58 protein-coding genes (2 of these 58 only partly in view) are annotated in these 55,366 nt (G+C 57.0%); 29 read left to right on the top strand and 29 right to left on the bottom strand.

The annotated features are described in order from the left end of the window. The 9 genes from VXJ35_RS02355 to VXJ35_RS02395 all read right to left on the bottom strand — a co-directional run. On the bottom strand, nucleotides 1–614 hold the 5' portion of the coding sequence (locus VXJ35_RS02355; protein WP_064020337.1) for an ABC transporter permease. It extends 151 nt beyond the left edge of the window; 614 of the gene's 765 nt are visible here — the first part of the coding sequence; it begins with the start codon at nucleotides 612–614; its stop codon lies beyond the left edge, outside the window. Further along, nucleotides 614–1,576: an ABC transporter substrate-binding protein gene (locus VXJ35_RS02360; RefSeq protein ID WP_064020338.1), complete on the bottom strand. Its 963-nt coding sequence runs from the start codon at nucleotides 1,574–1,576 to the stop codon at nucleotides 614–616. The genes VXJ35_RS02355 and VXJ35_RS02360 overlap by 1 nt, the downstream gene beginning before the upstream one ends. Nucleotides 1,577–1,669: 93 nt before the next feature. After that, nucleotides 1,670–4,945, bottom strand: a complete 3,276-nt coding sequence (locus VXJ35_RS02365; RefSeq protein ID WP_064020339.1) for an EAL domain-containing protein — start codon at nucleotides 4,943–4,945, stop codon at nucleotides 1,670–1,672. Nucleotides 4,946–4,995: 50 nt separating this feature from the next. Further along, nucleotides 4,996–5,466, bottom strand: coding sequence for a pyridoxamine 5'-phosphate oxidase family protein (locus VXJ35_RS02370; RefSeq protein WP_064020340.1), 471 nt, complete (start codon nucleotides 5,464–5,466; stop codon nucleotides 4,996–4,998). Nucleotides 5,467–5,470: 4 nt separating this feature from the next. Continuing rightward, nucleotides 5,471–6,040 carry a DNA-3-methyladenine glycosylase I gene (locus VXJ35_RS02375; protein WP_064020341.1) on the bottom strand — a complete coding sequence of 190 codons (570 nt, stop codon included), beginning with the start codon at nucleotides 6,038–6,040 and terminating at the stop codon, nucleotides 5,471–5,473. After that, nucleotides 6,040–6,399, bottom strand: coding sequence for a YajD family HNH nuclease (locus tag VXJ35_RS02380; RefSeq protein ID WP_064020342.1), 360 nt, complete (start codon nucleotides 6,397–6,399; stop codon nucleotides 6,040–6,042). Before VXJ35_RS02380 ends, VXJ35_RS02375 begins: the two co-directional genes overlap by 1 nt. A gap of 15 nt (nucleotides 6,400–6,414) precedes the next feature. Continuing rightward, complete coding sequence (moaA, locus tag VXJ35_RS02385; protein WP_064020343.1) at nucleotides 6,415–7,419, bottom strand: GTP 3',8-cyclase MoaA; 1,005 nt, start codon at nucleotides 7,417–7,419, stop codon at nucleotides 6,415–6,417. Nucleotides 7,420–7,528: 109 nt separating this feature from the next. Next, nucleotides 7,529–7,972 (bottom strand): low molecular weight phosphatase family protein, encoded by a 444-nt coding sequence (locus VXJ35_RS02390; protein ID WP_064020344.1) that lies wholly within the window; start codon nucleotides 7,970–7,972, stop codon nucleotides 7,529–7,531. An 88-nt stretch (nucleotides 7,973–8,060) separates the two neighbouring features. Next, a complete protein-coding gene (locus VXJ35_RS02395; RefSeq protein ID WP_064020345.1) occupies nucleotides 8,061–9,047 on the bottom strand; it encodes a hydrolase in 987 nt (328 codons plus the stop codon). Nucleotides 9,048–9,299: 252 nt separating this feature from the next. On the opposite strand from VXJ35_RS02395, the gene VXJ35_RS02400 reads away from it, so the two are divergent. Further along, a complete protein-coding gene (locus VXJ35_RS02400; protein ID WP_231914833.1) occupies nucleotides 9,300–10,265 on the top strand; it encodes a lytic transglycosylase domain-containing protein in 966 nt (321 codons plus the stop codon). Between the two features lie 110 nt (nucleotides 10,266–10,375). Here VXJ35_RS02400 and VXJ35_RS02405 read toward each other — a convergent pair whose 3' ends face one another. Beyond that, nucleotides 10,376–11,464 (bottom strand): phosphatidylinositol-specific phospholipase C, encoded by a 1,089-nt coding sequence (locus tag VXJ35_RS02405; RefSeq protein ID WP_082880771.1) that lies wholly within the window; start codon nucleotides 11,462–11,464, stop codon nucleotides 10,376–10,378. A gap of 322 nt (nucleotides 11,465–11,786) precedes the next feature. On the opposite strand from VXJ35_RS02405, the gene hemF reads away from it, so the two are divergent. From hemF to VXJ35_RS02420, 3 genes are all read left to right on the top strand, one after another. Beyond that, complete coding sequence (gene hemF, locus VXJ35_RS02410) at nucleotides 11,787–12,704, top strand: oxygen-dependent coproporphyrinogen oxidase (RefSeq protein WP_064020347.1); 918 nt, start codon at nucleotides 11,787–11,789, stop codon at nucleotides 12,702–12,704. 209 nt (nucleotides 12,705–12,913) lie between these two features. After that, entirely contained in the window at nucleotides 12,914–13,354 is a 441-nt protein-coding gene (locus tag VXJ35_RS02415; RefSeq protein ID WP_310752155.1) for a copper resistance protein NlpE, read from the top strand. 159 nt (nucleotides 13,355–13,513) lie between these two features. Continuing rightward, entirely contained in the window at nucleotides 13,514–15,526 is a 2,013-nt protein-coding gene (locus VXJ35_RS02420) for an autotransporter domain-containing protein (RefSeq protein ID WP_064020349.1), read from the top strand. 32 nt (nucleotides 15,527–15,558) lie between these two features. Here the strand turns inward: VXJ35_RS02420 and VXJ35_RS02425 are convergent, their stop codons facing one another. The 4 genes from VXJ35_RS02425 to VXJ35_RS02440 all read right to left on the bottom strand — a co-directional run bounded on the left by VXJ35_RS02425 (nucleotide 15,559) and on the right by VXJ35_RS02440 (nucleotide 18,877). Next, nucleotides 15,559–16,065 carry a YchJ family protein gene (locus tag VXJ35_RS02425; protein WP_231914834.1) on the bottom strand — a complete coding sequence of 169 codons (507 nt, stop codon included), beginning with the start codon at nucleotides 16,063–16,065 and terminating at the stop codon, nucleotides 15,559–15,561. Further along, complete coding sequence (gene rlmN / locus VXJ35_RS02430; RefSeq protein WP_064020350.1) at nucleotides 16,062–17,105, bottom strand: 23S rRNA (adenine(2503)-C(2))-methyltransferase RlmN; 1,044 nt, start codon at nucleotides 17,103–17,105, stop codon at nucleotides 16,062–16,064. Before rlmN ends, VXJ35_RS02425 begins: the two co-directional genes overlap by 4 nt. A gap of 78 nt (nucleotides 17,106–17,183) precedes the next feature. Beyond that, the gene (locus VXJ35_RS02435; protein ID WP_064020351.1) at nucleotides 17,184–17,540 is read right to left on the bottom strand and encodes a hypothetical protein; all 357 of its coding nucleotides are present in this window, start codon (nucleotides 17,538–17,540) and stop codon (nucleotides 17,184–17,186) included. A 155-nt stretch (nucleotides 17,541–17,695) separates the two neighbouring features. Beyond that, nucleotides 17,696–18,877 carry a GlxA family transcriptional regulator gene (locus VXJ35_RS02440; RefSeq protein WP_082880772.1) on the bottom strand — a complete coding sequence of 394 codons (1,182 nt, stop codon included), beginning with the start codon at nucleotides 18,875–18,877 and terminating at the stop codon, nucleotides 17,696–17,698. On the opposite strand from VXJ35_RS02440, the gene VXJ35_RS02445 reads away from it, so the two are divergent. The 3 genes from VXJ35_RS02445 to VXJ35_RS02455 are packed head-to-tail and all read left to right on the top strand — an operon-like array spanning nucleotide 18,876 to nucleotide 20,742. Next, nucleotides 18,876–19,673: a sterol desaturase family protein gene (locus VXJ35_RS02445; protein WP_064020352.1), complete on the top strand. Its 798-nt coding sequence runs from the start codon at nucleotides 18,876–18,878 to the stop codon at nucleotides 19,671–19,673. The two genes, VXJ35_RS02440 and VXJ35_RS02445, sit on opposite strands and share 2 nt — an antisense overlap. Further along, entirely contained in the window at nucleotides 19,670–19,993 is a 324-nt protein-coding gene (locus VXJ35_RS02450) for a hypothetical protein (protein ID WP_064020353.1), read from the top strand. The genes VXJ35_RS02445 and VXJ35_RS02450 overlap by 4 nt, the downstream gene beginning before the upstream one ends. Before the next feature lie 20 nt (nucleotides 19,994–20,013). Next, on the top strand, nucleotides 20,014–20,742 hold the full coding sequence (locus VXJ35_RS02455) for a bifunctional 2-polyprenyl-6-hydroxyphenol methylase/3-demethylubiquinol 3-O-methyltransferase UbiG (protein ID WP_064020354.1): 729 nt from the start codon (nucleotides 20,014–20,016) through the stop codon (nucleotides 20,740–20,742). A 199-nt stretch (nucleotides 20,743–20,941) separates the two neighbouring features. On the opposite strand, the gene VXJ35_RS02460 is transcribed toward VXJ35_RS02455, so the two are convergent. Both VXJ35_RS02460 and VXJ35_RS02465 read right to left on the bottom strand, forming a co-directional pair. Then, nucleotides 20,942–21,199, bottom strand: coding sequence for a hypothetical protein (locus tag VXJ35_RS02460; protein ID WP_064020355.1), 258 nt, complete (start codon nucleotides 21,197–21,199; stop codon nucleotides 20,942–20,944). 534 nt (nucleotides 21,200–21,733) lie between these two features. Then, nucleotides 21,734–22,006 carry a hypothetical protein gene (locus VXJ35_RS02465; RefSeq protein WP_157198045.1) on the bottom strand — a complete coding sequence of 91 codons (273 nt, stop codon included), beginning with the start codon at nucleotides 22,004–22,006 and terminating at the stop codon, nucleotides 21,734–21,736. A gap of 302 nt (nucleotides 22,007–22,308) precedes the next feature. On the opposite strand from VXJ35_RS02465, the gene hemC reads away from it, so the two are divergent. The 4 genes from hemC to VXJ35_RS02485 are packed head-to-tail and all read left to right on the top strand — an operon-like array spanning nucleotide 22,309 to nucleotide 26,402. Beyond that, a complete protein-coding gene (gene hemC / locus VXJ35_RS02470; RefSeq protein WP_064020357.1) occupies nucleotides 22,309–23,235 on the top strand; it encodes a hydroxymethylbilane synthase in 927 nt (308 codons plus the stop codon). 29 nt (nucleotides 23,236–23,264) lie between these two features. Beyond that, the gene (locus VXJ35_RS02475) at nucleotides 23,265–24,014 is read left to right on the top strand and encodes a uroporphyrinogen-III synthase (RefSeq protein ID WP_231914835.1); all 750 of its coding nucleotides are present in this window, start codon (nucleotides 23,265–23,267) and stop codon (nucleotides 24,012–24,014) included. After that, complete coding sequence (locus VXJ35_RS02480) at nucleotides 23,998–25,155, top strand: uroporphyrinogen-III C-methyltransferase (protein ID WP_064020358.1); 1,158 nt, start codon at nucleotides 23,998–24,000, stop codon at nucleotides 25,153–25,155. The genes VXJ35_RS02475 and VXJ35_RS02480 overlap by 17 nt, the downstream gene beginning before the upstream one ends. Before the next feature lie 14 nt (nucleotides 25,156–25,169). After that, nucleotides 25,170–26,402 (top strand): heme biosynthesis HemY N-terminal domain-containing protein, encoded by a 1,233-nt coding sequence (locus VXJ35_RS02485; protein WP_064020359.1) that lies wholly within the window; start codon nucleotides 25,170–25,172, stop codon nucleotides 26,400–26,402. Nucleotides 26,403–26,439: 37 nt separating this feature from the next. Here the strand turns inward: VXJ35_RS02485 and VXJ35_RS02490 are convergent, their stop codons facing one another. From VXJ35_RS02490 to hemB, 11 genes are all read right to left on the bottom strand, one after another. Next, on the bottom strand, nucleotides 26,440–27,447 hold the full coding sequence (locus VXJ35_RS02490) for a GGDEF domain-containing protein (protein ID WP_064020360.1): 1,008 nt from the start codon (nucleotides 27,445–27,447) through the stop codon (nucleotides 26,440–26,442). A 161-nt stretch (nucleotides 27,448–27,608) separates the two neighbouring features. Then, the gene (locus tag VXJ35_RS02495; protein ID WP_064020361.1) at nucleotides 27,609–28,745 is read right to left on the bottom strand and encodes a PP2C family protein-serine/threonine phosphatase; all 1,137 of its coding nucleotides are present in this window, start codon (nucleotides 28,743–28,745) and stop codon (nucleotides 27,609–27,611) included. 39 nt (nucleotides 28,746–28,784) lie between these two features. Further along, complete coding sequence (gene ubiD, locus VXJ35_RS02500; protein ID WP_064020362.1) at nucleotides 28,785–30,248, bottom strand: 4-hydroxy-3-polyprenylbenzoate decarboxylase; 1,464 nt, start codon at nucleotides 30,246–30,248, stop codon at nucleotides 28,785–28,787. 84 nt (nucleotides 30,249–30,332) lie between these two features. After that, nucleotides 30,333–30,818, bottom strand: a complete 486-nt coding sequence (locus tag VXJ35_RS02505) for a sterol desaturase family protein (protein ID WP_064020363.1) — start codon at nucleotides 30,816–30,818, stop codon at nucleotides 30,333–30,335. A gap of 13 nt (nucleotides 30,819–30,831) precedes the next feature. Beyond that, a complete protein-coding gene (locus VXJ35_RS02510; protein ID WP_064020364.1) occupies nucleotides 30,832–31,119 on the bottom strand; it encodes a hypothetical protein in 288 nt (95 codons plus the stop codon). 62 nt (nucleotides 31,120–31,181) lie between these two features. Beyond that, on the bottom strand, nucleotides 31,182–33,221 hold the full coding sequence (prlC, locus tag VXJ35_RS02515) for an oligopeptidase A (RefSeq protein ID WP_064020365.1): 2,040 nt from the start codon (nucleotides 33,219–33,221) through the stop codon (nucleotides 31,182–31,184). A gap of 35 nt (nucleotides 33,222–33,256) precedes the next feature. Beyond that, the gene (locus VXJ35_RS02520; RefSeq protein WP_064020366.1) at nucleotides 33,257–34,600 is read right to left on the bottom strand and encodes an HDOD domain-containing protein; all 1,344 of its coding nucleotides are present in this window, start codon (nucleotides 34,598–34,600) and stop codon (nucleotides 33,257–33,259) included. 1 nt (nucleotide 34,601) lies between these two features. After that, nucleotides 34,602–35,891: an HDOD domain-containing protein gene (locus VXJ35_RS02525; RefSeq protein WP_064020367.1), complete on the bottom strand. Its 1,290-nt coding sequence runs from the start codon at nucleotides 35,889–35,891 to the stop codon at nucleotides 34,602–34,604. Nucleotides 35,892–35,895: 4 nt separating this feature from the next. After that, entirely contained in the window at nucleotides 35,896–37,176 is a 1,281-nt protein-coding gene (locus VXJ35_RS02530) for an HDOD domain-containing protein (protein WP_064020368.1), read from the bottom strand. A gap of 65 nt (nucleotides 37,177–37,241) precedes the next feature. Next, complete coding sequence (gene aroE, locus VXJ35_RS02535; RefSeq protein ID WP_064020369.1) at nucleotides 37,242–38,135, bottom strand: shikimate dehydrogenase; 894 nt, start codon at nucleotides 38,133–38,135, stop codon at nucleotides 37,242–37,244. 8 nt (nucleotides 38,136–38,143) lie between these two features. Then, nucleotides 38,144–39,160, bottom strand: a complete 1,017-nt coding sequence (gene hemB, locus VXJ35_RS02540; RefSeq protein ID WP_197496065.1) for a porphobilinogen synthase — start codon at nucleotides 39,158–39,160, stop codon at nucleotides 38,144–38,146. Nucleotides 39,161–39,366: 206 nt separating this feature from the next. Between hemB and VXJ35_RS02545 the strand changes: the two genes are divergently transcribed. From VXJ35_RS02545 to VXJ35_RS02560, 4 genes are all read left to right on the top strand, one after another. Next, nucleotides 39,367–39,945: a phospholipid-binding protein MlaC gene (locus VXJ35_RS02545; protein ID WP_231879342.1), complete on the top strand. Its 579-nt coding sequence runs from the start codon at nucleotides 39,367–39,369 to the stop codon at nucleotides 39,943–39,945. A gap of 61 nt (nucleotides 39,946–40,006) precedes the next feature. Beyond that, on the top strand, nucleotides 40,007–40,738 hold the full coding sequence (cmoA, locus tag VXJ35_RS02550; RefSeq protein WP_064020370.1) for a carboxy-S-adenosyl-L-methionine synthase CmoA: 732 nt from the start codon (nucleotides 40,007–40,009) through the stop codon (nucleotides 40,736–40,738). Next, nucleotides 40,732–41,700 carry a tRNA 5-methoxyuridine(34)/uridine 5-oxyacetic acid(34) synthase CmoB gene (gene cmoB / locus VXJ35_RS02555; protein WP_064020371.1) on the top strand — a complete coding sequence of 323 codons (969 nt, stop codon included), beginning with the start codon at nucleotides 40,732–40,734 and terminating at the stop codon, nucleotides 41,698–41,700. The genes cmoA and cmoB overlap by 7 nt, the downstream gene beginning before the upstream one ends. 125 nt (nucleotides 41,701–41,825) lie before the next feature. Beyond that, nucleotides 41,826–42,137: a helix-hairpin-helix domain-containing protein gene (locus VXJ35_RS02560; protein ID WP_054763080.1), complete on the top strand. Its 312-nt coding sequence runs from the start codon at nucleotides 41,826–41,828 to the stop codon at nucleotides 42,135–42,137. 100 nt (nucleotides 42,138–42,237) lie between these two features. On the opposite strand, the gene VXJ35_RS02565 is transcribed toward VXJ35_RS02560, so the two are convergent. Together VXJ35_RS02565 and thpR are read right to left on the bottom strand one after the other, a co-directional pair. Continuing rightward, nucleotides 42,238–42,585, bottom strand: coding sequence for a phenylpyruvate tautomerase MIF-related protein (locus tag VXJ35_RS02565; RefSeq protein WP_064020372.1), 348 nt, complete (start codon nucleotides 42,583–42,585; stop codon nucleotides 42,238–42,240). A 20-nt stretch (nucleotides 42,586–42,605) separates the two neighbouring features. Further along, nucleotides 42,606–43,118 (bottom strand): RNA 2',3'-cyclic phosphodiesterase, encoded by a 513-nt coding sequence (thpR, locus tag VXJ35_RS02570; protein WP_064020373.1) that lies wholly within the window; start codon nucleotides 43,116–43,118, stop codon nucleotides 42,606–42,608. 342 nt (nucleotides 43,119–43,460) lie between these two features. Here thpR and hxlA point away from each other — a divergent pair, with 342 nt between their 5' ends. The 14 genes from hxlA to flhB all read left to right on the top strand — a co-directional run. Further along, on the top strand, nucleotides 43,461–44,108 hold the full coding sequence (gene hxlA, locus VXJ35_RS02575) for a 3-hexulose-6-phosphate synthase (RefSeq protein WP_064020374.1): 648 nt from the start codon (nucleotides 43,461–43,463) through the stop codon (nucleotides 44,106–44,108). Between the two features lie 3 nt (nucleotides 44,109–44,111). Next, nucleotides 44,112–44,645 carry a 6-phospho-3-hexuloisomerase gene (gene hxlB / locus VXJ35_RS02580; protein ID WP_054763862.1) on the top strand — a complete coding sequence of 178 codons (534 nt, stop codon included), beginning with the start codon at nucleotides 44,112–44,114 and terminating at the stop codon, nucleotides 44,643–44,645. A 198-nt stretch (nucleotides 44,646–44,843) separates the two neighbouring features. Further along, nucleotides 44,844–46,853 (top strand): transketolase, encoded by a 2,010-nt coding sequence (gene tkt, locus VXJ35_RS02585; RefSeq protein WP_064020375.1) that lies wholly within the window; start codon nucleotides 44,844–44,846, stop codon nucleotides 46,851–46,853. Nucleotides 46,854–46,943: 90 nt separating this feature from the next. After that, nucleotides 46,944–47,648 (top strand): LPXTG cell wall anchor domain-containing protein, encoded by a 705-nt coding sequence (locus VXJ35_RS02590; protein ID WP_231914901.1) that lies wholly within the window; start codon nucleotides 46,944–46,946, stop codon nucleotides 47,646–47,648. 252 nt (nucleotides 47,649–47,900) lie between these two features. Further along, nucleotides 47,901–48,890, top strand: a complete 990-nt coding sequence (locus tag VXJ35_RS02595; protein WP_054760171.1) for a transaldolase — start codon at nucleotides 47,901–47,903, stop codon at nucleotides 48,888–48,890. A gap of 103 nt (nucleotides 48,891–48,993) precedes the next feature. Continuing rightward, complete coding sequence (gene fbaA, locus VXJ35_RS02600; protein WP_064020376.1) at nucleotides 48,994–50,070, top strand: class II fructose-bisphosphate aldolase; 1,077 nt, start codon at nucleotides 48,994–48,996, stop codon at nucleotides 50,068–50,070. 287 nt (nucleotides 50,071–50,357) lie between these two features. After that, nucleotides 50,358–50,897: a flagellar basal body-associated FliL family protein gene (locus VXJ35_RS02605; protein WP_064020377.1), complete on the top strand. Its 540-nt coding sequence runs from the start codon at nucleotides 50,358–50,360 to the stop codon at nucleotides 50,895–50,897. Then, on the top strand, nucleotides 50,898–51,881 hold the full coding sequence (gene fliM / locus VXJ35_RS02610; protein ID WP_064020378.1) for a flagellar motor switch protein FliM: 984 nt from the start codon (nucleotides 50,898–50,900) through the stop codon (nucleotides 51,879–51,881). Between the two features lie 19 nt (nucleotides 51,882–51,900). Then, entirely contained in the window at nucleotides 51,901–52,347 is a 447-nt protein-coding gene (gene fliN / locus VXJ35_RS02615) for a flagellar motor switch protein FliN (protein WP_064020379.1), read from the top strand. Nucleotides 52,348–52,382: 35 nt separating this feature from the next. After that, the gene (fliO, locus tag VXJ35_RS02620; protein ID WP_064020380.1) at nucleotides 52,383–52,796 is read left to right on the top strand and encodes a flagellar biosynthetic protein FliO; all 414 of its coding nucleotides are present in this window, start codon (nucleotides 52,383–52,385) and stop codon (nucleotides 52,794–52,796) included. Next, nucleotides 52,783–53,538: a flagellar type III secretion system pore protein FliP gene (gene fliP / locus VXJ35_RS02625; protein WP_231879411.1), complete on the top strand. Its 756-nt coding sequence runs from the start codon at nucleotides 52,783–52,785 to the stop codon at nucleotides 53,536–53,538. Before fliO ends, fliP begins: the two co-directional genes overlap by 14 nt. Before the next feature lie 8 nt (nucleotides 53,539–53,546). Then, nucleotides 53,547–53,816 (top strand): flagellar biosynthesis protein FliQ, encoded by a 270-nt coding sequence (gene fliQ / locus VXJ35_RS02630; RefSeq protein ID WP_054760161.1) that lies wholly within the window; start codon nucleotides 53,547–53,549, stop codon nucleotides 53,814–53,816. Then, nucleotides 53,813–54,589 carry a flagellar biosynthetic protein FliR gene (gene fliR / locus VXJ35_RS02635; RefSeq protein WP_064020382.1) on the top strand — a complete coding sequence of 259 codons (777 nt, stop codon included), beginning with the start codon at nucleotides 53,813–53,815 and terminating at the stop codon, nucleotides 54,587–54,589. The genes fliQ and fliR overlap by 4 nt, the downstream gene beginning before the upstream one ends. Next, nucleotides 54,590–55,366, top strand: partial view of a flagellar biosynthesis protein FlhB gene (gene flhB / locus VXJ35_RS02640; protein WP_064020383.1) — the 5' portion only. Its footprint extends 351 nt past the window's final position; 777 of the gene's 1,128 nt are visible here — the first part of the coding sequence; it begins with the start codon at nucleotides 54,590–54,592; the stop codon falls past the right edge of the window.

Raw genomic sequence — 55,366 nt, forward strand, 5'->3', positions numbered from 1 at the left:
TCGCTGCGGCCCAGCAATTCCACCAGCAGAATGATCTTCCAGATCAGGGCCAAGCCGGAACGGGTGGCCGCCATCACAAACGGATGCAGTTGCGGCCAGATCACGTGTACCAGGGTTTTGCGGCGGCTGAAGCGGTAGCTTTGTGCCATTTCCAGCAAATCCTGGTCCAGCGCCCGGGCGCCCTCGCGGATCGTGACGATCACGTTCGGCAGCTTGTTAACCACGACGGCCAGAATCGCCGCCGATTCTTGCAAACCGAACCAGATGTAACACAGGATGACGGTGACTAGGGCCGGGATGTTCAGAAAAATCACCAGCCAATTGTCGAAGAACGCGTCCATGGCTTTGTTTTTGCCCAACATCAGTCCGATTGCGCAGCCGAGCAGCATCGCAATCGAAAAACTGACGGCCAGCCGAAACAAGGTGGCGCCCAGGTGGTGCGGTAATTCGCCGGAAGCGGTTGCCTGCCAAAACACGCCGGCCACCCTTGCCGGCAGCGGCAGGCTGGGATCGTCGAGCAGCATCGCCGCCGCTTGCCAAATACCGAGCAACAGTAACAGCGATAACAGCGTAACCGCACCGCTACGCTGCCGGGTATGACCGGACCACCTCATCAATCGGCGGACCAGAACGTGCCTGGCTGGATGTGGCCGGCAGCGCCGGTCAATTTGCTATCGATCTGGTGCAACATCAGGTAGATTTTTTCGGCCGCGGCTTGTTGGGCCGGCGTCCATTGCTCGATGCGGCCCTTGCAATAACCGGCGCGGAGTTTTTCCTGCTCGGCCGGGCTGCCGGCTTCGGTCAGCGGCAGTATTTTCGCCCATTCGGCATCGTTGCTGCATAAGCTGTCGCGAGCTTGCCGGCTTAATTCGAAGAATTGCTTTAGTGCGGCTTTATGTTGTTCGGCCCACTCCTGTTTGAACACGTAGCCGATACTGGGCACGGTTTCGGCTATGCCCAACTGGCGGACCATGTCCTCGCCGCTGAGCAAGGTCCGGTAACCCTGGGCTTCCAGGCGGGCGGCGAATTGCCAGTAGGTCAATAACGCATCCACCCGCTGCCCCAGCAATTGCTGGCTTAACAACGGCGGGGCGCCGTAGACTTTTTCGACGCCGGCATTCAGGTCCAATTGCTGCTGCCGGCCCAAGGCTTGCAGCAACAGCCAGTTTTTATCCAGCTCGCCGCCGGCAATGCCCAGTTTTTTGCCTTTCAGATCGGCCAGCGTTTTGATCGGGCTGGCGTTTGCGACCAGCAGCGCGCCGGAGGTGTCGGAAAACGGGTAAAAACTCAACTTGGCGCCTTCGCCGCGCATGCTCGAGGTCCAGATCCAGTCGGAGACGATCAGGTCGACCGCGCCGGCTTGCAGCGCGACTTTGCCGGCTTGCTGGTTGGCGAGGGCGACGTTTTCGATCGCAAAATCCGCCCGCTCCAACAAGCCCTGGTTGCGCATCGCCGCCAATTCCCAGTTCAGCGTGCCGGAGGCCATCGCGCCGATTCTGATCGCGGTTTTCTCGGCGGTTTCGCCGGTGGCGGCGAATAAAGCCGCCGCAGTCAACAGGCAGATTTTCAAGTTCATGTTTTGTCCCTGGCAGAATGGTCGAGCGCGCGATTTTAACGCAGCCGCGGCGATTGCAAGAAGGTTTCTCGGCACCGATTCGAAACTAACAGGTTAACTGTGGAATTGGGCGGCCGGAACCGGGCGGCCGATGTGGTAACCCTGGTAGGACAGGCAGCCTTTTTCCCGCAAGAACAGCACTTGCTCCGCGGTTTCCACGCCTTCGGCAATCACGTGCAGGCGCAGGCTTTTCGCCATATTGATGATGGTCTCGACGATGACGGCGTCGTTTTGGTCTTCCGGCAGGTCTTTGACGAAGCTCTGGTCGATTTTGAGCTGGCTGATCGGCAGCGTTTTCAGATAAGACAGCGACGAATAGCCGATGCCGAAATCGTCGATCGAGGTTTTGACGCCCAAGGTTTGCAAATCGCGCATCTTCCTGACGGTATCCTCGATGTTGCTGATCACCGACCCTTCGGTCAATTCGATCACCAGCCGGTCGGCGGACAGGCCGGCATCGGCCAGAATCCGCTCGATTTGTTGGACAAAGTCCGGCTGGCGGAATTGGCGGGAACTGACGTTGACGGCGACGTGGCCGATGGCCCGGTTTTCCCGGTCCCAGACGCCGATCTGGCGGCAGGTTTCGCGGATCACCCATTCGCCGAGCGGCAAAATCAAGCGGGTATCTTCGGCAACCGGGATGAATTCGGCCGGGGAAATCATGCCGCGCTGCGGATGCTGCCAGCGAATCAGGGTCTCGGCGCTGACCACGCGGCCGCTGTCGTCGACCTGGGGCTGGTAATGCAATACGAATTGGGATTGTTTCAAGGCCTCGCGAATTTCCTTTTCCAGCGTCAGCCGGCGGTCGGCGGTTTCCTGCATCGACGGCCGGTAAAAACTGATGCCGTTGCGGCCGCTTTCCTTGGCCCGGTACATTGCCGTGTCGGCTTGCTGGATCACCGCTTCCGGCTGCTCGGCCGCTTCCGGAAACAGCGTGACGCCGATGCTGGTGGAAAAATGGTGTTCGCTGCCCTGCACGTTGAAGGGTTGGTTAATGGTGTGCAGAATCTTCTCGGCCAGCATCACGGCGTGGTGGGTGGCTTGGGCCAGTTCGCTGTAGCGTCCCGGTACCATGACGATAAACTCGTCGCCGCCCAGGCGGCAGGCCGTGTCTTCTTCGCGGATGATCGCGCGCAGCCGCTGCGCGACCTGAGTCAACAGCTCGTCGCCGACCTGGTGGCCGCGGGAATCGTTCAGCGTCTTGAAATGGTCCAGATCCAGAAAAAACAGCGCGCCGTAACAATGTTGGCGCTTGGCGGCGGCGATTTCCTGTTTCAAGCGGTCCAGCAGCAGACGCCGGTTCGGCAAGCCGGTCAGCGGATCGTAGAATGCCAGCTCGTGGATTTCGCGTTCCGCCGCTTTCTGTTCGCTGATGTCGGAAAAGATGGCGACGTAATTCAATTGCTTGCCGCTTTCGTCGCGGACGCCGGTCACGGTCAACCACTCCGGGAACACGTCGCCGTTTTTCCGCCGGTTCCATATCTCGCCGCGCCACTGGTTATCGCGCAACAAGGCGCGGAACAGGCCATGCAACAGGCCCGGTGCCTGGCGGATTTTGGACAACAGATCGGACCGGCGGCCGATGACTTCGTCGGCGCTATAACCGGTAATGCGGCTGAAGGCGTCGTTAACTCTGAGCACCACGCCCTTGGCGTCGGTGACCATGATTGCCTCGTGCGACTGAAACGTGGCGGCGGCGATGCGCAATTCGTTTTCCTGTTGCTTGCGGCGCTCGATCTCGCTGTTCAGGGCTTGGTTGCTGCGCAGCAGGTCGCGGGTTTTCAAAGCCACCAAATCTTCGATGCGGGCGGTGCGGCCGGTCATCAGCATCAGGCCGAAACTGGTCAGGCCGCACAACAGAAAACTGCCGGACAGAAGCCACCACACCGTCCAGGAATGCTGTTCGGCGTAAAACGCCGGCGACGGCCGGTAGTGAATGCTCCAGACGCGGTCCGCTATTTTCAAATCCAATTGCTGGTGCAATTTTGGAAATTGCATGGCGGACGGCGCATTCGGCGCCGCTGCGCCGAATAGCTGCCGTTCCCCGTCGTAAATGCCGAGCGACAAGCGGTTGGATTCGAGGCGGGACATGATTTCCGCCACTTCGCTGCTCAGCCGGAACACATTGGCGACCAGGCCCTGCAAATGCTGTTCGCGTTGTTGCACCGTGTTGAGCGGCTTACCTTTGGCATAGATCGGCGAAAACACGGCAAAGCCGAATTGGCCGTCGGCAAAAGCCAGGCCGCCGGTGGCGCTGGTTTTGCCGGAAGCGACGGCAGTGTTTATCGCGTTGCGCAATTCGGGCCGGCTCAGCGCATCCAGGCCCAGGTTTTGCTCGTTGCCGAACCAGTAAGCCACCGGCAGATAAAACTCGCGCTCGGTTGCCGCTTTATCGGCCCCCTGCGAATCGCGTTCGACGATGCGGATTTGCTCGCGGTTCTCGAATGCGCTGCGTTGCGCCTGCTCGACTTTGGGCAGCCATTCCAACACTTCCAGTTCCGGGTGCTGGCTGAAGATGGTGTGGGCGAACAGGCGGAATTCGTTGCGGTCGACGCTATCGGAACTGTCGAATAAGGCTTTTAGCAACTGGTTGTTCAGTACGTCACTATCGAAATGTTGCTGAATGCTCTGGTGCAGTAAACCGGTCTGGCTTTCGAACAGTTCGCGAATGCGGCGGTCTTCCAGATTGCTGCTGTAGACCACGGCGACGACCACCAGTACCAGGGTTGCCGCCAGCGGATAGACCACGAATTGTTGGCGTTGGCGCCATATGTGGCGCGGGGCGGCGATGAAGGCCAGCCAGATCGGGGCGAAGATCACCGCACCGATCGAATCGCCGACCCACCAGGTGCTCCAGTTCAGGCCGAATTCGCTTAATTCGATGCAACCCAGCAAGTAAAGCAGGCCGGAACCCAGCGTCGGCGCCAGCAGGCAACTGGCGATGGCCAACACGAAGAAGTGGACGATGTGGCGGTCTTCCAGCAAAGGATTGTGCGGGCCGATCCAGCGGTTGATCATAAATGCGCCGAGCCAGGCTTGTCCGCAGGCGGCGATGCCGGCCGCAGTCCCCATCCAATAGCCCAACGTTGGGGATTGGCCGCCGCCGAGCCCGGAAAATGCGTAAATTTGCGCCGCAATCGCGCCGACAGCCAGGCCGGGCAACACGTTCCGGCCCGAATGCAGCATGCCGGCCAGGGCGATGCCGGCCGGCGGCCAGATGGCGCTGGCCTGGCTGGGCGGCATGGTCAGCATGTGGCCCAGAAATCCGCCGATAAAATACGCCAGTGCGAAAAAACTATTGCTGAGTAGCGGATTGAGAAAAGCTGGCATGGCGCTTAAGCGGGTTCCTAGTTCAGTCGTGCGTGCTGGTCCGGATAAGTTTAGTCCGACGGGGCCGGTTCGTTTGGATTAGCGGCAAAAGTATAGGCTTTGCCGAAGCCGGCCACATAGTGGTAGCGAATTGGCGTCAAGGCTAGCAGGCGGAAATCCGGCAAGGTGCGCAGTAGGCCGACAACATTGCCGAAACGGGCCTCTAGGCTATCGAGTAATTCGACGTAATGCGGATGGTCCGGTTCTAGTTCGGCGACCGTGCAGCTTACGCTGGCTCGGGGACGGGCAAACGGGTTGCCGCTTGCCTCGCCCAAAAACAGTAGCGAGCCCTGGCGGCGGCACAATAGGTTCCCGGTGTGTTTGGCCAGGCCGCTGACGTAAACGTAAAAAATACCGCCATGCTGTAACACCGGCGCGTAACTGGCTTCGGCATCGCCGTCGGCCGCGCAACTGGCGATAGCCGCGCCGTCGCTGGCCCCGATCAGGCGCAGGCAGTCGGCTTCCGGAGCGGCGGCCTGCATCGCTTTACGGCCGGGCCAATTCCGCGTGGCGGAAGCAATCGACGGTATGGTCGTTGACCATGCCCACCGCCTGCATGTAGGCGTAGCAGATGGTGCGGCCGACGAATTTGAAGCCGCGTTTTTGCAAATCTTTGCTCATGCGTTCGGATTCCGCCGAGTAGGCCGGTAGCTCGGCATGGCTTTGCCAGCGGTTTTGGATGGTGCGGCCGCCGACGAAGCTCCAAATGTAACTGTCGAAGCTGCCGAATTGCTGTTGTACCGCCAGAAATGCTTGGGCATTGGCGACGGCGGACTGGATTTTCAAGCGGTTTCTGACGATGCCGGGGTTATCCAGCAATTGTTCGAGTTTGGCGGCATCGTATTCGGCGACGATCTCGGGCACGAAATCGTCGAAGGCGGCGCGGTATGCCGGGCGCTTGTTCAGAATCGTGCGCCAACTCAACCCGGCCTGGGCGCCTTCCAGCACTAAAAACTCGAACAGGCGGCGGTCGTCGTGGAGCGGCTCGCCCCATTCGTTGTCGTGGTAGTGTTCTTCGTTGGCGCTGGCCAAAGCCCAGACGCATTTGGCCGCCATCAGTCTTTATTCATCATTTTTTTCAGATCAGCGAACGGATTGAACGTAGCCGTCGGCGATTTGCCGTCCGCGCTGCTTTTGCCGCCGTAGCGCACCTGTTCTTCGTAGCGCTGGTGTTCGTTGTCGTGGCAGTACAGGCACAGCAGTTCCCAATTGCTGCCGTCGGGCGGGTTGTGGTCGTGGTCGTGGTTGATATGGTGTACCGTCAGTTCCCGCAGATTCTTATGGTCGAACTCCCTGGCACAGCGTCCGCAGATCCACGGATATAACTTCAAGGCCTGCTCCCGGTAGCCTTTTTCCCGCTCTTCTTTGTAGCGCCGGGCTTCGGCAACGATATGGTAGGCTTTGTTATCCGACATGGTGTCCTCCGTTTCTCAACCGCCGGTCGCGTTCATGTGCCGCAAAATCACCGGTTGTTCGTGAATGTTGAATTCGTGCTTCTCGGGTTTGATTTGCATCGCCGCGACGATGGTTTGTTTCAGCGCCGCGATGTCGCCCGGCTGCTCTCTGACCACCCGTTTCAGATCGACCGAGTGCTCGTTGCCCAGGCATAGCAGCAAGCGGCCTTCGGCGGTCAGCCTGACCCGGTTGCAGTTGCCGCAGAAATTGGCGCTGTGCGGCGAGATAAAACCGACCCGGCTGGCGCTGCCCTCCACCCGGTAATAGGCCGACGGGCCGCCGGTAGTGTCGGCCACGGCTTGTAAGTTAAAGCGGCTGCTCAAGTCGCGGCGGATGGCGTCGCTGGGGTAGTAGCTTTCGCCGCGATGGTGGCGGTCGACTTGGCCCAACGGCATTTCTTCGATGAAGCTGATGTCCAGCGAATTATCCAGAGCGAACTGCACCAGATCGGCCACTTCGTGGTGGTTGCGGTTTTTCATAACCACCGCGTTCAATTTGATGCGCTCGAAACCGGCGGCGCGGGCGGCGGCGATACCGTCCAGCACCCGTTGCAGATTGCCGGTGCGGGTCAGCTCGCGGAATTTATCCGGGTCTAAAGTATCCAGGCTGATGTTCAGGCGTTTGACGCCGGCGGCGCGCAAATCGGCGGCCATTTCGGCCAAGCGCGAGCCGTTGCTGGTCAGTACCAGTTCGTTCAGCCCCGGCATGCTGCCGATGTCGCGTAACAGGTCCACTACGCCTTTGCGCACCAACGGTTCGCCGCCGGTGACCCGAATCTTTTTCACGCCCAGTTCGACGAAGGCCCGGCAAATGGTGCGGATTTCCTCCAGGCTGAGTATTTGGCTGCGCGGCAGGAATTCCATGTCTTCGGCCATGCAGTAGACGCAACGGAAATCGCAGCGGTCGGTGATCGAGACCCGCAGATAATTGACCACTCGTCCGAAGCGGTCTACCAGAAGCAACGGTTTATTCGGCGCCATTACGGAAACATCAAAACGGAAAGGAACAAATATTACCACGCTGCCGCCTTTTGCAAGAACGGCTTGGTTTCAGATCGGCCGCCGCCGCAGGAGTTCCGCAGCGGGGCAATTACCGGCCGCCGCCGGCCAAACGTTCCAGCAATGCCAATACCGCAGTTTCGATTTGCGGCAGGGCGTGGTCCGGATGGGTGTCGCCTATGTCGTCGACCTGCCAGTACTCGACACGTTCGGCCCAGTCCGGAAATTTTTGCTGCAACATCGGTTGGTGCTCGCTGCGTTTCAAGGCCACGATCAAGCGGGCGCGCTGCAAATCCGGTTCCGTCACCGATATCGGCGGCCGCACCGGTTCGGGCGGAATCCGGCGCAAAGCCAAGCCGCGCAAGGTGTGCGGCGAGATCGGCCCGGCATCGCGTTCCAGCAATTCGATTGCCAATCCACGCGAGTCGGCGCGCCAAGGCAAGCGGTAGGCCGGCGCGTGGTGGTTGAACAGGTACTCGGCGAAACGGCTGCGGTAGTAATTGCCGGTACACAGAAACAATACTTGGTTATGCATGCGGAGGTCTGCCCACGCCGATCGGCGCGCCGTTGACAAGTTGGCCGGCATTAGACAACGCCGCCGGGCCGTTTTCAAGTCTGCCCCGTCAGGCCGGCAGTTGCGCCTGTAAAAATTCGCCGATCCGCGCTTCCAACCAGTAAGCCGGCCGGCCCCCGCTGGCGCCGACAAAGCCGACGTGGCCGCCGCCGTTGCTGATTTCCAAATGCACCGCAGCGGACAACTCCGCCGCGGCCGGCAGCACGCGTTCGGTCATGAACGGATCGTCCTTGGCTTGCAGCAACAAGGTCGGCACCCGGATGTGTTGTAAAAACTGGCGCGAGCTGCTGCGCCGGTAATAGTCGGCGGCATCGGCGAAACCGTGCAGCCGCGCGACTACGCGACCGTCGTATTGCCAGAACGAGCGAATCGGCCGCAGATCGCCGAGTTGGCGGATCAGTTCGGCCTGGTCGTCGCGGCCGATGGCCGACAGATGGCGTTGCTTGAGTTGCATGTACTGCTTCAATTCCCGCAACAGGTAATCGCGGTAGATTCTGGAGAAGCCCCGGTCCAGTTTGTCGGCGCATTCGCTCAAGACCAGCGGCACCGACACCGCGGCGGCGGCGAACAAATCGGCATCGGCACCTTGCTCGCCCAGCCACTTCAATAACACATTGCCGCCCAGCGAAAAGCCGATCGCGGCCAACGGCCGCTGCGGAAAACGCCGACGCAGCTCCCGCTGCAAAAAGCCGATGTCTTCGGTTTCGCCGGAGTGGTAACAGCGGGCCAAGCGGTTCATTTCGCCGCTGCAACCGCGAAAATTCAAGGCCACGCTGGCAAAGCCTTGGCTTGGCAAGCTGCGTTGCAGACCGGCGATATAACCCGAGCGGCTGCTGCCGGCCAGGCCGTGCAACAAAATCACCAGCGGCTTGGTTGCGTCTTCGCACCAGTCGATATCCAGAAAATCGCCGTCCGGCGTTGCCAGCCGTTCCCGGCGAATGGCGGCCGGTGGCGCGGTCCGCCGCAATAAGGCCGGGTAAATGGTTTGCAGATGGGGGCCGTTCAGCCACCAGGCCGGGCGGAAAGCGTTGTGCATGGTAGGCGCCTGCTTTATAGTTGATCGGAGAGCGAAAGCTGCCCGGAGAATATACCGCCGCTGGCGGCAAATACCAGCCTGCGCCTTGGCGGCAGCTAACATCGCGCCCTTTATTCCCTTCTTCACATTCCCGATGGTTCGATGTCCCGGCCCGTACCGATAAAAAAAGCCCCGCCAAAGCCGCGGTCGCCGTCGCGCCCGGCGCAAGGCGGGCGCGGCAAACCGGCTCGCAAAGCCAGGCGCAAACCTCCGTTGCAACCGGCATGGAACGGTTGGTTGCTGACTGTGGAAATTGCGGCGTTGGCCGTTTCCGCCGTGTTGGCGACGATGTTTCTGTTGGGTTATTCGGCCAACTGGCTGTCCGGCTCGGGATTTTTCACCAATCTGTTGCCGTTCGCCGGCGGCGTCGTGCTGTTGGTGCTGGCTGCGGCGCTGTTGTTGATCGTTTGGTGGCAGGCCCGGCGCTGGCTCGCCTTTCATCTGCGTTATTTGCCGGCCGCCGTGGCCGCGACGCTGGCGCTGGGGTGCGCCTGGTTTGTGGCGCACGACGGTTACACGCCGGTGTTCACCCATTTCCGCACGCTGGTCGGTGGCAAGCAAGAGGCCGAGCGGGTGACGCTGGCGCATCAGGTTTACGCCGCCTATCGCCGGCACGATAACGGCGGCCTGCAAAAAATGCTGGCGCGGGCCCAGCCGTTCGATCCGGCGATCAACGAAGCGGCTAGGGCGTTCGAGGTCGATGCCGATTTGCTGCACGGTATTGCCGCGACCGAATCGTCGTTCATGCCGCGCGACAGCCGCGACGGCGGCAAGGGCTTGTTTCAGATTACCGCGGTGCCCAAATCCATCACCCGCGAAGCCGCCCGCGAACTCGGCGTAGCCGAACCGTTGCCGGCCGACGCCCGCCATAACGCTTATCTGGCCGCGGCGACGTTCAAACACTACTTAAAGGAAATGAACGGCGATCTGTTTTTGGGCTTGTTGGCTTACAACATCGGTCCGCGCAACGGCGGCTTACGCTTCATCATGCAGCAATACGGCGCCAGCGATTTCGCGACGATGCAACCTTATCTGCAAACGCTGCCGCGCGATTACCCGATTCGGGTGTTGTCTTATGCCTTGGCGTTCAAATTGTGGCGGCACGACGGTAAGTTACTGGCTTACGAGGAAGGCGATAACGCCGTGCATATTCAACAGGTGGGGATTCCGGGGCTTTGAGCGGTGGGTATGCGGGCGGGAGTTTTGGACCAATGTCGTCATACCGGCAATCCCTGCCGGTATGACGGCTTCACTTAACGGCATTCGGTTTTTGCAGATGCCTGGTCGGTTTACTTGTTCATTGCAATCACGTTGTTGATCAAACTGATGCCGGGAAAGTCGGCCATGATGATGCCCACCCGTTTGCTCAGGCGGATGTTCAGATTCAAGGTTTGGTACATCCGGTTCAAAGTGGCGTAATTCGTTTTCAAATCGGCGATGAATTTACTGCTCAGTTGGTTGGTACCGAGGAAAGCGATCGAGCACAGGCTGCCCAGGCAACTGACGCGTGGGAAATCCGGATAGGTATTCGGGCTGGTCAGCGTGGTCAGCCCGGTCATCAATTGCGGCGCGCCGGTTTCGTGCGAACTATGGCCGCTGGCGACGAAATAGGGGAAGGCGCCGGTCGCACCGCTCAGGTAATTCAGATAGATTTTATTGCTGTCGCCGGTCGATGCCGACATGATTTGGCTTTTGACCTGCTGCCATTTGCCGTACAAATCCCAGTTGGTTTTCAGTTCGTAGTTGTCCTGTACCGTGCCCTGGTTCTCCAACGACGAATAGGAGATGCCTTGCAACACGCCGGCAAAGTTTTGCAGCATCACCACCTTGCCGCGAACGGCGCCCAGCGTCGGATTGCTGCTGCCGTTCGGTACCCAGAACAGGCCGGGATATTTACTGGCGATGGCATTAAAGGTCTCGGCAAAACTGCGGGTGTTGTTTTTGCCGGTGTTTTCCTCCTTAACCCGCATCACCACGGTTTCGCCGGGATTGGCGGCCAGAAACGCGTCGACGGTATCCAGCACGTCACTGAAGCTGGCATTCTGCAACACGACGCCGTGCGCGATCTGGAAGTTGTTGGCGATATGCCAGCACCGGATGTCCAGCACCCGGATTCCGGCGTTCAATTGGGTTTCCAGATCCATAGATTGGGTTTGCGGAATGTCGCCGCCGTACAAGGCCATCGAATCGTGAGTGCCGGGCAACGACAATTGGCTCAGCGGCAGCGTATCCGGCAGCGCGGTCAGCCATTTGGGGTTGACGGCGCCGTTGTAACTGTCGTGCGAATAAGCGGCGTGGTCGATAGCGGTGGCGGCGCCGGCGTCGAACGCGATCGCGGCGGCGAAGGTGCATGCGGTCAGAATGGATTTGATGTTCATAGCGGTTTCCTGTTTGGCGGATGTTTATTGAGTCAATGCCGATTGCTTCGGTCGCTAACTAAATGGCAAGCCCCGTGCCGGACCCGTCGCGTTTTTTTATGTGTTTGACCGATAAGAGTTTTTGTGGCGTTTGCTGTGCGCCGGGCGTCTTGTTGTGGCCGTGTTGGATACGATATTTCGTAAGCGACACTTTATGCCGTAACCCCGCGATGTGCGTCGGTCGGGGGAAAGCCGGCCGCAGCGAAGGTGGTTTATCCGCTTCCGCTGCGCCGAATTTGTGTTAATTTTGCCGCCTCGTTTGGTTAACACAGGAGCCTGCCGCATGAGCCAAGACCCCGAAATCGCTGCGGTGAAGCAGTATTTACTGGATTTACAAGACCGGATTTGCGCTGCGCTGGCCGCGGAAGAACCGGCAGCGCGTTTCGCCGAAGACGCTTGGCAGCGCGAGGAGGGCGGCGGCGGCCGCAGCCGGGTGTTGGCCAACGGCGAGGTATTCGAGCAGGGCGGCGTCAATTTCTCGCACGTATTCGGCGCCAGTCTGCCGCCGTCGGCAACGGCGAAGCGGCCGGAACTGGCTAACCGCCAATTCGAAGCGATGGGCGTATCGCTGGTGATCCATCCGCGCAATCCTTATGTGCCGACTTCCCATGCCAACGTCCGCTTCTTCATTGCCAAAAAAGACGGCGAGCCTTCGATCTGGTGGTTCGGCGGCGGCTTCGATTTGACGCCGTTTTACCCGTTTCGCGAGGATGCCGAACATTGGCACAGCACCGCCCGCGCCGCCTGCCAGCCGTTCGGCGCAGAGGTTTACCCCAAGTACAAAAAATGGTGCGACGAGTATTTCTTCTTGAAGCACCGTAACGAAACCCGCGGCGTCGGCGGTCTGTTCTTCGACGATTTGAACGAACCCGATTTCGATCAGGCCTTCGCCTTCATGCAAAGCGTCGGCGATCATTACATCCCGGCCTATTTGCCTATCGTGCAAAAACGGCGGAATACGCCGTACGGCGAGCGGGAACGCGATTTTCAGTTGTATCGGCGCGGCCGCTACGTCGAATTCAATCTGGTTTACGACCGCGGTACCTTATTCGGTTTGCAAACCGGCGGCCGCACCGAATCGATCTTGATGTCGCTGCCGCCGCTGGCGCGCTGGCAATATAATTGGCAGCCCGAAGCGGGCAGCCCGGAAGCCGAGTTATACGAAAAGTATTTAAAACCGCAGAATTGGTTGGGAAATTAACGCCGCAGCGGCCGATCAGCGTTAAATTGATCTCGGCCGATAAACTGGTATTCTTCGTGGCGGCAATGTTTCGAATTCGTCTCTAATAACGCTTGAAAACGGAAAAATCTGGTATGCAAACATTAACTAAAACAATAACAAAAACTGCGGCGATGATTGTTTTCGGCGCATTACTGCCGCTTGGCCACGCTGCCTGGGCGGAGTCGGACATGAAATTGCAGGAAAAAGCGCTGAAGGCGCGGGAAATGCAGAACATGGACCACTCCAAACACGCCGAAATGGAGGAAGCCAATCAGACCGGCGGCTTCCGCGGCGTGTTTTACGGCTATCTGCCTTGCGAGCAGGAGGGTTGCGACGGTTTCAAGATGACCTTGTCGTTGAAGCAAAGGAACAATTACCTGCTGGTGACCCAGTACGCCAAAGCCTCCTCGCGCGAGTATTACGACAAGGGCAAATACAGTTGGGATGACGCCAGCCGCATATTGACGCTGGTTTCCAATAAAAACGACGAGAAACGCCTGTTTGCAATTAAGGACGAAGGTACCTTGGTTCATTTGAACAAAGACGGCCAGCCGATGGCCGGCGACCAGGACGATTACACCTTGAGCCGCAGCGACAAAGCCAAATCCCGCGAGGTGCATATCCATTAGCAGGCATTCGGTTTAGCGGCGCCGGTGGCCTCGTTGAGCCGCCGGCCGCCTGCTAAATCGGCGACAGCATCTATAATTCCGGGCTGGCAAATTTTGTTTCAATCTAATCGCTGAGCCTGAGCCGGAATTGTAGCCAAGGTAAGCAGTACCAAGGATTGTATGCTCGACCTTTTCATAGCATGCTCGCGGCCGCCAAGCCCGACCCGATGGTACCGCGCGCTGGGTTTCAGAATCGCCGTACTCGGGCTGGTGCCGGCGCTGGCCGACTCGGCAGCACTGCCGGACTCGGCTCCGGTGTCCAGCGAATTTTATTCGCTGCAACTCTACGGCATCGGCTTCGAAGCCGGCGGCCGGCGGGCCGGAGTCTATATCTACGACCATACCTTCGATGCCCAAGCCTTCGGCTTTTTGAGCATCGTCAACGCCAACACTTCGCAAACCATTTTTTCCCGGACTTACGGCGATTACGGAACGTTCACGACCGCCGGCACCTTTTCCGAAAACTTCTTGTTGCCGTACGCCACGCCGCTCAATATCAGCATCAACGGCCGGGAATTCAGCAACATGTCGATCCTGATCGGCGGCCAAGTGGTCGCTGCCGGCGGCAGTTTCAATGGCCAATTCCCCAGCTATGCCACGACGCTGACGATAGACGATCCTAGCCCGCAGGCCAATAACGACAGTTATGTGACGACCAAGGAGCTGCCGGTGGCAATTAATCCGCTGGCAAACGATATCAACGCGACGCAACTGGTCAGCGTCGGCAGTCCGGCCCACGGCGCGGTCGGCAACAGCCGTGGCGGGCTGGTTTACACGCCGGCGCCCGGCTTCACCGGTACCGACAGCTTCAGTTACACCGTCAGCAATAGCAGTAACGTGCAAGCCAGCGCCAGTGTGACCGTGATCGTGGCCGACGGCAGTTTGAGCGACGCCGGTCCGGACCCGGAAGACAAATCGCTGATCGAGGTGGTGGAAAGTATGGTTGCCAACGGCACGGCCTCGCCGGCGTTGTTGGAGCGGGCCGAAGGCATCGCGCTGCTGTTGAATCAAGCGGATGGCCTGGAAAAAGTCGGTCAGGCTTTGCAGAGTCTGGCTCCGGAGGAAGCCGTCTCGCAAGCCTTGAGCGGCAGCCGCTTGGCGCGGATCCAAGTCAATAACATCAATCAGCGTTTGATCGAATTGCGCGGCGGCGCGACCGGAATCAGCCTGAAGGGTTTGTCGCTGAAACTGGACGGGCAGAGCGTGCCGACTGCGGCTTTGGCCAGTCTGGCGCCGTATCGGGCCGGGGGCGGTGCAGCCGGCGACGGCGAGTTATTCGAGCGGTTGGGTTTGTTCGTCAACGGCCAATTTGAGACCGGAGAACGCAGCGAGACCCGGCTCGACCCCGGCTACCGTTCCAAAACCTACGGCGTCAGTGCCGGCGCCGATTATTGGCTGACCCGCAAATTGCTGCTCGGCATCTCCGCCGGTTACGGTTACACCGATTCCAAGCTCAGCGCCAACTCCAGCCAATTGGATATCGAGGCTTACACCGTGTCGGGTTTCGGTTCTTATTCGATTAACGAACGCATGTTCGTCGATTTCATCGCCAACGGCACCTTTAACGCCTACAAAAACGTCCGCAACATCGCTTACGTCGACGCCTTCGGCCCGGTCAACGAGCAGGCCTCCGCCAAGGTTCAAGGCGCGCAACAGCGTTACAGTTCGACGCTGGGTTACGACTATCCCTGGGGCGGCTGGACCTTCGGTTTGCGTGGCCGCGGCGAGTACAGCGAGCAGTCGATAGACCGGTACCGGGAGCAAGGCGCGGTCGGCTTGAATCTGGACATCGGCGCGCAACGGATCGTGTCGGTGACCAGCGGGCTGGGCTTTATCGTCAATTATGCCGCCAGTACGCCGTTCGGCGTATTCACGCCGCAAGTCAATCTGGAATGGGAACACGAATACCAAAAAGACCCGCGGCGGATTCTGGCCAGTTTCGTCGAGGACCGTTCCGGCAATACCTTTTCGGTGCGTACCGGCGCGCCGGACCGCGATTATCTGAATCTGCGCAGTTCGCTGACCGCGACTTTGCCCAACGGCGGCGCGGCCTTTATCCAATACGAGACTGTGCTCAGCTTACAAAACGAAAGCCGGCATACCTTTAACGCCGGGGTGCGGTTTTCGTTTTGATCGTGAGTTGTTACGGAGCCGGTTGCCGGGCTTCACAGCGGCCGCGGCTCGGTGCCGCAGCATTTCTTGGCTTTTTTGCCGGAGCCGCACGGGCAAGGATCGTTGCGTCCGACTTTTACCGCGCTGCGTTGCGCCTCGCGCAATTCGGCGCGGCCGCCGACATAAAGCCAGCGGCCGTGTTCGCGGCGGAACTGCGACCGCTCGGCGTGCAGCATCTCCCGATTGTCTTGGCGGAAGCGGGCGACGAATTCCACTTCGGCGGCGTCGCCGCGTTCGCTGCGGTGGACGATTTGCAAGCCTGTCCATTGGCATTCGTCGGCCATCCGGGCGATATCGGTCCGGCCGAATTTGGCGCTAATTTCCGAGCTTTGGGTAAGCTCGATGTAATCCAATTGCCGCGTCGCAAACGCGCTATAGCGCGAGCGCATTAGCGCTTCTGCCGTCGCTGCCGGTGCGCCGGCGATGATCGGGCCGCAGCAGGCCTGATAATCCAGGCCGGAACAGCAGGGGCATAAATTCAGCCGGTGTTCGATAGTCATGTTTTGTTGTTTGAATTGAGTTGGCCGCAGGCGGCTAACACATCATCGCCTTTGGTGCCTCTGATCAGGGTCGGGATTTTAAAAATATCCAAAACGGTTTTGAAGTTTTCGATCGTGTCCCAATCCGGACAGGTATAACGAGACCCCGGAAACGGATTGAATGGAATTAAATTGATGTAGGCGCTTTTGCCGGCCAGCATCGTGCCCAGTTTTTTGGCATCGTCCGTAGCGTCGTTGAAATCCTTTATCAGAATATATTCATAAGTAATAAACTGTTTCTTTTGTAAAGGGATTTCATCGATATACGCCAGCACTTCATCGAGCGGGTATTTTTTGTTGAGCGGAATCAGTTCATTCCGCTTCTCGGTAAAAGGCGAATGTAGCGATAGTGCCAGGTTAACGCCGGGAATTTCCTCGCGCCATCTTTTCAGTCCGGGAATATAACCGGCGGTTGAAATGGTGATTTTTTGAATGCCAATCGATGTGCCGTGTTGCGATAAAAAAATTTCGCAAGCTTTTTTAACGGCATCGAAATTATGTAACGGCTCGCCTTGCCCCATAAACACAATATTTAAAATGCGCTGTTCGCCGGGCCGATGGCTGGCTAACCAATGCCAAGCCTGAAGAAACTGGCCAATAATCTCGCTGGTCGTCAAGTTGCGTTTCAGCCCTTGCTCGCCGGTAAAACAAAACGAACAATTCATCGCACAACCGACCTGCGACGACAGGCAAATCGAATATTTGTTATTAAACGGGATAAGCACCGTTTCGACTTTATGATGGTCTTTAAGCTTAAATAGAAATTTTACGGTTCTATCTTTCTCCGATTCGTAAACCGTATCGATTTCGGGCAGCGAAAAGTCGAAATTTTCCTGAAAAAAATTCGACGAATGTGTCGATATTTTTTGTTGGCACGGCGCGGTTTCCTTTTTCTTGTAATGCCAATTAAAAAGAACGGACGCGACCGACGGATTTAAGTCATTTTGACTTATAACCGCTTCTAAATCGGAATAATTCAGATCGTAGAAAGAGGGTTTCAAAAATTCTCTCCGGATAATAGGAATCTGGCCGCTGCCAATTCCGTCGAACGATGGGATTGGCGCGGCCCGCTCAATAACTCATTCGGCCAATAACGCCGCGATCGCGGCTTTGGCGTTGGATTGAGCGACAGCCTGGGCAAGTTGGGCATCGGTTAGTCTGTGCTTGATGGCCTGGGTGCCTTGCCAAGCGAAGGCCTGGTACTCTTTTTGGGCGAAGGTGGCAATCTGGCATTTTTTCCAGGGCGAATTTTCGAACGGCATTTTGGCATCCGCCGTCAAAGGCGCCATGTCTTCGGAACTGGGCGCATAGATCAGAAACTCGCCTTTCATCGCCAGCACCGCACGGTATTGGCGGGCCGTGGTTAGGTATAAGCAACCGACTTCGATTTCGGCAGGTTTCAGCCAAAGGCTTTTGTTTTTCTTCTGTTTTTTCATGCGTGATACTGAGGGAGGAGATGTTACTGGTGTTTTTCAAAAAAAAGCCTTAATTGCTCGGGCATCGGCAATCGTGAATAGTAACGTCAAAATCGCGCCCTTTGCTAAGCCTTTCCAATTCCGGCGGGTTTGGCGGCGATTAGAGGCCAACCGGATTAAGTTCGGTCGGCGTGTGCGTTTTTAAAAATCGTCACTGGCGCCGTTGCGGCTTTAACCGCGCGCGGGCCGTCCAGCGACAAGCGCAGGCCGCGAAAACGCTTACGGTATTGGGCCGGTGTCAGTTTGACCTGGCGTTGGAATAGCCGGTTGAAGAAACCGGCGTCTTCGTAGCCAACGTCGCGAGCAATCGTTTCCACCGGCAGATCGCCGGCTTCCAGCAGTTGTTTGGCTTCCTCCAAGCGTAACGTGTGTACGTATTCCAGCGGCGACAGGCCGGTGGCGGCTTTGAAGCGCCGGTTCAGGCTGCGTTCGCTGAGGCCGCTCAGCTTGGCCATGGCCGCAACCGGCGCCGGGCTGCGGTAATGCTCGGCAATCCAGACCTGGCAGCGGGCGATGAGCGCGTCCTCGACCTGGCGCGTTTGTGCCAATCGCGCATAAGGTTGTTGGCCGATCTGGTGCCAGTCGATCAGATTCAGTTTGGCGACCTGCATTGCCGCTTCCACCGACACCAGCCGGGCGATCAGAAACAAGGCCAGATCCAGCCAGGAAGTGCCGCCGCCGGCCATAATCAGGCGCTGGCCGTCGCCGGAGCAAACCAACGAACGCTGGCCGTGCACGTTGACATTGGGAAAACGCTGCCGCAACGTCGCGCAGTAGGCCCAGTGGGTGGTGGCGTCGTGGCCGTCGAGCAGGCCGGCCTCGGCCAGCAACATCGCGCCGGAGCAGGATGCGGCCAGCGTCGCACCGGCGCGGTAGCGCTCTGCCAGCCAGTCGGTTTCCCGGTCGAACAGGCCGGCCATCGGGGCGCTGGGCGGAATGTTGACTTCCGGCACGCAGACCACCGCGACCGGCGGACAATCGGCTAGCGAGAAATCGACCGGTACCGGGATGCCGTTGCAGACCGTCAACGGGCCCGCTTCCGCGGCCACCAGCAGCGGCCGGATCGCCTGCGGGCCGGGGCTGCCGCCGACGATCAGCGGCCAGTCCCGGCCCACCGACAACAACAAGTCGTACAAACCGAAGATCACCGAGGCGCTGGAAGCTGGAAACATCAAGATCGCCACCGGAATCGGCGCGTTGGCCGATTCGGACTGTTTTGCGCCGATTTGCCGCTGGTCCGGCCCGTCAGCCTGGGCTAAGGTATTGCCTCTGTCGGAAGCCATTTCGTGTGACGCCATGCCTACTCCTCTCGAATTATTGCTCGACCCGATGTCGTTAACCGTGTTTGCGCTGTATGCGCTGCTGATCGCCTGGGAAGCCTTGCGGCCGGCGAGGCCATTGCCGACGGTGCAGGGTTGGCGCCGGCGCGGCATCGCCGCGTTTTTTTGTTACTGGCTATTATCGTCGTATCTGCCGCTGCTGTGGAACGGCTACCTGCTGCGCTACCGATGCCTGGACTTGACTGGTCTGGGCGACGCTTACGGCGCATTGGTCGGGCTGTTGCTCTACGAATTCTGCGTCTATCTGTGGCATCGGGCTATGCATGCATCTGAAAATCTGTGGCGCAGCTTTCACCAGTGGCACCACAGTGCCGAACGGTTGGATTGTTTCGGCGCGTTCTGGTTTAGTCCGTTGGACATGCTGGGTTGGACGCTGCTGTCCAGTCTGGCCTTGACGCTGTTGATCGGCGTTACGCCGCAAGCGGCGGCCTGGGTGCTTTATGCGACAACGTTCTGCAGCGTGTTTCAGCACGCCAACGTCAAGACGCCGCACTGGCTGGGTTATTTTTTGCAACGGCCGGAAAGCCATTCCGTACACCATCAGTCGGGCGTGCATGCCGGCAATTACTCCGACCTGCCTTTGTTCGACCTGTTATTCGGCACGTTCCGCAATCCGCAGGCGTTTGCCGGGCAAACCGGGTTTTACCGCGGTGCGTCGAACCGGCTATGGGACATGCTGTTGATGCGCGACGTGACCCGGCCGCCGGCTGCTGCGATTGCGGTCGGCACTAACCGGCGGCGGAGATCGATATGAACGGCTGGCGCTTTGCGCTGGCGACGTTGGCGATCTCGCCTTTCGCCCCGGTTTGGAACGGCTTGGTGTACGTGTTGCGGTTAGCCGAGACCGAGCTGCAACTGCTGATGCGTCCGGCCAATCTGAAGCAATCGGCCGACCACGGCGCGTTTTTCGGCTTGCTGGACGACTTGAGCCAGTTTCTGTTGTACCCGATTCCGGGGGGCGTTGGTATCGGCCTGGTTCGGTTGCGGCCTGTTGGCATATCGGCTGTATCGGCCGCGTGCGGCGGCAAAAACGCAGGCGATATAAATCCAGCCCAACCGCACTTGGCGTATTGAACGATTCATAAGAGGGGAATATGAACACTGTAGAGCAACATTATGCCAACCATTTGGCGCCGATCTACTTGTGGATGGCCGGCGGTGCCGAGAGTGCATTGCAAGCCGGCCGGGATGATCTTGCCGCACTGGATTTAACGCTGGCGCCGGGCTGTACAGTCGCCGATCTCGGCGCCGGTTTCGGCATGCACGCAATTCCGCTGGCCGAACGCGGTTACCGGGTCACGGCTGTGGATCGTTCCGAATTGTTGCTCGACAGCCTCGAAGTTCTGCGCGGCGATTTGGCAATCGAAACGGTGCATGCCGACTTGCTGGAATTTCGCTCCTACCTGCCGGACCCGGTTGCGGCGATTTTCTGCATGGGCGACACGCTGACCCATTTGCCGGATTTCGCAGCGCTGGAAACCCTGATCGCGCGGGTAGCTGCGGCATTGCTTCCCGGCGGCACTTTTGTGGCAACCTTCCGCGATTACACGACGGAGTTGGTCGGCGACCGCCGCTTCATCCCGGTCCGGGCCGACGCCGATAGGATTCTGACCTGCTTTCTGGAATACCGGCCCGATACGGTTTTGGTGCACGATATCCTGCACGAGCGCGAACTGGGCGTTTGGCGGACCCGCGTCAGCCATTACCCCAAATTGCGGTTGTCCGGCGCCGTTTTGGCCGACGTCTGCGCTGCCAACGGTTTGGCGGCCGGCCTCGATTCGAGCCCGCGCGGCATGGTCAGCTTGGTGGCGCGGCGTCGTTGAAGCGCGGGCCGGCAGCCCATCGGTTTCCGGCCGGCGAGCGTAATGTGATCCAATCACGGGGCAAGGTTCCCGGAGGCTGGGAGTAGCGCTAGTGGTCGGGAATGGTGTGCCCGGAACGCCGGCCGGCGTTCCGGGCCGCGACCGTAGACCCCGGTCTTTGCCGCCGGCTAAGGTCTGCGGGATTGGTAGATGCTTCGGTTTATTTCAAGATTTCGGCGGCGGCCGCTTTCAGTTTGGCGGTGTCGGCCTGCATCGGTTTCATCATGTCGTTTTTGGAGGCTTTGGCGCCGGCCACCAACTCGTCGACGGTTTTGAATTTGCTTTTCAAAGCGTCGACGCCAGGGGCCACCGAACCGTTGTGGCAACCTTTGCAGGTATCGGCGTCTCCGGCGGACGCCAAAGCTGGCAGTAACGCTACGGCAATAGCTGCGGTGAAGGTAAGTAGGTTTTTTTTCATTCTCGGTCTCCTCGGTTTTGTAGTAATTATTGACTCAGAGATAGCGCCGCGCGGTTTTCCAGATTTTTCGATTGCGCGAACGTTAAACGCAACCGGTTTTTATCCGCTTGCGAAAAATTTTCTACCACAGCGCCAAAGCCAATGCAAATTCCGTCGCCGAGAGGGCGGCGATTCAAACTGAGGCGTTTGAACGATGCAACGCTACCCGCAATCGGTTGAAAAGTCGGTTCGCGGACCGGCTGCGCGATATTTCGCTACGAAAACTATCAAATTCGCCCCAGGCGATATGTGCGTGCCTGCAATAGTTCCCCGCGGCGCGCTATCTGTTTCAGCCCTGCAGTCGAAAGACACATATCTAATAAGAATGCGATAGGCTCCCGCCAGCAGTCGCTTGAGTCCACCGCGTTTAACCGTTTCAATGTCGCTTGTTGCTGATGCCGCGGGAGTCGTTCCAAGCTTCTCACGCATTCTTGATGGGCATGGCGCGGCCTCATAATGCAATGAAACCAACGCAACTGTTAACGCAAACGTACGCTATTTGAAGCTATGGCTGAAGATCAGCGCGACCGATACCAGCAGAAACGCCGCAGCCAGTCCGGCCAGGTAAATTTTAGGCGGTTTGGCGCTGCAATTGGTTGCCAGAGCGGCGAACGACAGCAGGGCCGTTGGGTAAGCCAACAGGTCCCAGATGCCGAACGCTTCGCGGTCGGCATCGGCCGCCGTCGCGGAATAATAGGTAAAGCAGCCGATGCCGGGTATCGCTGCAATCAACGCGACGATTACCAGCATGCGTATCGTTCGTTCCATTCGAAACTCCTCTGTATTTGCCAAGGTTAACCGAAATTGCTGTGAAGCAGGGTATTGCTCGCCGCGGCGTCAACACTGGCCTCGGCAGAAATGGTCGCACCCGTTTTATGACCGTGACGCCGCCAGGGATTTACCTGACTGCGGCACGCTAGGCAGTGCGCTACGCCGCAAGTGGAATTCGGTTGCGGTTTTGCTGCCGGACAACTTCTAACCCCGTTTCCCGGCGAATCGGATTACAATAGCCGCCATTTATTCTTAACTCAGGGTGCGGGTAGTTCCCGCCCGAATCGGCAGGAGCTATTTTGGCTGACAGAATTATTCGTATTGCCACCCGGCAAAGTCCGCTGGCTTTGTGGCAGGCCGAGCACGTTGCGGAGCGCTTGCGCCGGGCTTTTCCGGGCTTGCAAACCGAGCTGGTGAAAATGGTGACCCGCGGCGACAAAATCCTGGATGCGCCGTTGGCCAAGGTGGGCGGTAAAGGCTTGTTCGTCAAGGAGCTGGAGCAGGGCATGTTGGAAGGCACCGCGGATATTGCCGTGCATTCCATGAAGGACGTGCCGGTCGAATTTCCGGATGGCTTGCATTTGGCCGTGGTGCTGGACCGCGAAGATCCGACCGATGCCTTCGTCTCCAACCGTTACCGCTCTCTGGCCGAGTTGCCGGCGGATGCCCGGATCGGCACCTCCAGTTTGCGCCGCCAATGCCAAATTAAGGAAAAATTCCCGAATGCTGAAATTTTGAGCCTGCGCGGCAATGTCAATACCCGCCTTGCCAAGCTCGACGCCGGCGAATACGACGCAATTATTCTGGCTTCGGCCGGCCTAAAGCGGTTGGGCTTGGCGGAACGCATCACCGCTCAATTGCAACCGACCGAAAGTCTGCCGGCGATGGGCCAAGGCGCCATCGGCATCGAATGCCGGATCGACGATGCCGAGATTCACGGCTATTTAAAAGTGTTGCACGACGAAGCGACCAGTATCCGGGTCGGAGCGGAACGGGCCATGAACGCCAGGCTGAACGGCGGTTGCCAGGTGCCGATCGCCGGCTATGCGGAAATTCGCGGCCAGCGCCTGTTTATGCGCGGCTTGGTCGGCAGTCCGGATGGGGCGGTTTTGTACCGCGCCGAGGCCGAAAGCGATTTGGACCAAGCCGAAGCGTTGGGGCGCAGCGTCGCCGACCAATTGCTGGCGCAAGGGGCCGACAAAATTCTGCGCGAGCTTTACCAGTGATAGCCGGGTTGAACGGCGCGCGAATATTGGTGACCCGGCCTGCGGCCCAGGCCGAAAATTTGTGCGAATTGATCGAAAGCCGCGGTGGGGTGCCGGTAAGGTTTCCGACATTGGAGATCGCGGCCCGGCAACCGGAGGCGCAAGCCGTGCAAGACGCCGAAACCGGCGATTGGCTGATTTTTACCAGTAGCAATGCTGTGGATTTTGCTATACCGGCGTTCGGTGGCAAAATGCCGGGCTGGCGCGGCGCCAGGATTGCGGCGGTCGGCGCGGCGACCGCCGACGCGTTGCGGCGCGCCGGATGCGCGGTCGATTGCGTGCCGGCCGGCGAATTCAGCAGCGAAGGTTTGCTGGCTGAGCCGGCCTTGCAGCAAGTCGCCGGCCTGCGCTGCACCATCGTGCGCGGTGTCGGCGGCCGGGAAAAACTGGCGGACGGTTTGCGCGTACGCGGCGCGACGGTAGCTTATCTGGAAGTATACAGTCGGAACCGGCCGGCTGCGGATATCGGCGGATTGCGCGCCGACTTGCATGCGCAGCGCTTGGCCGCAGTAACGGCGACTAGCGTCGAGGCGCTACAAAACTTAGTGGCAATACTGGACGGCGAGGCAATCGAGCGATTGCGGCAAATTGGATTGGTGGTTGCCAGCGAGCGTATCGGCCAAAACGCGGAACAGCTCGGATTCAAACGGATTGCAGTAAGCCCGCAACCGACGGATGCAGCGATTTTAGAGACCTTGACGACGTTATTGAACGGGGAAAACAGTGGCGGAAGTAATTGAAGAACAACAAGAAGCTCCAGCTCAGGTGGTAGTAGTTAAGAAGTCGCACGCCGGTCTGTGGATAGGCATACTTTCCATCGCTTTGGTTGTGGTCACTGCGGCTGCGGGTTTTTATTATCTGCAGCAATTACGCGCCAGCCAAGATACCGAAAATAATCAGGACAATCTGAAAATCATCGAACTGGACAAGGAATTGAACGGCTTGCGCGAGCAGTTGGCCGGAGTTCAATCGCAGATCGCTAACGTCAATGCCGAAATGACCGGCAAGGACAACCACTTCAACCAAACTTTGGCCGAGTTCTCCAAATTGCACGAGGAGCGTTTGGCAACCGCCCGCAAGGAATTGGAGAATTCGATTTTGCTGGTACAGCGCCAATTGGGCAAAACCCGCGGCGACTGGCTATTGGCCGATGCCGAATATTTGTTGACTGTCGCGAACCAGCGCTTGCAGTTGGTCGGCGACGTCAATACCACGCGCCAGGCGCTCGAAGCCGCCGACCAGCGTCTACGGGAAAGCGGCGATGCTGCGGTATTCAAGGTCAGGGAACAAATCGCCAAGGAATTGTCGTTGTTGAATAGCGCCATCGTGCCGGATATCGTCGGGCTCTATGCCCAAATCCAGCAACTTCAGGATTCGGTGGAAAATTTGGCGGTATTTCTGCCGCACGCCGGCAAAGCCTTGGAAAAGCCGGAGACGCCCAATAACGATTTATCGGAACACGGCCATGAAATACTGCAGCAGGTTGCCAAGCAGTTGGAAGGCTATGTGGTGCTGCGCCATACCGACCAGCCGGTCAATGCGGTGTTGACGCCGGAGGAAGCGCATTTCATCAAGCAACAATTGAAAGTCCGCTTGGAAATGATTCAGATCGCGCTGGTACAACAAAACGATGCGTTGTTTTCCAGTAGCATCGCCGATGCCAAGCAGTGGTTGAAGAAAAACTTCTCCGAAAACCAGCAGACCGACGCTTTTGCCGCCGAGCTGGATAAACTGGCCGGCGTCCAGATTCGCAGCCAGTATCCGGATGTCAGCGCTTCGCTGAAGCTGTTGAAGGATATCAGCAAGCTGCGCATAGAAACCGACAAGGCCGTGTTCAACAATTCGCCTGCGCCGGCCGAAGCCGCAACGGCCGGCCAGTAACCCGCGGTGGCGCCATGAAAAATCTAGTCTATTTCCTCGGCTCCCTGCTTTGCGCGGTCGCCGCAGCCTATGCGCTGCATAGTTGGTTGGCCGAGCATAACGATCCCGGCTACGTCTTGATCGGTTTCGGCCATTGGTCGCTGGAAACGTCGCTGACGGTCTTTGCCGTGGCGTCGGTGATCGGTTTTTTCGGGTTGTACAGCTTCTTTCGCTTGCTGGGCGTATTGCTGAGGCTGCCGGGACAGATCTCGCGGCGGCGGCGTAACATCAAATTCAACCGGTCTCAGGAAGCGCTGATCGCCGGTTTGTTCGATGCCGCCGACGGCAATTGGGAGCGGGCGGAGAAAGTTCTGGTCAAACACGCCGCCAACAGCGGCGCGCCGCTGCTGCATTATCTGACTGCGGCGCGGGCGGCGCAGTCGCGCGGCGCGCTGGACAAACGCGACGAATACCTGCAAAAGGCAGCGGCGCAATCGTCCGACACCAACATTACCGTCGGCTTGACCCAGGCGGAATTGCACCTTTCCGGGCAGCAGTTCGAGCAGGCGCTGGAGACTTTGGGTAAATTGCATTCGATCAACCCCGGCCATGCCCGGGTGTTGAAAATGATGCACCAGGCTTACCAGCATTTGGGCGATTGGGAAGGGCTGAGCAAATTGCTGCCGTCTTTGCAGCAGCATAAAGTGCTGATGGAAGCCGAAGTCAAGTTGCTGGAAACCGAAACCTTCAGCCGGTTGCTGAAACAAGCGGCGGAGCGCAACGAGGCCGACGCGATCCAAGCCTGCTGGGAAACCGTTCCCGATCACATCAAAACCGTACCGGGTATCGCCAACATTTATTTCGCGGCGATGATAGCTGCCGGCGCCGGTGCAACCGTCGAGTCGGCGATGTTGAAACAGCTGGGCCGGCATTGGGACGACACCTTGCTGGTATTGCTGGCTAGCATCGAAACAGCGGATCCGGTCAAGCATTTGCAATCGATAGAACAGTGGCTGGCGGTGCATCCGACCAATGCCGTGTTGCTGCGGGTATTGGGCAAGCTGGCGTTAAAAGTCCAGCAAATGGAAAAGTCCGAGCAATATTTGTTGAAGAGCCTGAATATCGAACCTTCGGTCGCCGCTTACCAATTGCTCGGCGAAGTGCAGTTCAGCCGCGGCGAAAAAGACCAGGCCTGCGAGAGCTTCAAGCGCGGCTTGCTGCTGGCTTCGGATGAGGTGGTCGGCAATATCGAAGCCGTTACCGGTTAGCTTTCGGCCAAGCTCGGGCCGGGCCTGTGGCGGGCGCTTAGAAAACTTCCGGTTCGGTTCCGACCCGGCCGACGGCCGGATCCAAGTTGCGGTAAGCCACCAATTTGTTTCTGCCGCCGGCTTTGGCCTGGTAGAGCGCCTTATCCGCCCTGTCTAATAAATGGATCGGCAGCGTCAGATGGTCGATATGGGTCAGGCCGATGCTGACCGTGACCGGGCCGGAGATCGGAAACCGATGGCGTTCGATGGCTGCGCGAAACCGCTCGAAGGTAGCCTCGGCATCGGCCTGGTTGACCAGATTCAATATCACGACAAATTCCTCGCCGCCGAAGCGGAATAAAAAGTCGTTGTATCGAAAATGTTTTTCCATCGCCTGGCTAAACACCAGCAACACCTCGTCGCCGTATAAATGGCCGTAAGTGTCGTTAATCCGCTTGAAATTGTCGATATCCAGCATGGCGATCCAGGAGCTCTTCTCCTGGCAACGGTCCTGGATCGGGTGCATCCGGAAATATTCGCAGACCTGCAGCATGCGGGCGTCGAACGACTGCCGATTCGGCAGTTTGGTTAGCGGGTCGCGCTCCTTGCTGTCGTGCAACGCCACCAGATTGCGATAGAGCGCGATCATGTCGGCGAGCAAGGCCAAGGCCGCGGCATCGAACTCGCCCTTCAGCAACAAGGCCCGATCCGGTCCGCCCAGCTCGCGTACCGGGGCGACGATTCGGGTGAACAGTCCTGCCGCATTCGGTTTGCTGGGTTTCAGGTCGGCGCTGCTGTTGAACTCATTGAGCAGATCAATTTCCTCTTCCTGCGGCTGTTCGGTGAAGTCCAGCGGGAAACGCCGCACCAATTGCTCGCTGGTGCATCGGGCTTCGCCGGTTTTTAGGTTGCGTTCGCCGTAAACTTCGTAAGCCACGGCCTTACTTATCCAGGGCAATTCTTCCAGTAAATGCAAAAAGCGATAGGTCAGGCCTTGGTAGTCGGGTTGTTCGCTTAATGAGATCGCCCAATTCGAGATGTGCCGGTAGTCGGGATGCGCGTTCAATGCAGTGGGCCGTTGGTCAGCAGGGTTAAAAGTACAGCTATATTCTGCTTTAATCGCCAACAGTTTCGAAACATTTTTTTTTCGGCGCTGGTGGCTAATGGCCGCTAGGCCGGGACTGGGGGAGGCGACGATCTGGAAGGTTAGTCGGAGCCGGCGTAAAACTATAGGCAGCGGATCGCCATGCAGGAGATGTCGTCGTGGGCGTCGCCGGTTGCCAGATGCCGCTCCAGCGCCGCTTTGACGGCATCGATGCGCCGGCCAGCCGGGTTGGCGGACAGCGCCGCGATCACGCCGTGTGGGCCGAAACGGGCGTGCTCGGCATTTTGGGCGTCGGTCAGGCCGTCGGAGTAAACAAACAGCTCGCAAGCCGCTTGCCATTGCCAGAGTTCGCAGCGGTCGTCGAATTCCGCGTCGGGCAAGATGCCGGCGAAGGTGTGGCGGGATTGGAAGGCTTGTATCACCTCGCCGGCGGCATTCAGCGCCATGGCGGCCGGCAAGCCGCCGTTCCAGATATCTATCGATTTGCGCGCGCTGTCTATCATGCCGATGGCCAGCGCCACGAAGCGGTCCGGCGGCATTTGCGAATATAGCAAGCGGTTTATTTCCCTGACGATGATGGCAATTGCCAAGCCTTTTCGGGTCATGGCCTGAAACGCCTGGTTGACGATGACGGTCGGAATCGCCGCCGCCAGCCCGTGGCCGGTCGAATCGGCCAGCATGAAATAAATTTGCTGTTGGCTGATGCGCCGGGCGCTAATCAGATCGCCGCTGAAGCGGTGGGCCGGTTTCAACCAGAATTGCAAATGGTCGTCTTTCAGGTCGTTTTGCCGGATCAAACGGGCGAAAATGTTTTGCAGGAACAATTGCTCGGTTTCGTTCCGGTCGCGGTAAATTTTCAATTGCGCGGTGTCGGCGGCGATGACCTGCTGCATGTCCAAAAAACGCTGCACCGAATTCAGCTTGGCCTGCAAAATGGCCTGGTTAAACGGCTTCGGTAAATAATCGTCGGCCCCGGCTTCCAGGCCGGCGACGATGTCTTCGGTTTCGCTCAAGGCGCTGACGACAAAGATTGGCGTCCATTTGTCGCGGCCTATCGCGCGGATGGCTTTGATCGCCTGTAGGCCGTCCATGGCCGGCATCATGATGTCCATCAACACCAGATCGGGATCGGTGGCGGCGAACAGGGCGACGGCTTCGCCGCCGTTGGCGGCCAGAACGACTTGATGCCGCATCCGGGTCAATAATTTATCGAGCAGCGCTCTGTTTTCCGGCAAATCGTCGGCGACCAATATTTTCATTAGGAATCGTACCGTTATTGGCTGTGCCGGCAGTCTACCTTAACTAAACAGCGAATCCCACATCGCATCGACTTTTTCGATTACGTCGCGTCGCATCACGATCGGCCTGCCCCATTCCCGCATTGTCTCGCCCGGCCACTTGTTGGTGGCGTCGAAGCCCACTTTGGACCCCAAACCCGACACCGGCGAGGCAAAATCCAGGTAATCGATGGGCGTGTTTTCCAGTATCGTCAAATCGCGGGCCGGATCCATCCGCGTGGTGATGGCCCAGATCACGTCCTGCCAGTTGCGCACGTCGACGTCGTCGTCGACCACGATCACGAATTTGGTGTACATGAACTGGCGCAAATACGACCAGGTGCCGAGCATGACTCGCTTGGCATGGCCGGCATATTGCTTCTTCATGCTGATTACCGCCATCCGGTACGAACAGCCTTCCGGCGGCAAGTAGAAATCGACGATTTCCGGAAACTGCTTTTGCAGAATAGGCACGAACACTTCGTTCAAGGCCACGCCCAGAATCGCCGGCTCGTCCGGCGGCCGGCCGGTATATGTACTGTGGTAAATCGGTACTTGGCGCTGGGTGATGCGCTCGATGGTGAACACCGGGAATTCGTCGACTTCGTTGTAGTAGCCGGTGTGGTCGCCATAGGGGCCTTCCGGCGCGGTTTCGCCGGGATAGATGAAGCCTTCCAGCACGATCTCGGCGCTGGCCGGCACTTGCAAATCGTTGCTCAGGCATTTGGCGACTTCGGTCTTGCTGCCGCGCAGCAGGCCGGCGAAGGCATATTCGGACAACGGGTCGGGCACCGGCGTCACCGCCGCCAGAATCGTGGCCGGATCGGCGCCTAAGGCAACCGCGACCGGAAACGGCTGGTCCGGCCGTTGCTGCTGCCATTCCCGAAAATCCAACGCGCCGCCGCGATGCGCCAGCCAACGCATGATGACTTTGTTTTTGCCTATCACCTGTTGCCGGTAAATACCCAGATTTTGCCGCTCTTTGTTGGGGCCTCGGGTAATCACCAGCGGCCAGGTAATCAGTGGCGCCGCATCTTCCGGCCAGCAGGTCTGAATCGGGTAATCGGCCAAGTCGACTTCGTCGCCTATCCTGATCACTTCCTGGCAGGGCGGGTTGTTGACCAGTTTCGGCGCCATGTTCAGCACTTGCTTGAACACCGGCAGTTTATCCAGCGCATCTTTCATGCCCTTGGGAGGTTCCGGCTCTTTCAGGTAAGCCAGCAACTCGCCGATACCGCGCAGTTCGGAAATGTCTTTGGCGCCCATACCCATCGCCACCCGTTTGGTGGTGCCGAACAAATTGCCGAGCACGGCGATATTCGAGCCTTTCGGGTTCTCGAACAGCAGTGCCGGACCGCCTTGTTTCAACACCCGGTCGCAAATCACCGTCATTTCCAGAACCGGATCGATTTCCCGGCGGATACGTTTCAATTCGCCTTGCTTTTCCAGTTGCTGGATGAAGTCGCGCAGATCTCTATATTTCATGCTAAATCGGAATGGTTGGTTACGGATAGGGCCGGGCCAGTAAGACGCAGGCCTTTGTCGGGTTCGCTGCCGGTTACGGCGGCCTTAAGGGCCGGTGCGGTTTTCCGGACTTTGGATTCGAGTGCCGAATAGGTAATCGAACCAGGGCCAGGTCACGCACCAGTTGCCGTTGCCGGCTCGCAAATGGTGTTGGTAATGCCAGGGTAGATGCCGCTTGGCCCATTCCGGATCGAGATGGGCGCGGCGGTGTTTGTAATAGTACAAGGCCAGCGCCGCATACAGGGCCATTACGAAGAATGGCAGATAAAACAGCAACGGCAGATGTAGCGTGACGATGCCGGCCAACACCGCCAGTTCTTTGCTTTGCGCATTCCAGGCCCATTTCAAACTGCGGTAGCCCGGATCGAGCATGCCGTGTTCCGCGCAAACCCGATGGTGTTCGTACCAGTGGTAGGCCCAGATACTGCCGGGGTTTTTGCCGAGGCCGTGCAGCAGGTATTTGTGCATCAGCCATTCGCCGAGATTGGCGTAGAGCAGGGCGCAGGCGATTTGCAAAGCGGCGGTGGCCATCGGCGCGAGGCGGTCAAATCACCGGCACGATCAGCACGAACAGAAACGCGACGACGGTCCACAGCACGATTTTGGTCCGCAACGGCGTCTTGCGCCAAACTGCGGCCAATTCCCGTTTCAGCGCTTGTTTCCGGTCGCTCGCCGCGCGGATGCGTTTCACCGCGCCGGCCAGCGTATCGCGCTCCAGGCGTTGTTGTTCCTCGAACAACAATTCGTCCAACTGCGAATAAAACACGTCGCAGTGCGGGCATTTGAATTCCTCGCCGATACGGGCCTGGCCGCACTGGGGGCAATTTTTCATGGCTACTCCTGGTCTTGGCAAATCAGGCTGTCCGGCAAGGCGGCCGAACAGCCGTTACGCCGCTAGGCGGCGATGCCGTTATGGCGCAATAACGCGTCGATGTTCGGTTCGCGGCCGCGGAAGTTTTTGAACAAAGTCATCGCATCGGCGCTGCCGCCCTGCTCCAGAATGTTGTGCAGGAAGGATTCGCCGGTGGCCCGGTCGAAGATGCCGTTTTCCTCGAACAGCGAGAAGGCATCGGCCGATAATACTTCCGCCCATTTATAGCTGTAATAGCCCGCGGCGTAACCACCGGCGAAGATATGGGAAAAGCTGTGGGCGAAGCGGTTGAATTCGGGCGGCTTGACCACCGCGACCTGGTCGCGCACCTGTTGCAGGGTCGAATAAATCCGGCCGCCTTTGCCCGGGTCGTAATGCTGGTGGATTTTGAAGTCGAACAGGCTGAATTCCAGTTGCCGTACCATCATCATGCCGGCCTGGAAGTTTTTCGCGGCCAGCATTTTGGCATACAACGTGCCCGGTAGCGGCGCGTCGGTCTGATAATGGCCGGAGATCAAGCTCAGCGCTTCCCGGTCCCAACACCAGTTTTCCAGAAACTGGCTGGGCAGTTCGACTGCGTCCCATTCGACGCCGTTAATGCCCGACACGCCGAGGTGGTCGATTTGGGTCAGCATGTGGTGCAGGCCGTGGCCGAATTCGTGGAACAGGGTTTCCACTTCGTCGTGGGTCAGCAATGCCGGGTCGTTGCCGGTCGGCGGCGTGAAATTGCAGGTCAGGTAGGCCACCGGGGTTTGCAGGCCTTCCGCGGTTTTTTTGCGGCAGACGCAATCGTCCATCCAGGCGCCGCCGCGTTTCTTGGCGCGGGCATACAGGTCCAGATAAAAGCGGCCGCGCAATTGGCCGTCCCGGTCCAGAATTTGGTAAAAGCGGACGTCCGGGTGCCAAGTGTCGAAGTCTTTGATTTCCGAGATTTGCAGGCCGAACAGCTTTTCGACGATGGCAAACAGGCCGGGTACCACTTTGCTGTCCGGGAAGTAAGCTTTGACCTCCTCCTGCGACAACTGGTAGTAATGCTGGCGCATTTTTTCCGAGTAGTAGCCGATGTCCCAGGCTTGCAAATCATGCAGGCCGTGCTGCTTCGCGGCGTATTCTTTCAGTTCGGTCAGGTCGCGGCGGGCCTGGCGCCAGGATTTGTCGGCCAGATCTTCCAGGAATTGGACGACATCGTCGGTGGACTTGGCCATTTTGGTCGCCAGCGAGTATTCGGCGTAATTGCCGAAGCCAAGCAATTGGGCTTTTTCGTGGCGCAGGGCCAGGATTTGTTCCATGATTTCCGAATTGTCCCAACGTCCGGCGTGCGGACCCCGGTCGGAGGCGCGGGTACAAAAGGCTTCGTAATGTTCGCGGCGCAATTCGCGGTTGTCGGCGTAGGTCATGATCGCCAGATAGGACGGGAACTGCAGGTTGATCAGCCAGCCGTCCTTGCCCTCGGCTTCGGCCGCCTGCTTGGCTTGCGCCAACGCGGAATCGGGCAGGCCGGCCAGATCGTTGCTGTGGGTGATGTGTTTGTGCCAGGCGTTGGTGGCGTCGAGTAGGTTTTCCTCGAACTGGCTGGCAAGTTTGGACAATTGCTGGATGATTTCCTTGAAACGAGCTTGCTTATCCGCCGGCAGGTCGACGCCGGATAAATGAAAATCGCGCAGCGCGTTGTCGACGATTTTTTGCTGGGCCCGGTCCAGCGCGGCGAATTCGGCAATGTCGCGGATGGCTTTGTAGGCTTGTTGCAGTGTTTTGTTCTGGCCGACTTCGGTCGAATATTCGCTGAGCTTGCCCAGGCAGGCGTTGTAGGCGTCGCGCATCGCTTCGCTATTGACCACTGAATTCATGTGGCTGACCGGCGACCAGGCTTTGTTCAGGCGGTCTTCGGCCGCTTCGATCGGTTCGATTAGGTTTTGCCAGGAGTAAGGCCCGCCGCCGGCCAGTTGGGTTTCGATCGTGGCTCGCGCCTCGGCCAGCAATCGGTCGATGGCCGGTTCCACGTGTTCCGGCAGGATTTTGGAAAATTGCGGCAATTCGGTCTGTTCGAGTAAAGGGTTGGTCATGTCGGTGCCAGTCGGGTAAAAAATGGATAACGGTGTCAGGACAGCAGATGCATCGCCGCGTTGACGCGGGCATGGGCCTTGTGCAGCACCATCAACGAAAAATCCGGGTTCAGTTTGCCGTGGCTCAGCTTGCTGTAGGCCGGTATCGAATTGATGTACGGCAGGCCGCGGGCCTTGCCCGAGCCGAAATAGCTATGCAACTTGGCCAGAATGACGATATCGGTGACCGTCAGTTCCGCGCCGCTGTCGTACAACCAGTTTTCCGCATGATGCGGAATATTGCCAGTATGTTCCGGAAATCCGAGCGTATGCAGTACCAAGCCGCCCACCGGCCCGCGCAAATGCGGCAGCAGATCTAGCAATTCGCTGAAACTGGGGCCACCGTCGGGGAATTGTTCGGCGAAATGCAGCAGCGGGATCGCGCCGATATCGGCAATCAGGCCGCCCAGCAAGGCGTCGTCCGGTGAAATCCGGCTGCACTCCTGGGCCAGTACGAAACTCAAGCTGGAAATGTACAGGCTGTTTTTCCAAAGGCTGTGCATGCCTTTCATCAGTTCCGGGTCGGTGCAACTGAACAATTGCTTCAAGCCGACGCTGAGAACCAGGTTGCGGGTGGCGTTCAGGCCGATGCGGGCTACCGCGTCGCGGCAATTGTTAATCGGCGTGCCGGTCGAATACAGCGCACTGTTGGCGACCTGGATCAATTTGGCGACCATCGGCGGATCGAGTTGAATGATTTCGGCGGCCTGGTGCACGCCGATTTCCTGCTGCATCGCTTCTTTCAGTTTCAGCGCCACGTCCGCCAACGACGGCAGTTTCAGCTTGTTTTCCCGGTAAGCCCGGGCGAAGCTGGTGAAGAAGCGGCTGTTGTTGAGCGGGCCGGGCAATTGGATGTCGACCAGTTCGACGCAACTCGCGCTTTCCCGGCTTTTGTCGGTCCACAACCGGTTCAGCGCGATCGGGATTTCCAGAATCAGCAAATCACTCAACGCCAATGCCGTGGCGCCGCAGCGGTTGCCGCTGTTCAGCGGCAGATTGGCCAGCGCGGAGCCGGCCTCGATGCGGTAGCTGCTGTCGCTGTCCGGTTGCATGGAAATTTCGCCGGACAGCAGGTAGAACACGCTGTCGCTGCGTTGACCCAGGCCGAACACGGTAGCGCCTTTGCCGTAGCCGAGGGTTTGTTGCGGCAACGCCGTCAGGCTGGCATCGTCCAGATCGCGCAAAGGCGCGAACTTTTTCAGTTGGGCCGGACTAAGCATCTGGCGTTGCAAGAGTACGGCTTGCGTGGCCGCATCCGCGCTATCGCTGCCGCGTTCGGCAGAACCGGGCTGGGGTTGGGCCCCAGCGCTCTTCTCGAACAGTTTAGTGAACCAGTTCATATCAGGTCCGGAAGAAATTCAACGCCTCGGCGATTTGCTGTTTGGCGTCCTGCAGCGCTTTCAAGGACATATCGGGCGTCAACGTGCTGTCGCCCAGCTTGTGGAATGCCGGCAAGGTGTTCAGCGGCGGCAATTTGTGGCTCAGCGCGCCGCCGAGCCGGCTGTGGAACTTCGCCAGCAGGACGATATCGTGGACTTGCAGCGGCTTGGCGTCGTCGAAATACCAGTTGTTGGTATTCAGCGGAATCTGTTGCAGACTGTCCGGGAAACGCCATTTTTTCAAGATAAACGCGCCGACCATGCCCTGCAAATACTCGATGGCGGCGTGGAGTTCGGTTTCGGTGTATTCGGCAACATCCAGCGTTTCGGCCAACGTGACGACCGGTAGCGCGCCGATGTTGTGGGTCAAGCCGGCCAATAAGGCTTCGTCGGCATTGATTTTGCCGCTGAGCCCGGCCAGGGTGTGACTGAGGCTGGCGACCTGTATGCTTTGTTTCCATAACGACTGAACCAGTTGGTTCAACTGTTTGTTCCGGCTCTTGAATAACTGGTGCAGGCTGATGCTGGTGACCAGGTTTTGCGTGGTCTTGAAGCCGAGCCGGTTGACGGCGTCGTGGCTGCTGGTGATCGGCCGGTTGCTGCGGTAAATCGGACTGTTGGCGACCTGGATCAGTTTCGAGGAAATGACCGGATCCAGATTCAGGATTTTTACTGCGTCGCCGATGCTGATGTCTTTTTGCAGCGCGCTACGCAGCCGTAGCGCCACGTCGGGCAGACTGGGGACGTGCAGATTGTCGGCCTTGAAGGCCTGGCAAAAACGCTCGAAAAAAACGGTGTTGCGCAAGGCTGGCGGGACTTGTTCCAGGTTCAGGCCGGTTTGGTCGGCCAGTTTGCTGCTGCGTTGCAACGCCGACAGCGGCAGGTAGACGGCTTGGGCCGCGGACTTGGCGATGGCGTTGAAGTTCTGTTCGCCGTAGGTTGCCAGCGGGTAGCAAGCTTTAAAGGTTCCGGCTTCCACCAGGTATCCGGCGCCGTTGCCGGCTTCCATGAATACTTCGCCGCTGTAGAGGTATGCGATCTCTTCCGCTTGCTCGCCGCGGTTGAACAGCAAATCGCCCGGATTGAAATTGCGCAATCTGATCGGCAGCGTTTTCAGTTCCGCTATCGGCAAGTCGCCGATCGGAATCAGTTGTTGTAAAAACTGCAATGGCAGTTGCGCCGTAGCCGCTTCGCGCGTTTTCTCCGCAGGCTTGTCCGCTTCCGTGGGTTTTTTCAGCCGTTTCCAGAACATGCGCTCAGTTCGAGAAAATACTCAGGGCCTCGTGAATTTTGGCTTTGGCGTCGTGCAGGATCGCCAGCGTGTTTTCCGGAGACAACGAGAAATTTTTCAATTTGCTGGCGGCCGGAATCGCGGTGATCGCCGGCAGTTCGGCCGAAGCGGTTTTACCGATTTGCGCGTGCAGGCGCGACAACACCACAATGTCGGTCAGCGTCAGCTTTTCGGCGCTGTTTTGGTACCAATCGCTGCTGGACAGCGCGACGTCGAGGAATTCTTCCGCGAAATCCCATTCTTTCAATACTACGGCGCCGACCGGGCCTTTGATGACCGGCATGGCTTGTTCGATTTCGCTTTCGTTGTGGTATTCGCTGGGCAGGTTGGCGGCGAAGTTGAGGAACGGAATCACGCCGATATCGCAAACCAAGCCGGCCAATAAAGCGTTCTCCGGGTTTTGTTCACGGGTATGACTGGCCAGCACATGGCACAGGCCCGACAAATACAGGCTTTGTTTCCATAAGCTTTCCAGATGGCTTTTGATCTGCGGCGATTTACTCTTGAAAATCTGCTTCATGCTCAACGCCGTAACCAAATTGCGGGTGGCGTTCAAGCCGATGCGGACCACGGCCTCTTTGCAGTTTTTGGCACGCACCGTGGTCAGATAGAGCGGGCAATTGGCGACTTCGATCAGTTTGGCGGAGATGGCCGGGTCGAGCTGGATAATCTTGACCGCCTCGTCGATGTTGACGTCTCGCTGAATGGCCTTGCGCAGGTTGATGGCGACTTCCGGCAGGGACGGTATTTCGATTTCGTGGTCGGAGTTTTGGAAGTGTTCGGCAAACAAGGCCAGCAGCCGGTTGTCATGCAGTTCGGCGGGTATCTCCAGTTTGCCGTGGTCCAGCCGGCTGGGCGTCAGCATGATTTTCAGCGAGACCCGCAGGATGTCGACGTCGGTTTTGGCGGTTGCGGTGGCGGTGTGTTTGGTGCCGCTGCAAATCGGAAATTTGGCTTGCGCACTGCCGGCGACAATTTCGTAACTTTTGCCGTTGTGGTCGGCCAACGTAACGGTGCCCTTCAGCAGGTAAATCGCGCAGGTCGCCTGTTCGTTGACGTTATACAGGATGCTACCCGTGGGCAGGCTTTCCACATGGTTGTCGGTGGCAAAGGTTTGCAGGATCTCGTCGCTGAGGTTACGGATCGGAAATAGCTGTTTCAGGATCTCCGGCGTGATGGGTTGTCCGGGGTGTTGCTTGTGCAGCTTGGCCTGGGCTTTTTCGAAAAAAGATCTGATTCCACTCATGCTGTTCCAGTAACCGTATAAAAGTCGTTATGTCGGGTAATTGCCGGCGTTGGCCGGCACATTGCTCATGCGTCCGGGTTTCGATCGGCCGATTGACGTTCTGCGTCGAGCAGGCCGATCACCGGAGCGGTAGCGGGACGCCGTCCCCGCCAAATATAGAACGCCTCGGCGGCTTGTTCCACCAACATGCCCAAACCGTCGACGCTTTTTGCCGCGCCGTTGGCAAGGCCCCAGCTGACGAAAGCGGTTGGCCGGTTGGCGTAAGCCAAATCGTAGCAAGTACCGTTTTCGGCGAGCAGGCCGGCGGGAAGCGGCGGAAGTTCGTCGCTGAGGCTGGCCGCGGTGGCGTTAATGATGAGGTTGAAACTTCGGCCGGGCAGTGCCTCGTATCCGCAAGCTTCCACTGGGAACAGGGGCTTGAAATCGTCGGCGATGGCCTGGGCTCTGGCCGGGGTCCGGTTGGCGATGACCAGGCTGGCCGGTTTTTGTTTCAGTAACGGGGCGAGAATGCCGCGGCAAGCGCCACCGGCGCCGAGGATCAGGATTGCGGTGCCCGGCAGATCGATCCGCAGGTTGGCGGTCAAATCGTTCAACAGGCCGATACCGTCGGTGTTGTCGCCCAGAATGCTGCCGTCGGCGGCCAACGCCAGCGTGTTTACCGCTTTGGCCGCTGCGGCGGCTTCGCTGAGACTGTCGGCATAATTCCAAGCCAATTCCTTCAACGGTACGGTGCAGTTCAGGCCTTTGCCGCCGGCGGCAAAGAAAGCGTCGGCCGCGGCTTTAAAGGCATCCGCGGGTACCTCCTGGGCCGTATAAACTAGGTTTTGCCCGGTTTGTTCGGCGAACAATTTGTGTATTCGCGGCGACTTACTGTGGCCGATCGGGTGGCCGAATACGGCGTATCGGTCAGCTTGACTCGAGGTTGCGGTGTCGACGAGGCTGGCGCGGTTTTCGTTCATGCCGGAGATTAGGCTTGGCTGAGCCACTGCGCGGCGGCTTTGGCGTAATAGGTCAGAATGGCGTCGCAGCCGGCGCGTTTGAATGCCAGCAGCGATTCGAGTACGGCTTGCCGTTCGTCCAGCCAGCCGTTGGCGCTGGCCGCCTTTAACATCGCGTATTCGCCGCTGACCTGATAGGCGAAGGTCGGCACGCCGAAATGGTCTTTGGCGCGGCGGATGATGTCCAGATAAGGCATGCCGGGTTTGACCATGATCATGTCGGCGCCTTCCTGCAGGTCCAGTGCGATTTCGCGGAGGGCTTCGTCCGAATTGGCCGGGTCCATCTGATAGCTGTATTTGTTGCCGCCCGCTAAGTTGCCGGCCGAGCCGACCGCATCGCGGAACGGGCCGTAAAAACTGGAAGCGTATTTGGCCGAATAGGCCAGAATCCGCGTGTTGGTAAAGCCATGGCTTTCCAACGTGTTACGGATCGCACCGATCCGGCCGTCCATCATGTCCGACGGCGCGACGATATCGGCGCCGGCTTCGGCGTGGGACAAGGCCTGTTTGCACAGTACGTCCACGGTCTCGTCGTTGGCTACGTAGCCGTGCTCATTCAACAGGCCGTCTTGGCCGTGGGATGTGAACGGGTCCAGGGCGACGTCGGTAATCACACCGAGTTCGGGTAGCTCGGCTTTCAGCGCTTTAACGCAACGTTGTGCCAAACCGTCGGGGTTGAACGCTTCTTCTGCGGTCAAGGTTTTGTGGGCCGAATCGATCACCGGGAACAAGGCTACCGCCGGTATGCCCAACTTCAACAAGGTTTCCGCTTCCTTTACCAGCAAGTCTAGCGACAGCCGGTCGACGCCGGGCATTGAGGCTACCGATTGGCGTTGGTTGTGGCCTTCGATGGCAAACAGCGGGCAAATCAAATCGTCGCTGCTTAGGCTATTCTCCCGCATCAGCCGCCGCGAAAACGCTTGAAAGCGCATGCGCCGCATCCGGGTCGCCGGGAAAAACTCTTTAGGGTGTGGCATCTGTTCCATAGTAATATAATAGGGCATTGGTCGATCCACGGAGGGCGGACCGAAGTCTTTCGCTTGACCGGCTCAGGCCTTTATTCTAGCAGTGTATCGAATCGGGGCGCTCGAATTTAGCCGGCAATTCCTTTTGAGATGAATTTATGAGTATCCGAACTTATATGCGTTTTATGTATGTATTGCTTTTTAGCGCGTTTGCAGTTTTGTCTACGATGGCTCCGGTCGCCGCCGCCGATCTGAGCGAGCCGCAAATGGCGATTGAGGACGCTTCCAACAAGCTGAAACAACGTTTGCAGGATCCCAATTTTCCGCACGATTTCCAAAAGATCAACGCTTTCGTCCAGGAAGTGATCTATCCGCATGTCGATTTCGATCTGATTTCGTCGTTGGTGCTGGGTAAGCTGTGGAAGGATGCGTCCCCTTCCGAGAAAGAAAATTTTAAAAGGGAATTTCAAACTTTGTTGATCAGAACCTATTCCAGGGCGTTTTTCGAATTTAAAGATTGGTCGATCCGCTTTTTGCCCGTGACTCCAGAGGAGGACGAGCGCAAGGTGTTGATTAAAACCGAAGTGTTGCAACCGGGATTACAGCCGATAGCGGTCAATTACCGGATGTTGAACGTCAAAGGCCAGTGGAAAGCGTACGACATCATGATTGAAGGCGTCAGCTTGGTGACCAACTATCGGACCAGCTTCAAAAACGAAGTCGAACGTACCGGTTCGCTACAGGAAGTGATCAATCAACTGGCGAAACGCAACACCGAAGCGCTAAGCGCTAAAAACAACTCCTAAGTTTTTTCAGCCGCATGTCGGACTGGCCTGAGGCTTGTCCGGCATGCGGCTTTTCTGTTTTATGCCATCCCTAAAAGATTCTCTCTACGCCAATCCGCTTGGCGAAGTCGGTGCATTCAAATTCGACGAAGCCGTGGTCAAGGTATTCCCGGACATGATTCAGCGTTCGGTGCCGGGCTATGCGGCGATTATCTCGGCTATCGGTTTGTTGGCCGGCCGCTTTGCCAAGGAAGGCAGCGTGTGTTTCGACCTGGGCTGCTCGCTGGGAGCGGCGAGTCTGGCCATGCGGCAGCAGATCGCCGCGAGGGATTGCCGGGTGGTGGCTGTCGATTGTTCGCCGGCGATGGTCGAGCAGTGCCGGAAAAATCTGGCGGACTCCGGAGTGGCGGGCGTGGATGTGGTGTGTGCCGACATTCGCGACATGCCGATCGAGAATGCATCGGTGGTGGTATTGAATTTCACGTTGCAATTTATTCCGTTGGCCGATCGGGAGATTTTTTTGGCCAAGCTGTACCGCGGTTTGCTGCCGGGCGGAATTTTGATTTTGTCGGAAAAGCTGGCTTTCGCCGATACGCAGCAACAGGACTTGCAAACGGAGATGCACCACTTGTTCAAAAAGGCGCAGGGCTATAGCGAGCTGGAAATCAGCCAGAAGCGTAGCGCGCTGGAGAACGTGTTGATTCCGGAAACGTTTGCGGTACATAAGCGGCGTTTGACGTCGGTGGGGTTTGCCAGTGTCGAGGTTTGGTTCCAGTACTTTAATTTTGCCTCGATGATTGCGCTGAAATGCTAGGTTACGACGACTTGTATGCGTCGTTGCGGGAAGCGGGCGACCGGGTTTGGGTTGAGAGTCTGCCTGGACAATTAGCTAAAGCGTTTGCCGATAGCTCGCACGGCGATTTGCAACGTTGGCGGCGAGTAGTCGAAGAGTTGCCGCGTTACCCGGCCTCCAGTGTCGATTTGGTCGATGCGGTTCGGATTGGCGCCGATTCGGATATCGCCGATGCCGCCAGGCAGAATTTGCGCGAGCAGTTAATGAAATTGCATCCTTGGCGTAAAGGGCCGTACCGGATATTCGGCATCGATATCGATACCGAGTGGCGTTCCGATTGGAAATGGGAGCGGCTGAAAAATGGGATTGCGCCGTTAGCTAACAGGTCCGTTCTCGACGTCGGTTGCGGTAACGGTTACCACTGTTGGCGAATGTTGGGAGCGGGCGCGCGGTTGGTGGTCGGCATCGATCCGACGTTGCTCAGCGTGATGCAGTTTCAGGCGATACGTAAGCTTTACGGTTCGGCGCCGGTTTACGTGTTGCCGCTGGGCATCGAAGACGTGCCGGGCAATTTGGGGTGGTTCGATACCGTATTTTCGATGGGGGTGTTATACCACAGGCGTTCGCCGATCGATCACCTGCTGGAATTGAAAGGTTGTTTGCGGCCGGGCGGAGAATTGGTTCTGGAAACGCTGGTAGTCGAGGGCGACGACCGCCACGTCTTGCTACCGGCAGGGCGCTATGCGCAAATGCGCAATGTCTGGTTTTTGCCTAGTTGCCAAGCATTGGCATTATGGTTGCAGCGCTGCGGCTATAAGGATATTCAGTTGCTGCATGTCGGCAAAACCACAGTCGAGGAACAGCGCAGTACGGAATGGATGCGGTTTCATTCGTTGGCCGATTTTCTCGATCCGGGTTCTCCGGATTTGACCTGCGAAGGTCTGCCGGCACCGATGAGGGCAATTATCAAGGCTAGCGTTTAAATGTAGGTTGGCAGTTCTAAATTATTGTAATTCAGCAATAACATTCTAGAATTGCCTAGCTTGAAAAATACGCCGACCTGTTTCGGGTTTTTTCTGGCAGCCAATCATTCAACCGGGAGTCGAAGATGAAAAATTTATTCGCAATTCTGATGTTATGTTCTTTTGCTGTGTTTGCCGAGCCGATTGACATCAATCGAGCGGATGCCGAAACCATCGCCAAGGAATTGACGGGAATCGGACCGAAGAAAGCCGAAGCGATTTTGCAGTACCGAAAGGAGCACGGGGATTTTAAAACTCCAAAGGACTTAGAAAATGTTCCGGGTATCGGCGCAAAAACGGTGCAGCAAAACGAGAAGAACATCGTTTTCGGAGATTCTGCGTCAGCGGAAAAGCCTGCGAAGCCCGAAAAGCCGGAAGAGCCGAAAAAAGCAAAATAAGCGCCTGAATCCAGGCGCTTGATTCGATCGGTTTGCGGCTGGTGCCGCAATCGATTGTCCGCCCCCTGGTCACGATAGTCCGCTGATAAGGGGGCGGGATTTAACCGAAAGTCCCGCCGTTCCAGCCCCAAAATTCCGCCGGACAATTGCTGAACTCGATATAAATGCGATCTTGCTCGATTTCCAGTTTGGTTGACAAGGTTTGGCACAGTGCTGCGGCAAGGTTTTGCGCTTGGTTTTTTGTCAAGCCGATGCTTTTGCATTCCAAATATGCCAGAGGTTGGTCGTTGCCGCCGAAAAGCATTGAATCGTCGCTGGAGAGCTGGATCATCACGTAGCGTTCGGGTTTGCCGGTTTCGGCCGCGATAAGTTTCGATAGTTCGCCGAGTAATTTCTGCGATTGCTCGGAGTTTATCGAGCGGTTGGTGTTTAGCTTCAGGTAGGGCATAGCGGATCTCCTTTGCGAGTTTATGCGTCGATATCGTGCCACCGTTCCAGGATTTTGTATTCTACGCCCGAAGGGGACGATAGCGATTCCGCCAGGCAAAATCCGTTCGATTGCCATATGACAGGCTTTACGCTCAAGTCAGGTTTGTAGCGGGCTTTTTTTGCTAGGGTCGCATGCGGCCGGTAAGGTCGGCTGTCGGTAATGACGCCGCTTTGGTCAGCAATCCTGGTCAGTTCGGCATGGAAATGCAAGAAATTCGGGTCGAAGGCGCCGGGTGTCAGGCACAGGACTTTCGGTTTTTGCCAGAACTCCAGTCGATCCAACACCAGCTTGGTCGGGATATTTCTGAGTTTGGCTGCGCCAAGTGTCAGTTCTGTCTGTTGTTGGGCGTTGATGTTGCCTAGGAACAGTAACGTGACGTGCAGGTTGTTTGTGGCAACCGGTTTGCCGCAGTCGGCCAGTTGCTTACAAATGGTGGTGCATGCTGAAAGAGTGTTCTGGTCGGGCCATAGTGCAAAAAACAGGCGTTTCAATCAGATATCCTCGGCCGGCTGTGTCGGAAATGTAGAGCAGTAGTGTGCGGTTTGGTGCCGAGTTTTGCAATTTCGGTTGGTATGGCGCATTTAGTTTGCGGCGGTAGCGCCGAGAATTGGCGAGGAGGGATGTCGCGGCGGGCGGGCGGTCCGTTGCGCAAATGCTGCATCGCAATGTCCTCGCCAACCTATATGGTGCTTACGCTTGCTAAGGATTGACATACCTGCTGTTTCTATCTTACAGTTACAGATGCATCACACGTACGTGACAAGCCTAGCGGGTTGTGGCAATTTGCAAGAATCGGCTATTACTAAAAATTAAAAACTTTCGGAGCACATCACATGGCAAGACCATTAATTCAAATGGCGTTGGACTCATTGGACTTCAACCAAACCGTGGCATTGGCTGACCAAGTCGCCCCTTATGTCGATATCTTTGAAATCGGTACGCCTTGCATTAAATATAACGGTGTTAACTTGGTGAAAGAACTGAGAAACCGTTACCCAGACAAACTGTTGTTGGTCGACCTGAAAACCATGGACGCCGGCGAATACGAAGCAGGCGCGTTCTACGCGGCCGGCGCAGACATCTGCACCGTACTGGGTGTGTCTGGCCTGGCCACCATTGGCGGCGTAATCAAAGCAGCGAAAAAACACGCTGCCGAAGTCCAAGTCGACCTGATCAACGTGCCTAACAAAGCCGAGTGCGCACGCGAATCCGCCAAATTGGGCGCGCAAATCATGGGCGTTCACACCGGTCTGGACGCGCAAGCGGCTGGCCAAACTCCGTTCGGCGATTTGAACGAAGTTACTTCTTTGGGTCTGAACGTTCGCGTTTCCGTTGCCGGCGGTATCAAACCAGCCACGATTGACCAAACCGTCAAAGCCGGTGCGAACATCATCGTCGTCGGTGCGGCTATTTACGGTGCGCCATCACCTGCCGAAGCGGCTCGTGAAATCCGTGAACTGGTTGATGCGGCGGCGGTGTAAGCCATGCATCAAGAGTTAATCATAAACAAAATTTCCAGCATTCTGGAAGCTACCCCCGATTCGCACGACAAAGCTTTAGTCGATATGTTGGATCAAGCCAAGAGAATTTTTGTCTCTGGCGCCGGTCGCTCAAAGCTTGTTGGTAATTTCTTCGCCATGCGCTTGATGCACGGCGGTTATGACGTCAGTGTTGTTGGGGAAATCGTCACGCCGAGCATCAAAAACGGTGATTTATTGATCATCATTTCCGGTTCGGGCGAGACAGAGCAGTTGATCGCGTTCACTAAGAAAGCCAAAGAAGTCGGCGCTAAAATCGTATTGATTTCGGCGAAAGACGACTCGACGATTGGTGATATGGCGGATATCACGCTGCAAATCGGCCGTTCCGAGCAATACGGCAAAGTTAAAGGCATGCCGATGGGTACTGTCTTCGAATTGTCGACATTGCTATTCCTGGAAGCCACCATTTCTCATGTAATTCACGAGAAGGGTATTCCGGAAGAGGAAATGAGATCGAGACACGCCAATTTGGAATAATTGCGTACAGCCTGCGGCAGGGCAACACCTGCCGTAGGCCCAACAGATAACATGTGGGCGTCAAGGTGATTCCGATTCCAGCAGTCTAAAAGCAAGAATGTGGTAATTGGTCTTCCTTGAAATTTACCAAGCCTCAGCCAGAGCGGCGTTTGACACCACAAACGTACACTTAAAATAACAAAATTAAAGGAGACCAACATGCCTTCGCGTCGAGACTTAGCGAACGCCATCCGCGCACTTAGCATGGACGCGGTACAGAAAGCCAATTCAGGACACCCTGGAGCCCCGATGGGGATGGCCGATATCGCCGAAGTACTGTGGAACGATTTTCTGAACCACAACCCGAACAACCCGAAATGGGCCAACCGCGACCGCTTCGTGCTGTCCAACGGCCACGGCTCCATGCTGATTTACTCGTTGTTGCATCTGTCGGGCTACAACCTACCGATCGACGAACTGAAACAGTTCCGTCAACTGCACTCGAAAACCCCGGGCCATCCTGAATACGGCTACACCGACGGCGTCGAAACCACCACCGGCCCGCTGGGCCAAGGCATCACCAATGCCGTCGGTTTCGCCATTGCCGAACGTGCCCTGGCCGGCCAATTCAACCGCCCAGGCCACGACATCGTCGACCACCACACCTACGTATTCCTGGGTGACGGCTGCTTGATGGAAGGTATCTCCCACGAAGCCTGCTCGCTGGCCGGCTCGATGAAACTGGGCAAACTGATCGCCTTCTACGACGACAACAACATCTCCATCGACGGCGAAGTCCGCGGTCACGGCAACGTTACCGGCTGGTTCCTGGACGATACCCCGAAACGCTTCGAAGCCTACGGCTGGCACGTCATCCCCAAAGTCGACGGCCACAACGCCGACGCGGTGAAAAAAGCCATCGAAGAAGCCAAAAAAGTCACCGACAGACCGAGCATCATCTGCTGCCAAACCACCATCGGTTTCGGCTCGCCGAACAAACAAGGCAAAGAAGAATGCCACGGCGCCGCCCTGGGTGAAGCCGAAGTCGCCGCCACCCGCGAAAACTTGGGCTGGTCGCATGCGCCATTCGAAATTCCGGCCGACATCTACGCCGGTTGGGACGCCAAAGCCAAGGGCGACCGTTTGGAAAGCGCCTGGAACGACAAATTCGCCGCTTATAAAGCCGCGCATCCGGAACTGGCCGCCGAATTCGAACGCCGCATGGCCGGTAAACTGCCTGCCGACTGGGCCGAAAAAGCCAACGCCTTCATCGCCGACGTAAACGCCAAAGCCGAAACCATTGCCAGCCGCAAAGCCTCGCAAAACACCCTGAACGGCTTCGGCCCGTTGCTGCCGGAACTGATGGGCGGCTCCGCCGACCTGGCCGGCTCCAACCTGACCCTGTGGAAAGGCTGCAAAGACATCAATGCGACCGGCCACGACGGCAACTACGTCTACTACGGCGTCCGCGAATTCGGCATGAGCGCCATCATGAACGGCATCACCCTGCACGGCGGCTTCAAAGCCTACGGCGCCACCTTCCTGATGTTCTCGGAATACGCCCGTAACGCCCTGCGCATGGCCGCCCTGATGAAGGCGCCGACCATCTTCGTCTACACCCACGACTCCATCGGCTTGGGCGAAGACGGTCCGACCCACCAACCGGTCGAACAAACCGCCACCCTGCGCATGATACCCAACATGCACGTCTGGCGCCCCTGCGACGCGGTCGAGTCTGCCGTCAGCTGGAAAGCCGCCATCGAACGCACCGACGGCCCGAGCACCCTGATCTTCTCCCGGCAAAACCTGCCGCACATGGCGCGCAGCCAAGCCCAGATCGACGCCATCGGCAAAGGCGGCTACGTTCTGAGCGGCGAAGGCAACCCGGACGCCATCCTCATTGCCACCGGCTCCGAAGTCGAACTGGCGGTGAAAGCGGCCGAAGCGTTGAAAGCCAAAGGCAAAAACATCCGCGTAGTGTCCATGCCGTCGACCAACGTGTTCGAAGCGCAGGATCAAGCCTACAAAGACAGCGTCCTGCCGCCGAGCGTGACCAAACGCGTCGTCGTCGAAGCCGGCGTCACCGACAGTTGGTGGAAATATGCCGGCAGCCAAGGCCGCGTCGTGGGCTTGGACCGTTTCGGCGAATCGGCCCCGGCCGGCCAGCTCTTCAAAGAGTTCGGCTTCACCGTGGACAATGTCGTCGCTAACGTCGAAGCCGTTCTTTAATTTTGATAATCAGTAGGCGAAGCTTCGATTTTAGAATTATCGAATGTCGAGGCTTCTCTTTTCCAACAGCTATAGGTGATAGACGTGAAAATGAATGAATTAACAAAAGGCGTGATGGCGGCTTTAGTGCTGACCAGTTCCGTAGCAATGGCGGAGTCGGATTATCCGGCGGCTGATTATCAGCCAAAAGTTCTGTACACCAACCCGGATTACAAGCCGGAGGCAGCTGCCCCGGCGGCAAAATCCGCCGCACCGGCTGCAGCAACGAAAGCCAAAGAAGTTGAAGTCGTTGAAAACGATCCTAATTTTCCCGCGACCAATTTCCAGCCCAAAGTAATCTTCAGCGATTCCGCTTATAAACACGATAAGACTGCTCCCCAAGCCTCTGGCGCCCGTTCTTCTTCTGCTGCTACGACATCGGCAGCGGTCAGCGATGCTAGCGAAGAAGTTGCATCCGGCGTCGGCGAAAAAAGTTCGTCCAATAGCAGCTTGTTGGGTTTGGTTGCGTTGGCTGCCGTTGGCTTTTTCTTGTTTAACAAGAAAGGCGGTTCCGGTTCGAGCGCTACCGGCGGTTCAAGTGCTGCGTACGGCGACGAGAGCGGGTCTACTGGCGTTGAAAAATATATCGACAGATTGGGTATCAACAAAACCGGTGTTGCTAAATACTTGGAAAAACAAGACTCCACTCCTGCGACTGGCGTTGCCAAATATATGGCGAAGCAAATTATCAAAGACAGAGAGAGCGCTGCCGCAAAAGCCACAGGCGTGGAAAAATATTTGCGCGATAAAGGATGATTTATCGGTAGTAATTTATTAGGTGAAATTCGGTGGGACTTTCCCACTGTGTTACCTGCGGAATCGCCACTTAGCGTGTTTTGGAGAGCGTGATGGCTTCAAAATATGTCAAGTGGCGATTCAGTCTGTTATACCCGCATTTTGGAAAAATCCCCGCCAAGCATAAATCGTACAGGCCGATAGCTGAAATTTCGAATATCGGCAACGGTTCTATACCAGTTCAAAGGGGATACATTAACCGAGGATATTTTTATGGCAAAAAATTTATTAGAACAACTCCGCGAAATGACTGTTGTGGTGGCGGACACCGGCGACATTCAAGCAATCGAAACTTTCAAACCGCGCGACGCGACCACCAACCCATCTTTGATTACCGCTGCGGCACAAATGCCGCAATATCAAGGCATCGTCGACGATACCTTGAAATCGGCTCGCGCAACTCTGGGCGCTAGCGCCTCTCCTGCGGAAGTCGCGTCTTTGGCGTTCGACCGTTTGGCGGTTTCATTCGGCCTGAAAATTCTGGAAATCATCGAAGGTCGTGTGTCAACCGAAGTTGACGCCCGTTTGTCCTACGACACCGAAGGTACGCTGGCCAAAGCTCGCGATATCATCGCGCAGTATAAAGCCGCCGGTATCGACACCGAAAAGCGTATTCTGATCAAAATCGCAGCGACCTGGGAAGGTATCCAAGCCGCAGCGGTGTTGGAGAAGGAAAACATCCACACCAATCTGACTTTGTTGTTCGGCATGCACCAAGCGATCGCTTGCGCGGAAAACGGCATCCAACTGATCTCTCCGTTCGTTGGCCGCATTTTGGACTGGTACAAAAAAGATACCGGCCGCGATTCATATGCACCGCACGAAGATCCGGGTGTTTTGTCGGTGACTGAGGTTTACAACTACTATAAAAAATTCGGCTACAAAACCGAAGTCATGGGTGCCAGCTTCCGTAACATCGGTGAAATCACCGAATTGGCCGGTTGCGATCTGTTGACTATCGCGCCTTCTCTGTTGGCCGAATTGCAATCCGTTGAAGGCGACCTGCCGCGTAAACTGGATCCGGCTAAAGCCGCAAGCGCCGACATCGAAAAAATCAGCGTCGACAAAGCAACATTCGACCGTATGCACGAAGAAAACCGGATGGCAAACGAGAAGCTGAAAGAAGGCATCGACGGTTTTGCTAAGGCATTGGAAACATTGGAAAAGCTGTTGGCCGACCGTTTGGCTGCTCTGGAAGCTTAACGGCTTCAGTCGCGCGCAACCTGGTTTGCGCGCGATCTCATTTGATATGCAAGGCCGCCGAATCGAGTACGCGGCCTTTGTTCTTTGTTAATAGGTAAATTTCATGGCAAAAATCTTAGATGTAGTAAAACCTGGTGTCGTAACCGGTGAAGATGTGCAAAAAGTATTCGCAATCTGCAAGGAAAACAAATTTGCATTGCCGGCAGTTAACGTCATCAGCACCGATACCATTAACGCGGTGTTGGAAGCGGCCGCCAAAGCCAAGTCGCCGGTTATCGTGCAGTTTTCAAACGGCGGCGCGGCGTTTGTCGCAGGTAAAGGTTTGAAACTTGAGGGGCAAGGCTGTTCGATCCACGGAGCGATTTCAGGTGCTCATCACGTTCACCGCATGGCGGAACTGTACGGTGTGCCGGTAATTTTGCATACCGACCATGCAGCAAAAAAATTGCTGCCTTGGGTTGACGGCATGCTGGATGAAGGCGAAAAATATTTTGCCGCGACCGGTAAACCGTTGTTCAGCTCGCACATGTTGGATCTGTCCGAAGAAAGCCTGGAAGAAAACATCGAAATCTGCGGTAAATACCTGGAGCGGATGTCGAAAATGGGTATGACCTTGGAAATCGAATTGGGCTGCACCGGCGGCGAGGAAGACGGCGTCGATAACAGCGGTATGGACCACTCGGCGTTGTATACCCAACCGGAAGATGTGGCTTACGCTTATGAACATTTGAGCAAAATCAGCCACCGTTTCACCATTGCAGCGTCGTTCGGTAACGTTCACGGCGTTTACTCGCCGGGCAACGTCAAACTGACGCCGAAAATCTTGGACAATTCGCAAAGATACGTATCCGAAAAATTCGGTTTGCCGCAAAACGCATTGACTTTCGTGTTCCACGGCGGCTCGGGTTCGTCAGCGGAAGAAATCAAAGAATCCATCAGCTACGGCGTCGTCAAAATGAACATTGACACCGATACCCAATGGGCGACTTGGGAAGGCGTGATGAATTACTACAAGAAAAACGAAGGTTATTTGCAAGGCCAAATCGGCAACCCGGACGGCGCCGACAAGCCAAACAAAAAATACTACGATCCTCGGGTATGGCAACGTGCCGGCCAAGAAGGCATGGTGGTTCGTTTGCAGCAAGCATTCCAAGAATTGAACGCCGTCAATTCTTTGTAACATATGCCATCGAGCTGCAAAAGCGTACATGCTTTTGCAGCTTTCCCGTCCCTTTGCCGCAGTCAATTAGTCAAGTAATTGACTGCCCAGTCTTTAGTTTCGTGCTGCCGTTGTGCGCGAAATTGGGCTTTTCAGTCTCGCCGTATTCGTTCGGCCGGCTATACTATCTTTCTAAAACCATGATTTTTCTTGTATGATCGGAAAACGGCGGGGCGATCGACTCAGCGCTTTTCGATTTTTCGGACTATCTGGCGTGTTTTCTGCTTATAGAACAATAAAGGTGATAAATGGCTGAAACTCAAGGAAAAGACGAAGGAAAAAAATCGTCCAAGAAACTGATAATTATCATTGCGTTGGTGGTTTTGGCTCTGGCTGGCGGCGGCGCTGCCTATTTTTTCTTGGCGAAACCGGCAGAGAACGGCAAAGAGGCCGAGGCTGAAAAACACGGGGACGACAAGCACGCCGAATCGGCTCATGAGGCTGAGGCGGAGCACGATAAGCCGGTAGAGCCCGATGTCTATTACGAGTTGCCGACGCCGTTGCTGGTCGATTTTCCGAGCGGATCCAGTGCCCGGGTCATTAAAATTTCCCTGACCGTTTTGACTAAAGGCGAAGCCAGCATAGAGGCCATGAAAAAACATGAACCGATGATCCGGAACAATTTGCTGATGGCCATCAGTTCGTTAGGCGCCGATAAGGCAAAAACCCTGGAAGGCAAGCAGGAGTTGCGGGCCATGATGCAGCAAGAGATTGGTAAGGTTTTGGAAAAAATGGCCGGTAAAAATACCGTCAAAGAAGTCTATTTCACCGATTTTGTAATGCAATAGATGTCAACCGCCGATCTACTTTCCCAAGATGAAATCGATGCGCTGCTGCACGGCGTAGACGACGGTGATGTCGACACTGCGGCCGAGGATGACGAATACAGCCGAGGCGCGGCGCGGCTCTACGATTTCAATAGCCAGGAGCGCATCGTTCGCGGCAGGATGCCGACCTTGGAAATGGTCAACGAGCGTTTCGCCCGCCATTTCCGCATCGCATTGTTCAATTTTTTGCGTCGGGCGGCCGAGATATCGGTGTCCGGGATTCAGGTACAGAAGTTCTCCGAATTCATTCAGGGCTTGTTCGTTCCGACCAATTTGAACGTGATCCGGATGGCGCCGTTGCGCGGACGGGCGCTGATTGTGATGGAGCCGCGTCTGGTATTCACCGCCGTGGATAACTTTTTCGGCGGCGGCGGCCAATTCTACAACAAGGTCGAGGGCCGCGAGTTCACGCCCACCGAGATGCGTATCATCCGCTTGATTATCGACATGATTTTCAAGGACTTGGCCGAGGCTTGGAAGCCGGTCATGGATGTCGAATTCGAATACATTAACTCCGAGGTAAACCCGCAGTTTGCTAACATCGTCAGCCCCTCCGAGATCGTGGTCATTTCCACGATCCACGTCGAGCTGGAGGGCGGGGGCGGCGATATCAATATCGCGATGCCGTATTCGATGATCGAACCGATCCGGGAATTGCTCGATGCCGTCACCAGCGATAGGGGCGAGGTCGACGGCCGTTGGCAGGATTCGCTGCGGACCGAGATCATGCGCAGCGAAGTGACGTTGAATAGTAAATTGATCGAAAAAGAGATGTTTATCAGCGATGTGATTGAGCTTAAGAAAGGCGACGTGATTCCGATCGAAATGCCGGAAACTGTGTTGCTGGAGGTGGAAGGAGTGCCGGTGTTTCGCGGTAAATTAGGGTTGTCGGACGGCAATTACGCCATTGAAATCATAGACAAAATGACGCTGGACAATATTTAACGGGCAGGAAGGGATTGCGATGAGCGAAAACGACGAAATTGGCGACGATTGGGCGGCAGCGATGAACGAACAGGCCGCGGCCGAAGCAGATTGGGGCGATGCCTTAAAGGAGCAGGCGGCGGCTGCAAAAGGTTCGGGCGGTTATTCGGCGGCCGAGTTTCCGGATTTGGGCGAGCAAAGACCGAAGCCGACCGTCGGCGGCGAAGAGGTCAAGCTGGACGTGATTCTGGACGTGCCGGTTACCGTATCTTTGGAAATCGGTAGAACCAAGATCAACATCCGTAACCTGTTGCAACTTAACCAGGGTTCGGTGGTGGAACTGGACCGCTTCGCCGGCGAACCGATGGATGTGCTGGTCAACGGCACCTTGGTCGCTCACGGCGAGGTGGTTGTGGTCAACGATAAATTCGGTATCCGCTTAACCGATATTATCAGTCCTTCGGAGCGGGTTCGAAAGCTGGGTTGATAACCGTGCACGCTCTGGCAAGGCTAATTTTTGCGATGGGGATGGTGTCGGTCGCTTGGGCGGACGAAATTCCCGCCACGCCTAAATCGAGTGCCAAGTTGGTAACCTCGGCTGATGTCGTGCAATGGTTGTTGGCCTTGCTATTGGTATTGGCTGTGTTCCTGCTCCTGGTCTGGGCGTTAAAAAAATCCGGCGGTCTGGCTATGGCGGGGAAAAGCAAGCTGGCGGTGCTGGCCGGACTGTCGCTGGGAATGCGCGAAAAACTGATATTGGTCAGAGTGGGCGAAAAAGAATTGCTGTTAGGCGTTAGCAGTGGCCGTATCGACAAATTACTCGAGTTGGAAGGCGAGCAGCGCTTGTTCGCCAATCCGGCCGAGCCTCAGGATTTGGGCCCGTTTGCGAAGAAATTGTGGCAGGCCATGCAAGGTAAGGCGCATGAGCAGGTCTAGTACGCGAGTTTTGGCTCTGCTGGCAGGCTGCGCGTTATTGTGGGTGGCCGAGGCCGGTGCGGTGCCCGGCGTGGACGCGATTACCGTGACCTCTAACCCGAAAGGCGGCGAAACCTATACGGTCACGATCCAGATTCTGGCCCTGATGACGATGCTGACACTGTTGCCGGCATTGTTGTTGTCGATGACGGCGTTTACCCGAGTCATGATAGTGCTGGGTTTGTTGCGGCAGGCCATCGGTGCGGCGCAGGCGCCCAGCAACCAAGTATTGCTGGGTTTGTCGCTGTTTCTGACTATTTTCATCATGACGCCGGTGCTGGAAAAGGTCAACGATACCGCCGTGCAACCCTACCTGGAAGAGCAGATCGATGCCGTCACCGCGTTGCAAAAGGCTTCGGAACCGTTCAAACAGTTCATGCTGAAGCAGACGCGCGAGGCCGACTTGGATACGTTCGTGCGGATATCCGGCAGAGAACAAATCAATAAGCCCGAAGACGTGCCGTTTTCGCTGCTGGTACCGGCTTACGTCACCAGCGAATTGAAAACCGCGTTCCAGATCGGCTTCCTGATTTTTTTGCCGTTTCTGGTGATCGATTTGGTCGTGGCCAGCGTACTGATGTCGATGGGGATGATGATGCTGTCGCCGATGATCGTGTCTTTGCCATTTAAAATCATGTTGTTTGTGTTGGCCGACGGCTGGACCATGGTCATGGAAATGCTGGCCGCCAGTTTTTACGTCTAGGCCTCGATATGACGCCGGAAACGATCTCGAACGTAGCTCAGGACACGGTATTGATCGGCCTGAAACTGATGGGGCCGATACTGATCGCGTCCCTGGTGGTGGGTTTGCTGGTTTCGATGTTTCAAGCGGCAACCTCGATCCAGGAACAGACCCTGACCTTCATCCCCAAATTGGCGGCGATTATCGCCGTGTTAATGATTGCCGGTCCGGGCATGCTGCAAATGCTGATCGACTACTTCCAGGATTTGCTGCGCGATATTCCCAGCTTGATCGGATGAACCTTACCGAAAACGAGTTGCTGGGCTATCTCGCCGGTTTCATCTGGCCCTTCTTTCGCATCAGTTCGATGTTCATCACTATCCCGGTATTCAGCGTCAACGCCTTGCCGGCCAGAGTCAGGGTGATCGCCAGCCTATTGATCACCTTGGTTATTTATCCGACGTTGCCGGCCATGCCTGCGATAGAGATGTTCGGCTACCAAGGTTTTCTGGTTACCATCCAGCAAGTGGCCCTGGGCGCCACTGCCGGTTTCATCCTGCAAATGGTGTTTTCGATCATGCTGTTTGCCGGCCAAGCGATCGCCTACAGCATGGGACTTGGCTTTGCCTCGATGGTCGATCCGGTCTCGGGCGTGCAAGTCCCGGTGGTGGCGCAATTATTCGTGATTAGCGGCAGCCTATTGTTTTTGGCGGTCGACGGCCATTTGCTATTGATCGAAATGCTGGCGCAAAGCTTTCATACGTTGCCGGTTGCAACAACCGGGATCGGAAAAGCCGACTTGTGGCGGGTGGCGTTATGGGGCAGTACGATATTCGCCGATGGCTTGCTGTTGGCGATGCCGGTGATGGCGGCCCTACTGTTCGTCAACATCAGTTTCGGCGTGGCTTCCAAAGCGGCGCCGCAATTGCAGATTTTCGGCGTCGGTTTTCCGGCGACGATCATGTTGGGCATGGTCTTGATCTGGGTGGGGTTGCCAACCTTGCTGGACGTATTTGCCGATATGTTGCACCAGGGCTTCGCATTGGTGAACGAGTTGTTGAGGTTGTCGTAAATGGCGGAAGAATCCGGTCAGGATAAAACCGAAGACCCCACCGGCAAGCGGGTCACCGACTCGCGTAAAAAAGGCCAGGTTCCCCGTTCCAAAGAATTGAATACCTTCGTTACCTTGATGGTCAGTTCGGCGCTGTTTTTTTATGTCGGCCATGGCATGTGGCAGGGTTTGTTGGAGGTGATGAAACGTCCGTTGCGCGTCTCGCGCGAGCAAATCTTCGACCCGGTGACGTTGACGACCTACCTAAAAACGGCGTTCGCCGACGGCGTGTGGATTATCCTACCGTTTTTAGCAGTGTTGGCGGTTTTCGATTTGGTGGCGGCGACGCTGTTGGGAGGCTGGAACTTTACCAGCGAAGGTTTTGCGTTCAATTTCGCCAAAATGAATCCTTTGGCCGGCATCAAGAAAATATTCGGCGTGCAGGGCGTGGTCGAATTGGTCAAGGCGGTATTGAAAACGGTGTTGGTAGCCTTGGTGGCTTGGAATTTGTTCAAATGGCATTTCGACGAATTCATGGCCTTGAGCCGGTTGCCGATCGATCAGTCGGTGCAACAGGCCGGCGAAATGATATCGGTCTCCCTGCTGATTTTGAGCGCTACCTTCGTGTTGCTGGTGATGCTGGATGCGCCTTACCAGCTATGGAATTACCAACGCCAACTGAAGATGACCAAGCAGGAAGTCCGCGACGAATCCAAGGAGCAGGAGGGCAGTCCGGAAGTCAAAGGCCGGCAGCGGCGCCTGCAAATGGAGGCGGCGCAACGGCGGATGATGGACGCG

The organism is Methylomonas sp. DH-1 (genome assembly GCF_046097555.1).
GTDB classification, from domain to species: Bacteria; Pseudomonadota; Gammaproteobacteria; order Methylococcales; family Methylomonadaceae; genus Methylomonas; species Methylomonas koyamae.

Excerpts from the sequence above, each read along its gene's own strand:
- VXJ35_RS02545 (WP_231879342.1), top strand. The coding sequence starts at position 39,367 with ATGGCTCCGGTCGCCGCCGCCGATCTGAGCGAGCCGCAAATGGCGATT.
- fliQ (WP_054760161.1), top strand. The coding sequence starts at position 53,547 with ATGACGCCGGAAACGATCTCGAACGTAGCTCAGGACACGGTATTGATC.
- fliP (WP_231879411.1), top strand. The coding sequence starts at position 52,783 with ATGAGCAGGTCTAGTACGCGAGTTTTGGCTCTGCTGGCAGGCTGCGCG.
- cmoB (WP_064020371.1), top strand. The coding sequence starts at position 40,732 with ATGCTAGGTTACGACGACTTGTATGCGTCGTTGCGGGAAGCGGGCGAC.
- VXJ35_RS02520 (WP_064020366.1), bottom strand. The coding sequence starts at position 34,600 with ATGAACTGGTTCACTAAACTGTTCGAGAAGAGCGCTGGGGCCCAACCC.
- VXJ35_RS02605 (WP_064020377.1), top strand. The coding sequence starts at position 50,358 with ATGGCTGAAACTCAAGGAAAAGACGAAGGAAAAAAATCGTCCAAGAAA.
- hemB (WP_197496065.1), bottom strand. The coding sequence starts at position 39,160 with ATGGAACAGATGCCACACCCTAAAGAGTTTTTCCCGGCGACCCGGATG.
- VXJ35_RS02420 (WP_064020349.1), top strand. The coding sequence starts at position 13,514 with ATGCTCGACCTTTTCATAGCATGCTCGCGGCCGCCAAGCCCGACCCGA.
- hemF (WP_064020347.1), top strand. The coding sequence starts at position 11,787 with ATGAGCCAAGACCCCGAAATCGCTGCGGTGAAGCAGTATTTACTGGAT.
- VXJ35_RS02465 (WP_157198045.1), bottom strand. The coding sequence starts at position 22,006 with ATGGAACGAACGATACGCATGCTGGTAATCGTCGCGTTGATTGCAGCG.
- VXJ35_RS02495 (WP_064020361.1), bottom strand. The coding sequence starts at position 28,745 with ATGAAAATATTGGTCGCCGACGATTTGCCGGAAAACAGAGCGCTGCTC.
- tkt (WP_064020375.1), top strand. The coding sequence starts at position 44,844 with ATGCCTTCGCGTCGAGACTTAGCGAACGCCATCCGCGCACTTAGCATG.
- fbaA (WP_064020376.1), top strand. The coding sequence starts at position 48,994 with ATGGCAAAAATCTTAGATGTAGTAAAACCTGGTGTCGTAACCGGTGAA.
- VXJ35_RS02360 (WP_064020338.1), bottom strand. The coding sequence starts at position 1,576 with ATGAACTTGAAAATCTGCCTGTTGACTGCGGCGGCTTTATTCGCCGCC.
- VXJ35_RS02395 (WP_064020345.1), bottom strand. The coding sequence starts at position 9,047 with ATGCACAACGCTTTCCGCCCGGCCTGGTGGCTGAACGGCCCCCATCTG.
- fliO (WP_064020380.1), top strand. The coding sequence starts at position 52,383 with ATGGGGATGGTGTCGGTCGCTTGGGCGGACGAAATTCCCGCCACGCCT.
- fliN (WP_064020379.1), top strand. The coding sequence starts at position 51,901 with ATGAGCGAAAACGACGAAATTGGCGACGATTGGGCGGCAGCGATGAAC.
- prlC (WP_064020365.1), bottom strand. The coding sequence starts at position 33,221 with ATGACCAACCCTTTACTCGAACAGACCGAATTGCCGCAATTTTCCAAA.
- VXJ35_RS02460 (WP_064020355.1), bottom strand. The coding sequence starts at position 21,199 with ATGAAAAAAAACCTACTTACCTTCACCGCAGCTATTGCCGTAGCGTTA.
- VXJ35_RS02565 (WP_064020372.1), bottom strand. The coding sequence starts at position 42,585 with ATGCCCTACCTGAAGCTAAACACCAACCGCTCGATAAACTCCGAGCAA.
- VXJ35_RS02485 (WP_064020359.1), top strand. The coding sequence starts at position 25,170 with ATGAAAAATCTAGTCTATTTCCTCGGCTCCCTGCTTTGCGCGGTCGCC.
- cmoA (WP_064020370.1), top strand. The coding sequence starts at position 40,007 with ATGCCATCCCTAAAAGATTCTCTCTACGCCAATCCGCTTGGCGAAGTC.
- VXJ35_RS02440 (WP_082880772.1), bottom strand. The coding sequence starts at position 18,877 with ATGGCGTCACACGAAATGGCTTCCGACAGAGGCAATACCTTAGCCCAG.
- VXJ35_RS02530 (WP_064020368.1), bottom strand. The coding sequence starts at position 37,176 with ATGAGTGGAATCAGATCTTTTTTCGAAAAAGCCCAGGCCAAGCTGCAC.
- VXJ35_RS02525 (WP_064020367.1), bottom strand. The coding sequence starts at position 35,891 with ATGTTCTGGAAACGGCTGAAAAAACCCACGGAAGCGGACAAGCCTGCG.
- VXJ35_RS02390 (WP_064020344.1), bottom strand. The coding sequence starts at position 7,972 with ATGCATAACCAAGTATTGTTTCTGTGTACCGGCAATTACTACCGCAGC.
- aroE (WP_064020369.1), bottom strand. The coding sequence starts at position 38,135 with ATGAACGAAAACCGCGCCAGCCTCGTCGACACCGCAACCTCGAGTCAA.
- hxlA (WP_064020374.1), top strand. The coding sequence starts at position 43,461 with ATGGCAAGACCATTAATTCAAATGGCGTTGGACTCATTGGACTTCAAC.
- VXJ35_RS02415 (WP_310752155.1), top strand. The coding sequence starts at position 12,914 with ATGAAATTGCAGGAAAAAGCGCTGAAGGCGCGGGAAATGCAGAACATG.
- hxlB (WP_054763862.1), top strand. The coding sequence starts at position 44,112 with ATGCATCAAGAGTTAATCATAAACAAAATTTCCAGCATTCTGGAAGCT.
- VXJ35_RS02365 (WP_064020339.1), bottom strand. The coding sequence starts at position 4,945 with ATGCCAGCTTTTCTCAATCCGCTACTCAGCAATAGTTTTTTCGCACTG.
- VXJ35_RS02590 (WP_231914901.1), top strand. The coding sequence starts at position 46,944 with ATGAATGAATTAACAAAAGGCGTGATGGCGGCTTTAGTGCTGACCAGT.
- ubiD (WP_064020362.1), bottom strand. The coding sequence starts at position 30,248 with ATGAAATATAGAGATCTGCGCGACTTCATCCAGCAACTGGAAAAGCAA.
- fliR (WP_064020382.1), top strand. The coding sequence starts at position 53,813 with ATGAACCTTACCGAAAACGAGTTGCTGGGCTATCTCGCCGGTTTCATC.
- VXJ35_RS02455 (WP_064020354.1), top strand. The coding sequence starts at position 20,014 with ATGAACACTGTAGAGCAACATTATGCCAACCATTTGGCGCCGATCTAC.
- VXJ35_RS02375 (WP_064020341.1), bottom strand. The coding sequence starts at position 6,040 with ATGGCGGCCAAATGCGTCTGGGCTTTGGCCAGCGCCAACGAAGAACAC.
- VXJ35_RS02380 (WP_064020342.1), bottom strand. The coding sequence starts at position 6,399 with ATGTCGGATAACAAAGCCTACCATATCGTTGCCGAAGCCCGGCGCTAC.
- fliM (WP_064020378.1), top strand. The coding sequence starts at position 50,898 with ATGTCAACCGCCGATCTACTTTCCCAAGATGAAATCGATGCGCTGCTG.
- VXJ35_RS02370 (WP_064020340.1), bottom strand. The coding sequence starts at position 5,466 with ATGCAGGCCGCCGCTCCGGAAGCCGACTGCCTGCGCCTGATCGGGGCC.
- moaA (WP_064020343.1), bottom strand. The coding sequence starts at position 7,419 with ATGGCGCCGAATAAACCGTTGCTTCTGGTAGACCGCTTCGGACGAGTG.
- VXJ35_RS02595 (WP_054760171.1), top strand. The coding sequence starts at position 47,901 with ATGGCAAAAAATTTATTAGAACAACTCCGCGAAATGACTGTTGTGGTG.
- VXJ35_RS02505 (WP_064020363.1), bottom strand. The coding sequence starts at position 30,818 with ATGGCCACCGCCGCTTTGCAAATCGCCTGCGCCCTGCTCTACGCCAAT.
- VXJ35_RS02510 (WP_064020364.1), bottom strand. The coding sequence starts at position 31,119 with ATGAAAAATTGCCCCCAGTGCGGCCAGGCCCGTATCGGCGAGGAATTC.
- VXJ35_RS02425 (WP_231914834.1), bottom strand. The coding sequence starts at position 16,065 with ATGACTATCGAACACCGGCTGAATTTATGCCCCTGCTGTTCCGGCCTG.
- VXJ35_RS02445 (WP_064020352.1), top strand. The coding sequence starts at position 18,876 with ATGCCTACTCCTCTCGAATTATTGCTCGACCCGATGTCGTTAACCGTG.
- VXJ35_RS02560 (WP_054763080.1), top strand. The coding sequence starts at position 41,826 with ATGAAAAATTTATTCGCAATTCTGATGTTATGTTCTTTTGCTGTGTTT.
- VXJ35_RS02435 (WP_064020351.1), bottom strand. The coding sequence starts at position 17,540 with ATGAAAAAACAGAAGAAAAACAAAAGCCTTTGGCTGAAACCTGCCGAA.
- VXJ35_RS02405 (WP_082880771.1), bottom strand. The coding sequence starts at position 11,464 with ATGAACATCAAATCCATTCTGACCGCATGCACCTTCGCCGCCGCGATC.
- VXJ35_RS02450 (WP_064020353.1), top strand. The coding sequence starts at position 19,670 with ATGAACGGCTGGCGCTTTGCGCTGGCGACGTTGGCGATCTCGCCTTTC.